The following is a 43,865-nucleotide window of genomic DNA, read 5'->3' on the forward strand; positions in this document are numbered from 1 at the left end:
ATTTACAATTCACGGGTATGTAGAGACGTAGCATTGCTACGTCTCTACAATGATTTGGCATCGAACTACAAAAATGTATGCACACATAATTCATGACCAAATTCAGCAACGCCAAAAAACGAATTCATTTTCATTGTTTAAACTCCTTGACTTTTAGTCATGAAGACTAACTGATAACTGTTAACTGTAAAGCATGGTGGATCAACAGCCAAAAGAAATTTCTGGTTTGCGACTTTGGCAGTGGCGTAAAGCAGCTATCCAAGCGGCGATCGCTTCTGATGTTTCACCTGCCGAAGTAGATTGGTTACTGCAAGAGGTAGCTGGATTAGACCGTTTGGCACTTCGTTTAGAATCTTTTAAAGACTGGCCGCAAATTTCACTGCAACTGCCTTTAGAAGAATTAGAGGCGCTTTGGCAAAGACGATTAAACGATCGTCTGCCAGTGCAGTACATTACAGGAGTTACGCCTTGGCGGCAGTTTAAAATTGCAGTTTCTCCTGCGGTTTTGATTCCGAGACCAGAAACGGAGTGCTTAATTGATATTGCAGTGGCAGCAGTGCGTAAGGGCAGGGAAAATTTATGCTTAGAACAAGGACACTGGGCAGACTTAGGAACTGGTAGTGGAGCGATCGCCCTTGGACTAGCAGATGCCTTCAAGGAGGCAACAATTCATGCGGTTGACTGCTCAGAACAGGCGCTTTTAATTGCTCAAAAAAACGCCCAGAATTTAGGTCTTGCCGATCGCATCCGCTTTTACCAAGGTTATTGGTGGGAACCGCTACAGTCCCTACAAGGACAGTTTAGTGGTATGGTGTCTAATCCACCTTATATCCCTACAAGCATCGTATCTACCCTGCAACGAGAGGTTGTCAACCATGAGCCGCATCTCGCTTTGGATGGTGGTGCCGATGGTCTAGATTGTATCCGCCATTTGATCGCAACTTCCCCCGCCTATTTGCGATCGGGTGGGGTGTGGCTGGTTGAGATGATGGCTGGACAAGCAGATGCTGTACGAGAAATGTTGCAAAATCAAGGCAGCTACTGCAATATCGAAATTTATACCGATTTAGCTGGCATAGAACGCTTTGCCCTCGCTTACAAATTATGAGTTATAGATTATGAATTATGAAACTTATTCATATTTCATGATTCCTAATCATAGCGGTTCTCGTTTGAATGAGGTACGTGGGTAGGGGCAATTCATGAATTGCCCCTACAACTTCACTCAATTGGGAACCGCGACAACCATTTATAACTCATAATTTGAGCATGACACAAGTTTCTTTAGATACGCTCGTAGCTGGCGCACGAGCAGGTAAATTAGTAAGCTTTCCTACAGATACCGTTCCCGCACTGGCAGCTTTACCAGAGCAGGGAGCGTTAATTTTTACAGCCAAGCAGCGCGGTCAAGATAAACCTTTGATATTAATGGCAGCAAGTGCAGATGAACTCTGGCCTTTTGTCAAGGGTAGCGAGGAAGAATATAAGATTTGGCAGAGTATAGCAAAAAAATATTGGCCGGGAGCGCTGACTTTAGTTTTACCAGCTTCAGCACGGGTGCCAATAGCCATGAATCCTATAGACCCGACAACAATTGGCATCCGCGTACCTAACAGTGCGATCGCTCAAAAAATTCTGGCACAAACAGGGCCGCTTGCGACAACCAGCGCTAATTTATCAGGTCAGCCACCCTTGCAAACAATGGCAGAAATTGCAGTTCAGTTCCCTGAAGTTTTGACTCTGGCGACGATGGAATGCGAAAGTGAAACGTCAGGCAATGGAGTACCTTCCACAGTTGTTAAATGGACAGGGATGAATTGGCAGATTTTGCGGCAAGGAGCAGTGAAGCTGGAAATTTAAGTTGGGAATACAACTTAGCTAGCTATAATGCTTTTTTATCAGTATCGATCTCAAATTTTGCCGCTTTATTTCTGCATTAGGAAGTAAAATTGTCCAACACAGCTGTCTGGATCAAACTCAGGTAGCAAAGTCAACACAAGGCGCAAAAGCGATCGGATGCGGCTGCGTTTTTGACTGGGTGCTGAGTAGAAAAATCTCTAGACTTTGTCTTTGCAAGCTGAGATGAGGTCAAAATCTGCTTTCTGAAGCAACTCCGGAAGTTGATTTTGCACCTGTGTGGTCAATTAGGAAGGTTAATATTTGCCAAATCTATGAATTGGAGTAATTGGGTATATCTAGGAGCAGGATTATTGTTGGGAGCAGGTCTTCGGGAATTATTGGTGCGGATTAACAGTCTATCTAATTCATCCCCATTACCACCAACAGAAAAACACGATGTGGCAGAACTCCGACAACAGATCGAGCAAACGCAACTGGCATATCAGATGGCACAAGAAATGAGCCAGTTTAAAGCGGGGTTTTTAGCTCGGACTACTCATGTATTGCGATCGCCCATCAATGGTTTAATCGGCTTACATCAATTAATTTTGGCGGATTTATGTGAAAATCCAGAAGAAGAGCGAGAATTTATTCAGCAAGCTCACGAACGAGCGTTGAAACTGCTCAATCTGATTGATGAAATTCTCAACGTCGCCAGACTAGAACACGGTACTAACAAGTTAGATATTCAATCGCGATCGCTAGCCGAACTATTGCAGGAAGTTTATGACTTAACTTATATACTGGCAGAAAATCGGAATTTTCCCTTCAAGGTTTTACTGCCAGACCCAGAGTTACGCATACTAGTAGATCCCCGCTGGTTCAAACAGGTATTGATAAATCTAATTGAAACTACTATCGCCAAGATGGAAGAAGGTAGTATTTGTATTTCTGCCCAAGCTTCATCTACAAATAATTTAGTTTATATTTGGATAGATATACCTACCTATGCGTTTGTAAATACTGAGCCAATCAATTTAATTACATCTGAAGATGTATTTGCTAAAACTGACGAAGAAAACATTAGTTTTCCAATAGGAATGAAGTTATTACTTAGTCAAACTATCTTAGAATTTATGGGGGGTAAATTAGAAATCGTTCCATTTGTTGGAGCGACAGAACAGGTTGAATATATTACTAGGCTGCAAATATCTATTCCCCAATTTACTAGAACACCGATTCAGTAATCTTCAAATGAAAGGAAGGACAAAACAAGTCAAAAGTCAAAATTAGAATCTTTTGACTTTTGACTTGATACTTTTGACTTCCCGAAGGGTGTCTTCTCCCTATCCCTTGTCTCATTCATAAAGACAATTTCTGAATACTGAATCGACTTTCTAGTTTGTAGGGTGCATTACGGCGCATTCTTCAACTTACAAGTCAAAAATTAAATTTAATGAAGCACCTAACGCACTCTACAGTTATTTTATTTTTACTTTATAAATTACCTCTTACACCCTTTGTTTAGTTCTGAAGCTGAATTTCTGCAACTGAAAGGGAAGCAAGGTTGGATTGATTGTATAGTACCATCGTAGTCGTAGAATTCTTTTGAAAACCTATCTTTTCATAGAACTGCTGCTGGTGAGTAGTCATTAAGTAAACACGCTCTACTCGTTGTATATGAGGATGACTCAGAACAGTTTCTACTAACTTATTGCCCAGCCCATTACCACGATAGTCTGGATGAATTACAACATCCCAAATGGTGGCACGGTAAATCCCATCGGAAGTTGCCCTAGCAAAACCAATTAATTGCTGTCCATCCCAAATAGTAATCACAGGATCGCTGTTGGCAATAGCTATGCCCAAATCCTCTACACTGCGCCCTTTTGCCCAGAAAGCTGAAAGGTTGAACAGTTGTTGGAGTTGGTAAAGGTCAATTTCCGATTTGCGATCGCTAAATTGAATCTGAGAAGAATTCATAAATCGCCCCAATTCAGGCTGTATCTTTGCTCACCTTCGCTTTGCAAGATACAGCCTTTATGGTTCTATAGCAACTATTTTTTTAATAAAAAATTCAAGATTTACTGACAAATCCACTTCCACAGAGGATGGCTAGATCCCTGCTGACGTATCTTAAAAACCTGTTTTTCTAGGCGTTGTTTATGCTGCGGTGTTAGCCCAAATACAATATTCCGGCTTTGCCAAACTAATACAGCGACGGTCATACCAATGCAAAAAGCTAAACCAAGAGTAGCAAATGGATGGTAGAAAAGTCCGTATCTTACCGCTACCCAGGTAAAGTATTGCCGCCACAGAGCAATTTCTTCACGTAGATCCCATATTGATATAGGGGCAATTGTGAACCACAAACAGGCGACAAACAGCCATCTGCCATATACCGTAAGACGATGTAGCTTTTGCACTTGTTCAGCGAAAGATGCCTCTGACTGCTCACTATTGGGGAATTTTTCCGGTTGATCCATAGACGTATGAATTATGAATTATAAATTATGAATTATGAAAAGCAATAATATTTCAAGGATTCTGTGTTTTGTAGAAATGCTGTAAACAGCAAGTCTTTACAACGACAATATATGGTTCCGGCTTCTAATCCACATTAAGCGTGAATTATGAAGCAATAAGCATTTTCTTAATTCATAATTCAGCATTCATAATTCATAATTTTTCAGATCCATCTATAGACTCGGCAGTTTGAGGAACAACGGATTCGCCTTTGCGTTCTCGCCACCAAGCAAGGAGAGTACTGGCGACAAAAATGCTGGAATATGCCCCCATTGTGAAACCAATAATCAAGGCTAAGGAAAAGTTTTTTAGGGTTTCTCCACCAAACAGGTAGATGGCAAATAATGTCAGCAATACAGTTAAGGTTGTGTTGATTGATCGTGCTAGGGTTTGATTGACTGCATCATCTACCACTTCATTGATTGATTGATTGGGATTGCGGCTGAGTGTTTCCCGAATGCGATCGTAAATGACTACGGTATCGTTCACTGAGAAACCGGTAATGGTCAGCAGAGCAACAATAAATAAACTGTCTACTTCTGTGCCTACTGTCAAACCAAGTATCGAGAACATGCCTACCGTAATCAACACATCGTGAAACAGAGCAATGATGGCAAATACGGCATAGTCCAGTTGGAAGCGAACGCTCATGTAGACAATGATGCCAACAAAGGAAACCACCAAAGCAATGACACCACTTCTAAACAACTCTCGCCCGATGGTAGGGCCAACAGTGTCAATTTGGGTTTTTTGCGGATCAAAGGAGCCAATTTTTTCGCTTAAGGCGTTTTGCAACTTAGTACGCTGTTCGACATCCAATGTTTTGGTGCGAATTAATACACCATTGTCTTTACCTGTTTCCTTATCAGCGACAATTTGAATGCTGCTGTCACCCAAGCCTTGTTCTTTTGCTACTTCTCGAACAACGTTGATATCAATGTCTTGATTGCAGTTATCTGGATTAGTACAATCCCGTTCAAACTGCAAGCGTGTACCACCAACGAAATCCAGACTTGGGCGTAGGGGTGCACCAATTTGTTGCCAGGAAATCACCATTGAGATGATACCAGCAAGAATGACGGCGAGAGAAATAGCCCACCACAGCGATCGCGATTTATTGATACTTAGTTTCATCGAGCCACCTCTGCCTGATTTGAGGCTGGCAAATTAGGACAATATAGTTCTGGTTTCCGCAATGAAGGAATGGAAATTGCCAAAAACATCAACGTTCGACTACAGGTAATTGCTGAAAACATACTCACCGCTACCCCTAAAGCCAGGGTCAGCGCAAAGCCTTTTACCAAACTAGATCCCAGCCAGAACAGCGCAGCACAAGCAATCCAGGTCGTAACGTTACTATCCAAAATACTGGAAAAGGCGCGGTAAAAGCCAGATTCCACAGAACGATACAAGGTTTTACCTGCTCGCAACTCTTCCCGCGTGCGTTCAAATATAAGCACATTAGCATCAACTGCCATACCAATACTGAGGATAAAACCTGCAATTCCTGGTAGTGTTAGGGTGACGCCTAACAAAGCAAAACTAGCCCAAGTCAGCAGGGTATAAATCACTAGTGATATATCCGCAATCAGTCCCGGGAGTCTATAGTACACCACCATAAATATCAGTACTAAAACCAGACCACCAAGACCTGCCCAGATGCTGCGTTGCACACTATCTTGACCCAGGGTTGCTCCAACTGTCCGAATTTCACCTATTTCTACCGGTACAGGTAATGCGCCGCCGCGTAGCTGCACACCTAATTCATTGGCTTCTTGGGGTGTAAAGTTACCAGTAATCACCGCAGCACCACCCGCAATACCAGTACTGGCGAACTCTGGGCCAACTACAGGAGAACTAATCAGTTCGTTATCGAGAAAAATACCGATGCTGCGGCCAGTACCGGCAAGGTTTTTGGTGATTTGGGCAAAAAGATCGCCGCCTTGTTGGTCAAAGCGAATCGCAACTTCCCAATTATTGCCTGAGGTTGGTTGTCCTTGGGCGTCTTTGAGAAATTTACCTGTGAGTGGTGGGTTAGTGCTTTCAAATAATTCAGCGATCGCCTTGCTATTATTTTGCAGCGCTTCTTGATTTTTTTGAATTGCTGCGGTGTCCTGAGAGTTTTGCAATTCCTGTTGCTTTTGTTTGAGTTCGAGTTGCGATGCTCGTAAAGCAAACAGTTGAGCTTCGGTATTTGGTTTTTGCTGGCGAAACTCTAACTGCGCTGTACCTCCCAGAACTCGTTCTGCTTGCTGTGGATCGTTGACTCCGGGTAGTTGCACCAAGATCTTGTCTTCTCCTACTGTTTGGATCACAGGTTCAGAGACGCCAAGACCGTTGACGCGACCTTCAACTACACTTTTAACAGCTTCCAATTCTCGCTCCGTGATACGTGGAATTTCTGGAGTTGTCTTCACTTGAATTGTTAGCTGTGAGCCTCCCCGCAAGTCTAATCCTCGGGGTACGGGAATTGTGGCAATTACCACAATCGCGGCAATTACCAAAAATAAAATTAAAGCTAATAGCGATCGCTGTCTTTGCATACCATCACTCGCTGCGACAAACGATATGATAGCGCTCTTTGATGAGTTATGAGTGAAGAGTTAAGTTATTTTAGGGACTGGGGATTGGGGATAAGGGCATAAAAATTATGAATTATGAATTATGAATTATGAAATTTTCAGCCCAATCGCATTCATCATTCATAATTCTCACCAGTACCCAATACCCCATCCCCGATCCCCGATCTAAACTCGCAAAGCTACCATTTTTTCTACAGCTTCGACAATTTGCTCTGGTTGAACAATTGTCAATCTCTCCATAGTACCGTTATAAGGTGTGGGAATATCTTGGGAAGAAAGCCGCAGTACTGGCGCATCCAACTCATCAAAAAAGCGATCGTTAATTGATGCAATTATTTCGGCTGCAACGCCCCCTGTTTTCATGCACTCTTCGACTATAATTACTCGATGGGTTTTCCGCACGGATGCCCCAATTGTATCCATATCTAAAGGTTTGAGAGATATTAAATCGATAACTTCCGGGTCAAAACCTTGTTTTTCCAATGTTTTTACAGCTTGCAGTACATGATGCCGCATCCGCGAGTAGGTGAGAATTGTGACATCTTTACCACGACGGACGACTTCTGCTTTATCCAGTGGTAGCAGATATTCTTCCTCTGGTAAATTTTCTTTCAAGTTATAAAGCAGGACGTGTTCAAAGAACAACACCGGGTTGTCATTGCGGATAGCAGATTTGAGAAGTCCTTTGGCGTTGTAAGGTGTAGAGCAGGCAACAATCTTTAATCCCGGAACGGCTTGAAAATAAGCTTCCAATCGCTGAGAATGTTCTGCTCCTAGCTGACGTCCTACACCACCAGGGCCACGAATAACCATCGGAATTTTAAAGTTACCACCAGAGGTATAGCGTAGCATCCCGGCATTGTTAGCTATTTGGTTAAAGGCAAGGAGCAAAAAGCCCATGTTCATGCCTTCAATAATTGGCCGCAACCCGGTCATTGCTGCTCCCACTGCCAAGCCAGTAAAGCTATTTTCGGCGATGGGAGTGTCTAAAACTCTCAGTTCGCCGTATTTTTGATACAAGTCTTTGGTAACTTTGTAAGAACCACCGTAGTGTCCTACGTCTTCACCAAGCACAAATACAGTTGAGTCACGCGCCATTTCTTCATCAATGGCTTCCCGTAGGGCGTTGAAGAGTAGTGTTTCTGCCATTCGACCTCGTATGCGATTATTGTTCTAGAATCTTATCGTGCTTCTGCTATCAATACGGTGAGCGATGCTCCAAAAAAGAGCAGAAGGGCGAGTTTGCACGCTTTGTAAGCAGGCAAGAGGCAGAACAGAAAACGCAGAAGCCTATATTGCTCGTAACAAGCAGTTTGTTGTCTATTTATATAACTATCGAGTCAGTTCTGCCTTAGTGTACTAGTTTGCTAGCTATCAATCGCTATTTTAACTGTAATTCAAAAGGGACTGGCTATTGATGAATGGGAAGTAAGTGAGATTCTTTCCCAGTCCCCAGTATCTAATCACCCTACTTTAGGAGAAGCTGCCCTGACAGGCGTCTACGCCACTTTCCCATCTCGGCAGAAGCTAAGACGGGAAGCGATTTCACCAGTACCCAATGGAGAAAAGGCATCTTGCCCGTTTGCTTGTATGCTAGCCCATAATTATTTTGTTTAATCAAAGTGTGCAAAATCAAATGCATTGAGATAACGGTATTTATTATTTCAGCTAGCTACAGCCGTATCTCAGCAGCAGAAGTGTCAGGCATAGGAGTGACTTGATTGACCTGATTATTTGGAAACCTTCTTGGTCTTCCTGGTTTACGTTTATGCCGCTGATTGATAGATTTTTCGCTTGCTGCTGCCAATTCTTCTGGTGTGCATTTAAATAGTCGCAACGCTTCTAAGTATTTTTTGGGCGTCATTGTAGGTTCAGTACGTCCTGCTTCCCAGTTGCGAACACTGGTTTCACTGATTGCAAGCCTGAAGGCAACCTCTGCACGGCTAAGTCCCGCACGTTCTCTCAGGACTTGCATATCCATATCTGAATGCTCCCTTTGATAACTATATGAATGCATTTAATAAATCAGTTGACGTAAAAATGCCAACTGAAAACAAATTATTAACTATATTATTTTATAAGCGATCGCTGTACCTTATGACAAACAAAAGATTCCTATATTTCTGTACAATCTCTTATAAAATTCTCTATGCAAAACCTTAAATATCTGTACCTATTTTTATACAGGACTAACTTTCACGTTTACCAACGTACCCAATACAAGATAAATCTGTATACTATCAACAAAGAAAACCTTGTGAATTAGGTGGAGTTTTGCTTTAGGCGATAGATAAGACAGGAGACAGCCGATAATCTTTTCAGAACCTTTTTGTATGCACCTCAGCTACCAAAAAATTACACTAGCGATCGCTGTTATAAGTAGGTCAACATAATTAAACGTAAAATATCTTGTATTTGATACGGGCGGGCAGGATGCTCCGAAGTTCCGAACCCTTTGGGAAGCCGCCCGGAGGGCGTCTACGGAGGAAGCCTCCGCTCGGACTTCTCTCCACCCCACAAGAGCTTTAATAATATTGTGGGGTGGGCTTCTAGCCCGCACTGTTTTTAGTTTATTTATGCCTTTCTACTTATCTCGGATAAGGAGTTTCGGAGCATTATATTTGATATTGTATTTATTTTGAAGATACGCTAGGGTATCCAAAATATTACTGTTAAATTAAGTAATTTTTTAAACTAAAAAATTACTGACAATTGTCCTGTAGCTAGAGATATAAAAAGTAAAATTTTTGATTTTGAATTTCTTTCCACAACAATCTCACGCCTAGATACCAAGACAAGCAACGGATGTGTAACAGATAAATTTTTTGGTCGGACTCGCGGTTCAACTATCTGCTATATCTGCTACAGCATCTGTCGCCAACTTTGCACCTCTGCGTGAGATTTACAAGCAAATTATGCAGATGAAATTTTGTCATCTTTGAGGACTAGCCACTGCTTACCCCAGCCAACGCGCTGCATCTTTAGCATGGTAGGTCAAAATCAAGTCCGCCCCAGCGCGTTTGAAACCGATTAAAGTTTCCATCACCACGCGCTGTTCGTCAATCCAACCGTTGAGGGCGGCAGCTTTCACCATAGAATATTCACCGGAAACGTTGTAAGCAGCAACGGGTAGATTGCTAACTTCCTTAACGCGCCAGATGATATCCATGTAAGCCAAGGCTGGCTTCACCATCAACATATCAGCGCCTTCAGCGATATCTAACTCAATTTCTTTGAGGGCTTCGCGGGCATTACCGGGGTCCATTTGATAGGTACGGCGATCGCCAAACTGCGGTGCTGAGTCAGCTGCATCCCGGAACGGGCCGTAGTAAGCCGAAGCATACTTAGCTGCATATGATAAAATTGGCGTATCTTGGAATCCCGCTTCATCCAAACCAACACGAATAGCTTGCACAAATCCATCCATCATCCCAGAAGGCGCGATGATATCCGCACCCGCTTTTGCTTGGGAAACAGCGGTTTTCTTGAGTAATTCTAGGGTGGGATCGTTGAGTACTCTTCCTGTCAAGTCACCGACTTGCAAATAGCCGCAGTGGCCGTGACTGGTGTACTCGCACAAACAAGTATCAGCAATGATAATCAAATCGGGCACTGCTTCTTTCACAGCAGTGGCAGCTTTCTGGACAATACCGCAATCATGCCAAGCGCCAGTGGCATCCACATCTTTATCGGCGGGAATGCCAAACAAAATAATAGCGGGAATGCCCAGGTCATAAACTTCTTTAGCCTCTTCCACAATTTTGTCTATTGAAAGCTGGAAGACACCTGGCATTGATTTGACTTCATTGGCAATTCCCTCACCTGGTACAGCAAACAGAGGGTAAATTAAGTCATTTGTGGTGAGAACGGTTTCGCGTACCATCCGACGCAGTTGGGAATGGGTACGCAGGCGACGGGGTCGATGAATTGGAAACATAAAGTTTTATAAACTAAAAAACTCAAATGGACGAAAAACAAAGCGTCACACATCCAGGGCAAAACCTTGCTCCCGTAGGACACACTGCAAAAAGCGCTTAACTGTCCTCTGCCCTACTGCTGATGCTGTGGGGCAATTTTGTATTTTACAGCTTGCTTGCCATTTCTCTGCGAGAAGGCAGGTAAACTATATTAAAATTCTCATCAAAATAGTAGATGAACTGGATTATCAATCACTGATGGAATAAGTGTGAGGTTCAATAGTAATTGGCAATTAAAACACAGCCTCTTACCAATTACCATTTTGCAATTACCAGCTATTTCAAAGTCACTTCTTTATCTAAATATATTCATCAGTGACCTTAGTGCTAACGGAGAAAAATCACTTTTATGCTACACAAGTCGGAAAATGAAGGGATAGCGGAATGGTTTTTCAGTGTCGCTAAGAACGTGGTAAAGCGCCCAAATAGTTAATCCCCAGTGGATGACAAACCAGATACCGGCCAAAGGTATCAATAAACCGAAAGTGATCCAGATTAGCACACCAATAATAGCTCCATAGAACCAGACATTAAAGTGGAAATTAATCGCTTCTTTGGCATTCTCTCTAACAACAGGATCTTCAGTTAAAAAAACGATGAAAATTGGTAGACCAATTGATACTAATGTAGTACTAAAAAAAATTGCTCCGTGACACAGGGCTGATAAAAGCTTGCGCTTGTCCGTGTCGTACATTACTTTCCCCCTTTTATTCAGGTTTCAGTTACATTAAGACCCTATCATGAGCATCGTTGCCTTAAGATTAAAAGACTCGCTAAAGTTGGAAAAAGTTAAGTTAAGTTAAGTTACAAGTAGATACAGTTATGTCAACTGACCTAGAGTTAGAGCTTCACAAAGCAGTTGAAAGTCGGCGCAATTTTGCGATTATTTCTCACCCTGATGCTGGTAAAACTACGCTGACAGAAAAGCTACTGCTATACGGAGGTGCAATTCACGAAGCTGGTGCAGTCAAAGCACGGCGGGCGCAACGCAAAGCTACGTCCGATTGGATGGCAATGGAACAACAACGGGGTATTTCTATTACTTCTACAGTCTTGCAATTTGTATACCAGGACTGTCAGATAAATTTATTAGATACTCCCGGCCACCAAGATTTTAGTGAAGATACTTATCGCACTCTGGCAGCAGCAGATAATGCGGTGATGCTAATTGATGCTGCCAAAGGTTTGGAACCCCAGACGCGCAAGTTGTTTGAAGTGTGTAAGATGCGGGGTATTCCTATCTTCACATTTGTAAACAAGCTAGACCGTCCAGGACGAGAACCGCTGGAACTGCTGGATGAAATTGAACAAGAATTAGGATTGCAAACCTATGCGGTTAACTGGCCCATTGGTATGGGCGATCGCTTTAAAGGTATCTTTGACCGCCGACAACAACAAATCCACCTATTTGAAAGAACTGCCCACGGTAGTAAAGAAGCAATAGACACGGTAGTTGATTTGGGCAATGCCAAAATTGAACAACTCCTAGAACAAGACCTTTACTATCAACTAAAAAACGATTTAGAACTTTTAGAAGGTGTGGGGCCGGATCTAGATTTAGAGTTGGTACACCAAGGCAAAATGACACCTGTTTTCTTTGGTAGTGCCATGACTAACTTCGGGGTAGAATTATTCCTTAAGTCTTTTCTAGATTACGCCCTCAAACCAGGCTCTCATAACAGCACTATCGGTGAAGTTTTCCCTGCCTACCCAGAATTTTCTGGGTTTGTGTTCAAACTTCAGGCCAATATGGACCCAAAACATCGCGATCGCGTGGCGTTTGTACGCGTCTGTACGGGCAAGTTTGAAAAAGATATGACGGTAAATCACGCTCGCACAGGCAAAATTGTCCGTCTGTCTCGTCCGCAAAAACTCTTTGCCCAAGAACGGGAATCAATTGATGTCGCCTACCCAGGTGATGTAATCGGTTTAAACAATCCTGGAGTTTTTGCAATTGGGGATACAATTTACACTGGACAAAAGTTAGAGTATGAGGGTATTCCTTATTTCTCTCCAGAGTTGTTTGCGATTCTCCGCAACCCGAACCCCTCCAAATTCAAGCAATTTCAAAAAGGTGTTTCTGAGTTGCGCGAAGAAGGGGCCGTACAAATTATGTACTCAGTGGATGAAGCCAAGCGCGATCCAATTCTGGCTGCGGTGGGTCAGTTGCAATTCGAGGTGGTGCAATTCCGCTTACAAAATGAATATGGAGTGGAAACCATGTTAGAGTTATTGCCCTACAGCGTTGCCCGTTGGGTTGAGGGTGGTTGGGAAGAGTTGAACAAGGTAGGACGCTTATTCAATACAACCACAGTCAAAGATAGCATGGGTCGCCCAGTCTTGCTGTTCCGCAATGAGTGGAACTGTCAACAATTACAGGGAGACCATCCAGAGTTGAAACTAAGTGCGATCGCCCCAGTATTTTCCGGTCAACAACCCGTGGAGGGCTAAGGGTCAACAACCCACTCATGGAGCAATCATCTGTGTGTAGCTTAGATGCTGACTGGCATTCCTCCCCCTCTTCCCCTTCGCCAGAAGAGGGGAAGAAATGCCAAATTTTTTGTTGAATGGTTAGTAGTTGGTGGTTAGTAGGTAGTAGATAGTGGTTAGTAGTTATTAGTTAACAAACAGCCACTAAGTAGTTATACGGAAAGAAAAGCAGCTATGTAAATAAGTGTTAAAAAGTTGTTTTCTGCCTACTAACTACTATCTACTAACTACTAACTACTAACTAACCCCAACAATATAGTTATTGGAGTGCAACCGGCTATGCCTTCGCATCCCGAACCATCTTTGAAGGCTGGTTTAACCGCCCTCAAGCAAGGGAACTACCAAACGGCGAAAACGATACTAGAAGCTGTTACTGCTACTACAAGCGATCGCACGGCTACCTTACAAGCCGAAATTGGTTTGGTTGTAGCCTATGCCCGTAGCGGTGAAGTACCAAAGGCGATCGCTCTGTGTGAAACACTGACTCAAAGTGACAATCCGCAAGTGAAGGAGTGGGCAGAACGCTCTTTACAGAAATTAACAAAACGTTATAAAAACCATACTCCATTAAAAACTGAATCAAAAACCGATGTAACAGGATTTGTCCCTTTTGAGAATTCATCACCTACTCCGTCCACAGTCACTTCTGAGTCAGAGTTTCAGGAGTCGGAGAATAGAGAGGGAAAAGAGGACACGGGGGATGAACTCATCACCTCGCAGCGTGTATCAGCACCAAATTCTACTCTGCGGGTGGCTACAACTCGAGGAGGCCCGCATGCTTGGTTGCCCTCTGCTTATTCCATGCCCCGCGTCTCTGTGCCCACAACTCCATCTCTATCACTCTCTGCATCTTCCATTTCTCCTACTGTTACGCCTAGTGATTCTTCTGCAACTGTTAATCGCGATCGAACCAAACCACTCACTATTTATTGGCGGCAAGCAGGACGTGCTAGGGTATGGCAACCGCTACCAAAGCGGGGCTTAAAGCTATTGCGGCTACTGCAATTAGGAACATTTGTAGCGCTGTTTTGGGTAATCCGGGCGCTGCTAATGTTAACAATGAGATTTATTAACGATATTTTAGTCAAGCTGCCCTTCCTTGAGCCAATACAGCTTTTATATACCAATCCCACTATCTTTCTACTGATCTCGCTCTTTCTATTGTTCTGCCTGTCTCCTTGGTTATTGGATCGGTTGCTGGCAGAATTTTATGGTCAGCAACCACTAGCAAAGGATCTTTTAAATCGGTCTAGCAAAGAGGCTGTGCGAGTATTGCAACGCTATTGCCAACAGCGGGGCTGGCAGACACCAAAATTGTTTATTATACCACTTGCTGCACCAGTTGCCTTTACTTATGGTAATTTACCTCGTACTGCCAGGATTGTGGTGAGTCGGGGACTTTTAGAACAACTTGCAGATGACGAAATCGCCACAATTTACGCCAGTCAGTTGGGACATATCGCCCACCGGGATTATGGAGTGATGTCACTGGTGCTACTGGTGACGATTCCGGTTTACCAACTATATCGGCAATTTGCGGAATGGGGAGACAGAAGTTTGCCATCAATTTGGCATCATGTTTTAGGTGTGCTGGCGAGTCTGATTTATTGTGTGTGGTGTTTACTCGTGGGGACAGCTTTGTGGTTGTCTCAGCTACGGCTTTATTATAGCGATCGCGTTGGTGCAGAAGTTACTGGTAATCCCAATGGGCTTACCCGGGCATTGCTCAAAATTGCGATTGGCATTGCTGGTGATGTGCAAAAGCAGGAACACACTAGCTGGCAGCTAGAAAGCTTAAATATAGTTATGCCAGTAGGCTACGAACAAAGTCTGTGTTTAGGCAGTATTGCTTCTCATACCACCTTTGAATCTTTCTTAATGTGGGATAATCTCAACCCCTATCGTTGGTGGTTTGTGATTAATAATACTCATCCTTTAATAGGCGATCGCCTCCAACGTCTTTGTCAGATTGCCCGTAATTGGCACGTAGTCCCGGAATTATATCTCGAAAGCCAACGCCCCTTAAGAGTAAAACGTCAGTCTTTTTTACTACAAATCGCTCCTTTTTTGGGAATTATTTTAGGTATTGTGTTTGGGGGTCTGATCTGGCTAATTTGGCAAATTATTTTCGCATTCAAGATTTTGAACCTGACGTGGATCTACGACGATTGGAATTTTCTCAAAGGTTCCATTTTGATTGGCTTTAGCATCGGCATTTTGCTGCGGATAAATTCCTTCTTTCCCAACATTAAACCTACTAACGTACAAACTGATGACCGTTTGCCCAACCTATTAACTAACCCTGCTGCCCTTCCCATCGATAGCACTGGCGTGCGTCTTGTTGGCAAGCTGTTAGGTCGTCAGGGTACTAGCAACTATTTAGGACAAGATTTAATCCTGCAATCTAGCACTGGTTTGGTGAAATTACATCATGTACCTTGGCTAAGACAGGGCATCAATCTTCAAGAGTTGATTGGTCGGCAGATCGTTGTCACTGGCTGGCTACGGCGGGGGGCTACACCTTGGATTGACATCCAAAGCTTGCAAACTCAAGGCGGAAGAACCCTTAATAGTCCTCATCCCATTTTGTCTATAGTTTTGGCTGTAGCAGCAGAGGTTTGGGGAGCATATATTCTCCTTAGAGGGTAAGAGTTAGTAGTTAGTAGTTAGTAGTTGTTTACCACTAACCACTAACCACTAACTACTAACCACCTACGGTTTGTAAACAAAAGTTGCAAAATCTTTCTGAATGTGTTACATTTATTCACATAAACAATAGCAAGCAATATAACTTAGTAACCTAGCTTAGTTATCATTCTCGGCTGCTTGCGCCAATAAATCCCCTTTTCTCCTCCCAACACAGCAGCAAATCAACCAGCCACTGGCTGGTTTTTGTTTCCAAAATGCCACATTGCCACACTTCAGAAAAAAAGTATTTTATGCTACGATGCATTCATGCAATCGTTGGAAATGTGTGTCCTGAACTAGCTACGTAGAAAATACCGTGATAATGTAAGAAATGGTATTTAATTCGTCGAAGGGCTTGAAGAAATTTCCTGTCGTAAGCAGTAGGTTTAAAATTAATAAATTCTTAGAATAAAGGTATTATTGGCGCAGTGTACGCTTTTGTATTAAACAAGCTTGATCCTGGTAAAAAACTGTATTGTACAGATTAAAATTTTGGATTAAAAAAATTGGTTTGTGGCAATGTTGGTCAATAGCATCTATCAAAACAAAAGCCAAAGCCAAGTTACTGTTTTTTGCCTGGTAGTTTTCAATCAACTCTGGAGGTGTAGTCCATGTCCGTTCGTCTATATATAGGTAATCTGCCTAAAGAAGAAATAGATCGTCAAGAACTGCAAGCAGTTTTTGCAGAAGAAGGCGATGCTGTCACCACTAAACTGATCAAAGACCGAAAAACAGGCAAATGCCGTGGCTTCGGTTTTCTCACAGTCAATAATGATGAACAAGCAGACCATATTATTGAAAAATACAATGGTCAATTGTTCAAAGATTCTCCCATCAAATTAGAAAAAGCATTACCTCGCACGAAGGGAGAAGATAGCGAAGAACAACCAGCAGCTAAAGCTGTTAGTCATGCTGGTGGTAATGCTGGTGGTAGTGCCCCGAGAGAAAACAAGAAACCTAAAAAATCTCGTCGTGGTGGTCCCAGAGAAAGCACCCCAGCTGCGGACACAGATGCTATTCGTCCAGATCCCCGCTGGGCGTCTGAGTTGGAAAAACTCAAGCAGATGTTAGCCGCACAAACTACTAGTTAAGACAGCAGTAGAAGTGATTAAAAATTAAAAATTCAAAACAAACTTGAATTTTTAATTTTTAATTATCTACCTGCGAGCTAGTTAACTATAAGGGTATTTGAAGCCATTGTTGTAAGTGCGATCGCAACTGTTGGGTAAACTGCGATCGCTGGTCAAATTTTTCTGTGCGGATTGGCTTGCGTTGCCGATCTAGCATCCAACCATAGTCGCTGCTAAGGCGTAGTTTATCTTGCCAGTCTGAAATAGAGACAATCAGCCCAGGCGCGGGGCTGGAGTCTATACCTTCTACTTTGAATACATAATTAAAGGTATTCTGTTTGCCAGGAGCTACTGTAGAAGGCTGACCGCATTCTGCCAACAGTCGCGATCGCACTTGTTCAATTAAACCTGGTTGATCTAATTCTTCCAGCGTCCGAACCGCTAGGGTGAGAGCAAAGTAAAACTCTTCAACGGGAATGAATTTTAGTTGCATAAGTGTATTTTACTGGAAGCAGAGTCTTTAATTTCTGCAATCGCTTTTTATTTCGCTACAATGCTTGTTGTCTTTGAATTCTTTCTCAGCATATCAGCAAGTGCGATCGGCTCACCGGAACTAGTCCTATCTTCTCAGCACTTCTTCACCTTCATTCCATAGATGTAGTGTTCTACGTGCAGTGTTTCTATCTTGAAAATAGGGAAAAGGCAAAGGGGTAAAGGGGAAAGGAAAGATAGATTTTTATGCTTCGTTGTGAATAAAAGCTCATAGCGTCTGTTGCATGGTAGCTTGGTGAACCTAGAATTAGCAAATAGGCAAAAAGCAGTGCGATCACCTAAATAGAGACAATAGGTGGATAAGTTTAGCAGTAAAAAAGGATATGACACTCTAAATTTTTAGGTTTAGACAAATACAAAATAAATTTTCATAAGTTTTAATTATAAATGTCAGGGTTTGATCATATAAAGTTTCGTGAATACAAGTATTAAATTTTACAATCTTAAATTAGATAAAACAGTATATAACTCAAAAGATATAAGTGTAAATAAATGCTTTTATTTTCTAATGTACTTAGTTTAAAGTAAGTAATCAAATATATGTATTAATTTTACTTTTGAACAACATCTAATAATGGTTGATTTAAGAAGAAGTTGCTAAAAAATCGTAGTGTAACCATTTAGTATAAAGTATATTAAATTACAATCAAATGATTTTTTTGATACGATCGATGCATAGAATATATCAATTATTGGCATAGATTAAACTCAATTTAGGTGATTCTAAATACAAAAAATAGGTTGGTTTATCAAAGCGATTAGATAAAATATTCGCAATTATCTATAAAAAGAATGAATAGAAATACGGAATTGAGTAGAGTACATTTAGTCGCAGATGTATAAAATATTTGTCAGATTAAATTAAAATAAAGATTACTTAAACTTTCCACATGATTGAGGTGACGAGCTAGACAAAAATCTGCTTGACACCTTGTTCAATCAAGAAACCAACACACTATGAACTCTAGAACTGAACAACGCATCGCCTTGATTTCAGTCCACGGCGATCCAGCAATCGAAATCGGTAAAGAAGAAGCTGGAGGACAAAATGTTTATGTTCGTCAGGTAGGTGAAGCATTAGCCCAGCGGGGATGGCAAGTTGATATGTTTACCCGCAAGGTGAGTGCAGAGCAAGACACAATAGTTCAACACAGCCCTAATTGTCGAACAATACGTTTACAAGCGGGTTCTCTTGATTTTGTTCCTAGAGACAATTTGTTTGGGTATTTGCCAGAATTTGTGGAGAATTTTCTGGCATTCCAAACAGAAAACAGTATTACATATCCGTTAGTTCATACAAACTACTGGCTTTCTAGCTGGGTAGGGATGCAGTTAAAGAAAATTCAAGGTAGTAAGCAGGTTCATACATACCACTCATTAGGAGCAGTTAAGTACAACACTATCAACAGTATTCCTCTAATTGCCAGTACACGGTTAGCAGTAGAAAAAGAGGTATTGGAAACAGCCGAACGGATAGTGGCGACGAGTCCACAGGAAAAAGAACATATGCGATCGCTCGTTTCCACAAAAGGTAATGTTGATATCATTCCCTGCGGTACTGATATTAAGCAGTTTGGTTGTATTGACCGACAAGCGGCAAGAGTTCAGTTGGGACTTGATACCGAAGACAAAGTCGTGTTTTATGTGGGACGTTTTGATCCGCGTAAAGGCATAGAAACCCTAGTGCGTGCTGTGGGACAGTCGCAGTTTCGTGGTAATAAAAACCTGAAATTAATCATTGGTGGTGGTAGCCGTCCTGGTCATAGCGACGGTATAGAACGCGAACGAATTGAGAAGATTGTTGCCGAATTAGGAATTAGTGATTTTACCACCTTTACTGGTCGTCTCAGTCAAGAAATCCTACCAAGTTACTACGCTGCGGCTGATGTTTGCGTTGTCCCCAGTCACTATGAACCCTTTGGATTGGTGGCAATAGAAGCTATGGCCAGCTATACACCAGTAGTGGCAAGTGATGTAGGCGGACTTCAGTTTACTGTGGTACCCGAAGAAACTGGTTTACTAGCACCACCACAAGATGTGGATGCCTTCGCTATTGCAATTGATCGAATTATCAGCAGTCAGCAGTGGCGAGATCAGTTAGGTCAAGGTGCAAGAACGCGAGTTGAAACCAAGTTTAGTTGGGATGGCGTCGCCAGCCAGTTGAGTGAATTATACACGCAACTTTTGAACCCAAAGGTTGAAGAGAAAGAACCAGCGTTAATGAGTTCATAAGCTGATTCCGTAACAGATAATGGGGAATTGGTAAGGGCTAATTCTTCTTACCTATACCTTTTGTTATTGCCAATTCCTATTACGAAAATTTTTGGTAAGGACGCAAATCTTGCGTCCTTCCTGTGTAATTGTTACAACTATAGCAGTCCTAAATGAATTGTGAAATTACTCGTTGAGGCAGGTAACTCTTAACAGGAAACAGGAAAGAAGGACGTACAAATTTACTTTATTTTTTCAGAAATGAAATAGAATTGTTATAAGAATTGTTAAAGTACCAAACTCCTCAAAGACATGAAATATTCCCAAAGACTTCTTTATGAAGTCTTTTTATTGTTTTATGTATTTACACTGTTGTTGTTATCTTCTTTTTAATCATACAAAAATATCATATCTGATAGCTGGTGCAGTATTTACCCTGACTGAAAACAAAATTTTTATCTCAGAGAAAAGTTTCAGTAAAATAAAAAATTTTTTATCGACACAAAAAGAATCAATATTTTAATCTTGGGATATACAACTGTTTATCTTGGTTGACGACTGTAACTGCAAATAATTTTCTAAATTGCAAATGAAAGAACAAGCTATCAGTTGTGAAAATTTATTTGTGGTGCAAATATCACTAATCATCAGCTAATTAAAGGAAATACAATGCTATCTTTCAAGAAAATTAGAAATAAACATAAACTTATTTACGCTTTAGGACTAGTAACTATGGGGTTATTTATGGCACCTAACCCTGCCAAAGCAGTTACATTTGAATATAAATCGGGATTCACAGATGATGACTTTAATGCATTAATTTCTAGTGGCGATTACATAGAAGAATTTGTTGCTCAAAGTCAAATTGGTAATAATGCCTGGCAAACAAAACCCTTAAGTGGAGATACAGAATTACAACTATTTGACATCGTTTACGATCCTAATAGCTCTGCTCCCGCCCTTAAGAAAAACTTCGGTGTTGCTACTTCAGGACAGTTTGATTTTGATAGTGGTAAAGCTGTAGATTTTAGCTTGGAAGTCAAAGGTTCAAATGTCAAGTATACTGTTGGCGGCCAAGAGTTAGTTAATTACCAGATTACTGGAGCTTTCACAGACCTTTTTCTGCGCACTAGAGCAAATAACTTTAAAATCGATAAAAACAACAATAACCAGCGTGTAGAAACATTGAGCAACAGTGTATTATTAAGCGACCTAAAGCTGATACAGAATGGTAAGGTGACTAATATCAGTTCTTTTGGTTCTGCAAGTTCTCAAAATGCAACCAAATCATCTGATGTTGATTATTTGCTGATCGGCGATCTAGTTGGAGATTTTACACTCACTGGTAAATCAACGCTATTTTTTGAATTCAATTCTCAGAACATCAATACTGTCAAGGGAGCAGAGCTTGCTTACCAAATCAAAGGTGGTAGTCTGAAAAAGCAGAAAACAGTTCCAGAACCAGGTACAGTCGGTGCTATTTTCTTGGCTGGTATTGTAGGTGTAGGTTACACTAAAAGAAAGAAAGTAGTTCAACAGCCTGCTTAAATTCATTTTGATAAACTCCTGATAAACACAAATGCACACCAACGAAGTTATTGTTGGTGTGCATTTATGGGTTTAAATCAGGTTAAACTGACACTCGATGCTGGAACGGCAACGACTAACGTTGTGCAAACATTTGACTTTACTACTCTCACAGCTATTTGTAGCGACATCCGTGCTAACTGGCTACCGTCGCGCTTGGAACAGGTTTACCAACGCGATCGCCATACTATTTCGATAGCGCTACGTACTCTCAAAGGGCGAGGTTGGCTAGAAGTTTCCTGGCATCCCCAAGCAGCGCGCCTGCACATCGGCAATCCACCACCGCGATCGCCAGATACTTTTACCTTTAGCCAACAACTAGTTCATCAGCTGGGTGGTTTGGCATTGGTAGCAGTTGAGGCGATCGCACCTTGGGAACGTGCCGTCGATTTACAATTTGCTCGTCGTCCGGGAGAACCAGCGCTGTATCACCTGTACATAGAAATCATGGGCAAATACAGCAACGTCATTCTCACCGATGCCAGCAATATTATTATCACCGTCGCCCACCAAGTCAACCAACAAAAATCTAGCGTCCGTCCCATTCTTACCGGACAGCCTTATGAAACTCCACCCAGTCTCACTAATGCCATACCTAGTTTGGATGAATCGCAGCAACGCTGGCAAGAACGAGTCAGTTTAATACCGGGAGCAATCAAACGACAGTTGCTGAAAAATTATCGTGGCGTCTCTCCAGCGCTGTTACAGTCAATGCTTTTAGCTGCAAACATCGATCCAGAAGCTAACACCGATACTCTACAACCTGACGACTGGCAAAAATTATTTGCGCGTTGGCAAGAATGGTTAAAAGTCTTGGCAGACGAGAAATTTCAACCAGCCTGGACAGCAGAAGGGTACACTGTACTTGGTTGGGGTGGAATTGAATCAGCAACAGATGTTCAAGAATTAATTAACCGCTACTACAGCGATTGGCTAAATCAACAAACCTTCTCGCAACTGCGCCATCAATTGAGTCAGAAGCTCAGTAACATTTTAGAAAAATTGCGGCTGAAGGCACAAACTTTTGAGCAACGCTTACAGCAGTCCGATCGAGCAGATGAGTATCGGACTAAGGCTGATTTGTTGATGGCGTACCTACAGGACTGGAAACCTGGAATGGAGGAAATTAGCCTCCCTGACTTTGAGACTGGTAAACCAGTAATAATTAGGCTCGAACCAGATAAAAATGCTGTGCAAAATGCTCAAAATCTATACAAACAGCACCAAAAACTCAAACGTGCTCGTTCTGCTGTTGAACCGCTACTAGCAGAAGTTAACGCCGAAATAGAGTATTTAGAACAAGTCGAAGCTGCGATCGCTCAGATAGAAAACTACCAAACACCAGAAGATTTACAAGCTTTAGAAGAAATCCGTGAGGAGTTAGTTCAACAAAAGTACTTAGAAGATCCAGAGTATCGCAGCCGTAATACTAACGAAAACACTAACAATTTTTATCGTTACCTCACCCCCAGCGGTTTTGAAGTATTAATCGGTCGCAACAATCGCCAAAATGACCAATTAACTTTTCGTATCGCTGGGGATTATGACCTGTGGTTCCACGCTCAAGAAATTCCAGGTAGTCATGTGCTACTGCGGCTAAAACCTGGTGCTGTTCCAGAGGAAGCAGATTTGCAATTTACTGCCAATCTTGCTGCTTACTACAGTCGCGCTCGTCAAAGTGACCAGATACCAGTAGTTTACACTCAGCCAAAGCACGTTTACAAACCCAAGGGAGCCAAGCCAGGAATTGCGATTTACAAACAGGAACGCATCATTTGGGGACAACCGCAGTTAGTTAAGAGTTAGTGGTTAGTGGTTAGTGGTTAGTGGTTAGTGGTTAGTGGTTAGTGGTTAGTGGTTAGTGGTTAGTGGTTATTCTCCCCATCTCCCACTCTCCCACTCCCCCTACTGCTGTTTGGTGAATTATTCTTAAAGATAGAGGCTAATTTTCTTTAACTATTTCTTTTTTTGATAAAAATAAACTAAAAATCTGTGTTGACTGTTACAATAATGTTAAGAAAAATTGCCCGTTGCGTTTTGGGAACGTGATATTTGGGTTTTACTCTATCGAGAAGACAACGTAAAGAATAACTTTATTAATAGACAATAGACCAGCTGTGGTAGGCTGGTCTTTTTTTATCTAACAGTTATACCTTTTGGTATTAGAGATTTCCGAAATGCTTTAATTTGGGCAAATTAGATGCATTTGCTCTCGACCCTACCCCTAATTTTGGTCAAAAATCTTCAAACTCGGTATTTTGCGTAGGGAAGTGAATGGATTGCCGCATCTTGGTAAAAACTCTTAACAATGCCTGCTTTTGTTGTGTTGCATTTTGTAATGCATTTGCCTGCTGACACGATCGTGCAATTAATTCAGCTTGCTGGATTGCCACTCCAAGTTGGGCAGCCATCTGACTGAGGAATTTTATTTCCGATGAATGCCAGTGGCGAGGCTGGGAGTGTTGATAAGCTGCTAGTAAACCCCAGAGTTTTTCTCCAACAACAATAGGAGCGATCGCAAAGGCTTTGATGTGATATTGATCGAGAATTTCGATGTCAGAGGGAATAAATCCTATTTTGTAGATGTCATCCACCGCAAATGCTTCGTTGTTGCGGTCAGGTTCCCCTTGTGTTTTTTGTAAGTAGGTATCGTTCCAAAGTGTGTTGATGCCGAGTAGGGACAAATTTGACCACTCTGGGCTAGCTACCTCAAAATCACTGCTAAATTCATCACTCCCATCTTTAAGGAAGCGACGAATGGAAACACGCTCAGCTTGCAGTAATTGGCACACCTGTTTGATAGCTGTTTGAAAGATCGTATCTAGATCAACACAGGCTTGAATATTAGCAACAACATCAAGCAACGCCTGTTGTAGTTTCGTTGACTGTTGCAGCTTGGTTTTGCCATCTTGGACTTGACTTTCCAAGTTGGTATTGAGCGTATGTAACTGTTGGTGTAGCTCATGTTCGTGAACAGCAGAGGCAAATTGTTTACCTATCTCATCCGCCAATTCGATTTCTTCGACCGTCCACTCACGAGGTTGAGTCTTTTTGGATTCTCGCCAAGCATTAAACGATTGACGAGGGTATAGTTGACGCCTGTCGGGGTCAGATTCTCCTGCCCACAGGGTTTCTTTTTCCACGTCGTCCCGGGAAATACTTAAGTATCCTAGTAATTCCTGACGATACAGGAGTGGAATCATCAAGATGCTACGAATTTTGGTTGATTGTAAGGCAACTTGCAAAAAACGCAATTCATGAATTTGATAGATGTCTGAAATTGCCCAAACATCATAATTATGAGACTTATAGTGTTCCTGCCAAATGCTATATTGCTCTATCAATGGATATTTTGCCAATTCTGGCATTACGGGTTGTTTGCCGTAGACATAAACCTTGAGGTGATTGCTGGAGGCTTCCAAACAGTCTGCAAAGCTTTTGACGTAGCCGTCTTGGAGAGCCAATGCTTCATTTCTGATGCAAAGTCTGCCAGCAGAACCACCGAAGGCAATGACGGCTTGTGCTAAAGCTGGCTGGAACTCAATGGAGGATAGTGAGTGCAGCAGGGTGACAATGTTCTTGATCGTAGCTTCCCGTGTGGCTCTTTCAGGAGCTTGGTTGAGGAAGGTGCTTTGGGCGATCGCTATTGACAGCTGATCGACAACCATCTGCATCGTTTCCACTTCCGATTCTGGAATTGAACGTGGCTGTGAGTGGTGACACGCCAACAGTCCCCAGAGTTGCTCATCATGCAGAATGGGTAACACCAGAGAGGATTTCACTCCCATCGCAGTTAAATATTCCAGATGGCAGGGATCTACAGAGCGGTAGCGGATCTCTTTAGAGATCGTCTCCTCTGTTTCTGAATTATACAGAGCACTTTGACCAATCTCTTTGGTATCAACATTTACAATCGAACGCACTCGTACTTTAACGTACAATTCACGAATTTTCGGTGGAATTTCATCCCCAGGAAAAATTAGCCCCAACACTGAGGGTAGATGATTATTATCTACAGATTCAGCAATGACTTGACCACTCCCATCTGGATTAAATTTGCAAATTTTCACTCTATCAACTTCCAGAAACGAACGTAACTCTGCCGCTGTTGCGGTCAAGATGACTTGCAGTTCTAGCTTTTGACGGATATGGTTTGTAATGCGGCGTATTAAGTCTTTTTCCTGGATACTAAATTGCATTTCTTAATTTATGGTTGAGAATTATTGCTTTTGGTAAATCTGACAAACTTTCCAGAGATTGCAAGGCATTTCCGCCTTTTCACAACATTTTTTAACAACCTAATTAAAGGGGACTGGGGACTGGGGTATAAAAATTATGAATTATGAATTATGAATTATGAAATTTTCAGCCCAATCGCATTCATCATTCATAATTCTCACTAATACCCAATCCCCCACCATTAACAAGGACAGGGAATCTAACATCGCAACCGGTTAAATATTAAGCTCAACAGTAATGCTGGGTTTTAGAATGTAATATAGAACTAGTATTTGATTTTTGAAAAGATACGTAGGGTGTGTTATCGGGTAGCGTAACACACCCTACGTGTACTTAGATTTTTTCAATAATCAAACCGGATTCCTATAGTTGCAAAAAATAGTTCTCAGGCAATGGCCTGAGAACTATAGTCTGGAGGTTTTGTAACCGTAAAATCTTAGAAACTAAAGGTAGTTCTCAATGCACCAACGATCGCATCATTGTTGTTGTTGTTATGATCGGGTGCGGTTAGCCAGATAACTCCGGGAGTGATAGTGATGTTATCGCTCACCTGATACTGATAGAAAGCCTCAATGTGATATGAAGTGTCTTCGTCTTCGTTGATTTGATCAATACTGGAACTTGTCACCTTCGGTTCCATCCCGACAATGATGCCCGCTAAGCTGCCTTTAGTACCAAGGTCGGGAAATCCAAGAGTAACTGCCCAGTTCCAAATGTCAAGCTTGCCACGGTCAATAGTCCCTCCTTGAGTGGATAAGTTCTTGGCATTGGTATAGCCAACCCAACCACCCAAAACTAAATGATCGCTGAATTGAAAGGATGCTTGTAGACCGTAGGAATTGTTGGAAAATGGTACACTCACCGGTTCTGGTTCTCCAGTCACATCCGCAGGAGGAGTAAGTTCAGACTGAAGGAAGGATATAGGATTGGCACGTCTACTACCAGTACCCAGTTCCTGATTGTAAGCATTGATATAAGTCAAGCCAACGGTAAAGCGATCGCTTGGTTGAAAAGTCAACTGTGCTAGAGCGCCGTAACCCCCGTTGAACAATCCATTATCATCAGATGGGTCGTTGGGTGAACTCGCTAAATATGCCAAACTGAGTGCTAATGAATCACTGAAGTTTTGGGTGACACCCAACCCTGCACCATCCATTTGGTAATAGATAGGGTTACGTGTACCAAAGGTAGACAAAGCACCAAACGCCCCATCTCCGTCAAAAAGATTTACTGTACTGGTAACGTCGTCTGCTGCGCCTGCATTGGCAATAGCAATCACTTCTGTACTTTCGGTTGGCGAGAATCTGTACCACAGTGCATCAATGAAAACATCAGTGGTGCCATCATCACCAGCAAAGAACAAGCTACCCTCTGGTGTGCCAATCTCAGGATTTTGAATATTATTTGCCTGAAGCCTGGTAAACAGAGTATCTTTCCCTGTAAAGCTGGTGTTCAATTCTATGCGCGATCGCGCTCCAAAAGTTGTATTGTTGTCTCGAACATCTACATCATTGACATCATCTCCTCCCAAAACATCGCTGATTACAGCGACTACTTGTCCAGTCAGTTTGGTAGTTGTAGAAAACTGATTCGCTTCCAATTCAGCATTTTTTGCCTCCAGCGTATCCACACGACCTCGCAGAGTCGCTAGTTCTGCCGAAAATTCTTCTTGCAGTTTTTGTAATGTCGCTAAATCTTCTTTTGTTACTAACTCCCCTGTGGCTGTAGCAACTAATTCGTTAACGCGGTCTAAGCAAGCATTCAAACCAGCAGCAAACTCATATCGCGTCAGCGGTCGATTACCGCGATAAGTGCTATTTGGATAGCCTGCAATACAACCGTAGCGTTCTACCAGTGATTGTAAAGCTTGAAATGCCCAGTCTGTTGGTTGTACATCCGACAGCTGAGAAACCGAGGTCACTTGTGCTATTTGTTGTTCTTGAGTATTATTTCCAACTTTTTTTTCTGGAGTGACTACCAAATTCGGTTCACTAACTTCCGATGTTGGAGATGTTTCTCCAGCAATTGCGGTATTACCAACTAGTAATATTGTGCCGAGAACTGCTGGGCTAACCAACAGAGATTTCCAAGATTTTTGCATTTTTTCCTCACACTACTTTTTAATTTGCCCCCGGCTCTGCTTAATAAAAGCAGATTTTATTAAAAAGCGTTTTCGATTAATTTATCAGTTATTGGCAAATTTTTTAACACAAAGTCTGGAAATAATAACTAAGCAATTCATTCTAAAACGGATTCCAAAAACAAACATGTTTACTATTTTGATACAAGTTGTCAATGAGAATGATACTTATTTTTATAGTATAGTTAGAATAAGTCTAATTATCAATAGGGTTTCTGACAAACGAAAACCCTCATCTTTTAGGAGGAGAGAAGACTGTGAAGCGGACTCAGATAAAAAGTAGAAAAGATCAATACAAAAGCGGCATAGTATCCTTAATTGCCTTGTTAGTATTGTCTGTTGGGATTGGCTGTAGTCAAACAAATACAAAACAAGGAGGAACTACCGAACAGTCACCGCAAGTACAAGAGGCTGCATCCACGCCTGCAACCAATTCGGGAAAAATCAAAGTGGTAACAACGTTTTTACCCATGTATTGGTTTACCAAGGCTGTCACTGGGGATGTGGCAGATGTGACAGTTTTGGTTCCTCCTGGCACGGAAATACATGAGTATCAAGCGACACCAGAAAATGTGAGAGCGATCGCCACAGCAAATGTGTTGGTAGAAAATGGCTTGGGCTTAGAAGAATTTCTGGAAGACACGGTCAAAAATGCCCAGAATCCTAAATTGGAAAAAATTTCAGCCAGCAAGAATATTCAAGCCTTGGAAGAAATTTCACCTGTGGTAGAAACGAGGAACAAAGAGGAAGAACACGACCACGGACATACTCACGAACATGCTGAAGGTAATCCCCACGTTTGGCTAGATCCTGTTTTGGCAAAACAACAAGTTATCAATATTAGGGATGGCTTAATTGCGGCTGACCCTGCGAATAAAAGCAATTATGAGGCAAATGCAGCAGCTTATATCAAGCAGTTAGAAGATTTAGATAATCAATATCGGCAGACTTTACAAAAGTACCCCAACTGCACCTTTGTGACTTTCCATGATGCCTATCCATACCTGGCAAAACGCTATAACCTTAAACAAGTGGCAGTAGTAGAAATTCCTGAAGATCAACTGACACCAACGGATGTGCAAAAAGCAGTCAATGCCGTCAAAAAGTACAACGTCAAAGCTTTATTTGGCGAACCAGGAACGGATAATAAATTGCTGACAAGCCTTTCTCGTGACTTGAATTTAACTTTGCGTGAATTAGATTCTTTGGAAACAGGTTCCAAAGAACCACAGTATTACTTCCAGGCTATGCAGAAGAATTTACAAACTTTAGAATCAGCTTGCAAATAGATGTCCTTTGTCATTTGTGAATGACCAATGACTAATGACTAATAACTAATGACTAATGACTAATGAATATTGATATTCCTGTTGTCAAAGTAGAAGGGTTGAGTGTATACAAAGGTAGCTATCTAGCTGTTCGCGATGTTTCATTTGAATTGTTGCCAGGAACCAACACTGCCATAGTCGGCCCCAATGGTGGGGGTAAAAGTACTCTGGTACAAGCAGTTTTAGATTTGATTCCGCGAAGTAGTGGCAACATAGAAATATTTGGTTTGCCAATTTCTAGACTGGGGCATTTGCGTCATCAGTTAGGATATATGCCACAGCATTTTATCTTTGACCGCAGCTTTCCGATTTCTGTTGGGGAATTGGTAGGTTTGGGATGGGTCAAAGAAGGAAAAAGGGAAAAGGGAAAAGGGAAAAGGGAAATTTCATTTTTTAAAAGGCTATGGCAGCAAAATCAAGAAAAAGCAGCAGCAGTAGTAACAGCTTTACGGCGAACTGATACTTACCATCTGCGAAATCAAGCGATTGGTACTCTCAGTGGTGGTCAGCTAAAGCGGGTATTGCTGGCTTACTGTTTGGTAATGCCTCGAAGACTATTGGTATTGGATGAAGCTTTTGCTGGAGTAGATGTACAAGGTGCAGCAGATTTTTATACTTTGCTGAATGAACTGAAGCAGGAAGAAGGTTGGACGATATTGCAAGTTTCTCACGATATCGATCTGGTCAGTCGCTATTGCGATCGCGTAATTTGTCTTAACCAAACTATCGTTTGTACCGGAGTACCAGAAATTGCCCTCTCACCACAAAATCTTTTAGCAACCTACGGCCCAGGGTTTAGTCGCTACCAACACCATCATTAGAATTATGAATTATGAATTATGAATTATGAATTATGAAATTTTTGATCATTCATCCTTTTCGTCTAGGTGTTCAGCGACAGACTGGTAAAGATGCAAAACATGACTATCGTGGAGGCTGTAGAAAACATGACGACCTTGCTTGCGATAACTAACTAAGCGCATCACCCGTAAATTTCGCAACTGATGAGATACAGCAGATTCACTCATATTCAGCCCAGCTGCTAAATCGCTAACACAAAGTTCTTTTTCAGCTAAAAGAGAGAGAATTCGCAGACGATTAGGATCTCCTAAAAAACTAAAAAATTCCGCCATCCGCTGGGCTTTGTCGCTGCTGAGAACCTCAATTGCAGATGGTTGCACGCGATCGCTATCTGTTTGAGATTGCTGATTATATTGGATAACTTCTGGTTGAGGAATAGAATTAGTAACCGTGGAAGCAAAAGTATTTTTGCCTGACATATTGTAAAAAACTTATAAACATCTAGTTTATATAACAATTATTACTGAATGCAAGCTAATAAATTATATACTTCAAATATAAATATCACCGTATAAATGACGAGGAAAAAATTTGTTTAATGATTGCCACATAAGCTGGTTAGCCGTCACCACTGCAAATGACTTAGTAACATTGCTACAGTTTCCCTTCATGCAGCGAGCGATTGCTGGTGCTGTATTTATGGGAATATTGGGCGGTTTACTTGGCTGTTTTGTCACCCTGCGCCAGTTATCTTTTTTTAGCCATGCTGTCGGTCACGCGGCATTAGTGGGTGTGGCATTAGGTGTGCTGCTACAGTTAAATCCCACCTGGATGCTGCTGCCTTTCACGTTGGTGTTTGGAGTGCTTGTGATCTACTTTATCGACAAAACTGATTTAGCTAGTGATAGCGTACTCAGTATAGTCCTATCAGGAGCATTAGCGATCGGCGTGATCTTGAGTAGCCTTATCCAAGGATACCGCGGCAACTTGATGGCAGTATTATTTGGCGATATTTTGGCGATCGATCAAACAGACCTGATTTTAACTTTGCTGGTGCTTGTTGCAGGCAGCATATTTCTATTATCAACCCTGCGCCAACAAATTTTACTAACCCTTAATCCTGATGTGGCAAAAGTTCAAGGAATTCCAGTACAATTGTATCGATACGGGTTTGTCATCTTGCTGTCACTAGCAGTTGCCGTAGCAATTAAAGCTGTCGGCGTTTTACTGGTAAATGCATTTTTGGTAATTCCCGCCTCCACTGCCAAACTGATTGGTCATCACTTTCGCCGCTTTTTGCTACAATCGGTGATTGTTGGCTCCATTACTAGCATTGCTGGCATTATCGTATCGGGTCTTTTCAACCTTGCTTCTGGCCCGAGTATTGTGCTTGTTCAGTTCCTAGTCTTCGTAGCCGTTTTCAGTTGGATCAAGTTGACAATCAAAACTACGTAATTTTTTCTTTAGGTAGTTGCAATCTTATTTAAGGTTTGATATACTGGTTAATCGTTGAATACAAACGCGATCGCCGGGATAGCTCAGTTGGTAGAGCAGAGGACTGAAAATCCTCGTGTCACCGGTTCAAATCCGGTTCCTGGCATCATAAGCAAAACCCCTGGTAAGCAAGACTTCCAGGGGTTTTCTGTTTACACAAAAACCCCATTTTAGCCATTTTTGGACGGGGTTAGTCAAATTTTGGAAGTAAATTAGGGCGCGCTGATTGACCTAAATATTTTCCGGGATTGGATTTTAGCGATCGCGATTGGTTGCTCTAAAGACATGAGTTAAAATACTAACTCAAAACAAGAAACTTCTAACTCAAAATAAGAAACGTCAAGCTCAAAACGAGAAATTTCAGGTTTAAAACGAGAAACTTCTAGTTTGAAACGAGAATCTTCAAGCTCAAAACGAGAAACTATAAGCTCGAAATTTGAATGATTATCTAGAAACTCTCAAATATAGCAGTATGGTCTGACCTCTCCCCACATGCGAGGAGGGCAAAATAAATTCCCTCTCTCTGCTTGCGGAGAGGGGGTTAGGGGGTGAGGTTACAACTGTATTGCAGCAAAGCGAGAAACACTATAAATATTGTGTAGTGCGGACATCTTGACCGCGAAAATTATGCAAGTAAAAAACACATTAGTTGATCGCAATAGTTTCTAGCAAACTCTTCAACATCAAATAAGTAGAAGTCGCCCCTGGATCTTGATGTCCCACACTTCTGTCTCCTAGATAGCTAGCGCGGCCTTTCTTGGCTAGCATTGGTGTTGTCTGTTGCATTCCCTTTTCAGCCGCAGATACAGCTTGTTGCATTGCTGCTTGCATACCTTGATCTTTTACCAATGCCTGCTCAAAAGCCGCTACAGCTGGTGATAGGGCATCTACCATTGTTTTATCGCCTAATTGTGCCTTGCCACGACCAATGACGCCATCTAATCCTGCTTGCAGCATTGCCAGCATATCCTGGTCAGTTAGTTCCTGTTTGCCAGCTACCACTGTACTTGCCCGTAAAAAAAATGTGCCATAAAGCGGGCCGCTAGCACCACCAACCGTAGAAATTAGAGTCATGCTTACCGATTTCAAAATGTTACCGATATCTTGATCGGCAACACTCGGTAACTGAGTCATTACCTTTTTGAAACCACGCTCCATATTTATACCGTGATCCGCATCACCTATGGCAGCATCTAATTCTGTCAAATAGTCTTTGTTCTCCTCCACCAAAGCAGCAAATCTTTGCAACCATTGTAAAATCTGTCCTTTTATTACCATTTTTAAACCTCCGGTTTGACGCAGTCATCATAAAACCTAACCGAGTTTTTACGGATTCTACCTTTGATGCACGTAATAGAGAGTAGTAAAGTATCTAAGAGAACATCAACTTGTGTTTTCTGTGAAAGTATCTGTCTTCAAACAACTCCCTTGCTTGCTTTGTGTTGCTTTTATCACAGGCACTTGCGTTGACCGTACCAAAAACTCTGAGATTGAAATCGCGCAAGCTGCCCCAAATATCCAAGAGAATATCGTATTTCCAAAAAATGCTGGAGTAATAGATGTCACTGCGCCTAAATATGGAGCTAAACCCAACGATGGCAAAGATGATACCCAAGCTATCCAAAAAGCACTCAGTGAGTTTCCCAATCAAGGACGAATTATTTACTTGCCCAATGGTGTATATGATATCTCTGATACTCTGCATTGGCCTCGTGGAAAACGTTACAGTTCTGATTACAAACGTACTATACTCCAAGGGCAAAGCCGCGATGGAGTTGTTATTCGCCTCAAGAATAACTCTCCTGGATTCCAGAACCCAACCAAACCTCGACCGGTTATTTCTACAGGATTTGACCCAAAGCTAGATCCCAACTCGGAAGATATTAAAGCCAGTAGAGTAGCTCAACGCTTTGGCAATTCAGTTAGAAATTTGACTATCAAACTAGGGAAGAATAACTATGGGGCAGAAGGACTCAATTTTGCCGCCCACAATCAAGGAGCAGTGCGAAGCGTCAAGATTATCTCTGAAGATAGAAGCGGCACAACAGGTTTAGCTTTAACACACGGTGAAGTTGGCCCTCTGTTGATAGAGGATGTTGAAATTATAGGATTTGACAGTGGTATACGTACTAACACTTGTATTAATAGTATTACGATGCAAAATATCACAGTCCGCGATCAAAATCGAGTAGGTATATTTAATGGCGGACAAGTAATCAGTCTTGAGGGTTTCAACAGCTTTAATTCTGTTCGAGCAATTATCAACGGCAATAATCCTCACAAAGGTTGCGACCTCGGTAGCACTTTGACACTTGTTAATGCCAAACTTATAGGTCACGGTAAGGCAAAAAATATTCCAGCAATTTCTTCTGCTGGATTTCTTTATGCGCGAAATGTAGTCTCTTCTGGATACAAAGGAGTTCTCGCAAACAATGCCGTAAGAACGAAAGCCCAGGTTAAAGGCTCTAAGATTGAAGAATTTACTTCCCGCCCAATCATATCCCAGTTCCCTTCATCATCAAGATCGCTGCAACTGCCAATCAAACCATTTCCTAAATTGGCTTGGGACGATCCAAAAAAATGGGTCAGTGTGGAGAAATTTGGTGCAATTCCAAACGATAAAAAAGATGATACTGCTGCTTTTCAAGCGGCCATTGATTCTGGTGCTACGACAGTATTTGTACCTAATTCTGGAAATTTTACAATCAACGGTTCTCTCCGAATCAGAGGAAAAGTGCGAAGATTTATTGGCACAAGTGGATTGCTGGATGGAAAAGGAGAAATATTAGCAGATAACGGCAGTGAACCAACCCTAATTGTTGAAAATTTCTTCATTCCATATAATTCTAAGCTGAAATGGAAGAATTTTGCTAATCGAACCGTTGTTTACCGCAGTATTAATAACTTGATCTTGGAAAGCAACAGTACTGGGAATTTATTTATTGATGATGTTTCTGTAATACGTCAAGTGAGATTTCTCAATTCCGCTCAACACGTTTGGGCACGCCAGTTGAATCCTGAAATTCGGACAGAAACTAATGTGCTTAATAGAGGAGCACATCTTTGGATTCTTGGCATGAAAACAGAACAAGGTAAAACAAAAATTAAAACTACCAATGGAGGCTTTACTGAACTCCTAGGTGGGCTAATTTATGCTAATGGTACAAATGGTCTAGAAGAGCCACTCTTCCACATCGTCAATGCTTCTGCTTCGTTCTCTGGTGTAGCTGACGCATATTTTCAGAAGAAAAACTCTCGACCACTACGGTTATGGGTAGAGGAAACACGCGGATTGCAGACAAAACAACTTACCAGAGATCAGATACCTGCCAGAATGACTACTAACGGACATGTTTTGCTACTATATACTGGTTTTGACAAACAACCGAACAAATAAAATTTACTTAAATTCCCCACTGCAAGCTCGGCGTTTTCACAGGTGCATCCCAAAGCTTAATCATCTCATCATCGAGCTTGAGTAGAGTAATTGAGCAACCTTGCATTTCCAAGGAAGTGATATAAGCACCAATCAAGTTGCGCTCAATTAGCAATCCATGCTTTTGACAAATTTCTGCTAGTCTTCGGTAAATAATATATAACTCAGAAACAGGAGTGCCACCCATACTATTAACGAAAGCTAACACGCGATCGCCTTTTTCAAAAGTTGGATCGATTAATTCTACTTCCACCCATTCGCCTTTTTTTTCATCCCACTCCCGCACCGTACGTTGATAGGCTGCATCTTCGATCATCGATAGTGCCAACATTTCTGCAATCTCATCTGCTGATTTTAAACTCATGCGCTCTCGTCCCGGCTCTCCATGAATCCCAATTCCCATCTCAATGTCTTGATTGCCAAGTTCAAATGTCGGTGTACCTTTGGCCGGAACAGTGCAGGAAGTCAACGCCATACCCATACTCCGTCCATTGAGATTCACCCGTCTGCACAAATTTGCTATTTGTTGCAGATCGTAACCCTGCTCGGCTGCTGCACCACAAATTTTTTCTGCTAGTACTGTAGTTCCTACACCCCTTCGTCCTTGAGTATATAAGCTATCTTTCACCGCAACATCATCATCAATCAAAATATTCAGTACCCGCATACCTTCACTTCGGGCTAGTTCAGTGGCCATCTCAAAATTCATCACATCACCACTGTAATTTTTCACGATGTATAAAATTCCAGCTCCTCCATCTACAGCCTTTGCAGCTGCCAGCATTTGATCGGGTGTAGGTGAAGTGAAAACCTCTCCAGGACAAGCAGCATCAAGCATTCCCATTCCCACAAAGCCAGCGTGCATCGGCTCGTGACCGCTACCGCCCCCAGAAATAATTGCTACTTTATTTTTTACTGGTGCATCGGTTCGACAGACAAAGTTGGGGTCAAAATTGACTTTAATTAAATTTGAATGAGCAATCGCCATACCTTCTAGACTTTCGCGTACAAAGTCAGCTGGATTGTTAATCAGTTTTTTCATGATCTGGTTTTTCTTAGTCAGAGGTGATTTAATTTTTTGCTGGCCCAAGAATTATAAATTAAGGTTATGACCAAAATCATATTTTAGAAATCGACCACTGATGCACGCAAATGGAATTGGTAATTGGTCGTTTCAAGCTGATATTGGCACAAAAAAATTGCGTGTATATACGTAATTGCGGAGTGAGTCCCCAGATAAGTTCAGTGAAACAACGAATGGTGTATCAAACCGTTCCTAAGGAAAATAATTACAGCTTAGGTGAATTTTTACGCAACTCCGTTTTTCAGAAATAGGAGTTACTACAAAGGAATTTCTATGGCAGCAAGTCAGTCCTCTATGCGGTCTGATGGTATGGAATTATTACGGTTATACCATCACAACCCCTCTATTGAACTTCGCAATAAACTTGTAAAGTTGCATACTGGCTTAGTGCGGAAAATGGCTCATAAATTCAGCCATCAATGTAATGAGCCTTATGAAGATTTAGAGCAAATCGGTTACTTCGGTCTCATTAGGGCAATTGAGCGTTTTGACCCCAGTCAAGGATATGCTTTTAGTTCCTTTGCTGTCCCCTATATTCGGGGTGAAATGCTGCACTTTTTGCGCGATCGCAGTACCCTATTAAAAATTCCTCGCCGTTGGCAAGAACTCTATAACGAGGGGCAAAAAGTTCGTAAGGAATTGGCAGAGATTTTGGGTCGTCCTCCTAAGGATTCGGAAATCGCCAAACAACTCAAGGTATCTGTGCAAGAATGGCAAGAAACTAAGTTAGCTGCACAAAACCGCATGCCCTTAAGTTTAGATGCTACGGTGGTTAATTACATTGATTGTCAAATCACTTTGGGTGAGGCGCTTCCCTGTCCCCGTTCTGCGGCACAACAACAGCAACAAGAAGAACGGCAACAACTGCAAGGGGCAATCAATATGTTAGAAGAAAAGCCTCGTATGGCGGTGGAACTGGTATTTTTGAAGGAACTTTCTCGCAAAGATGCCGCGAAAAAAATTGGCACCAGTCCAATGACGGTAACGCGGTATCTGCAAAAGGGAATTAACGATTTGATGTCAATGTTGCAACCACAAGTGTTACCAACTGCGTAAATATGCGATCGCTCATCAAGCCGGGAAATTCACGCTTGGTACTACTGCAGATTCGGGAATTTGTGCCAATGCTTCTCGTACCACAACAGAATCCGCTCCAAAACGGCAGGAATTTTCTGTCAAATGACGCTTCCAAACTCGACTACCCGGTTGTCCGGCAAAAAGTTGCAGCATATGACGGGTGATTTTGTTGAGCTTAAGACCCTTTGCTACCCAGAAATCTATATAGGAAAACATCGCTTCGGCAACTTCATGGCGGATTGGAGGTTGCGCCACTTTGCCGTAAATTTCACTATCTGCCGTGGCAAATAGGTAGGGATGATCGTAAGCTGCACGTCCAACCATCACTGCATCTACTGACTGCAACTGCTGCTGTACCATCTCCAAGTTCATAATTCCGCCGTTGATTTCAATAAACAGGTGGGGAAATTCCTGCTTCAGACGATGCACATCACTATAACGCAAGGGTGGAATATCACGGTTTTCTTTTGGGCTTAACCCTTGCAACCAAGCTTTACGTGCGTGGACGGTAAAGTGCCGACAGCCTGCTGCTGAGACAATGCGGACAAAGTTCGCCATGTCTTCGTAGTGGTCGAGGTCATCAATGCCGATCCTGTGCTTGACACTGACAGGGAGATGAGTAGCATTGAGCATTGCTGCCACACACTCTGCCACTAGTTGAGGCTGTGCCATCAAACAAGCCCCAAAATTGCCATCTTGTACGCGGCTGCTGGGACAACCAACATTAATATTGATTCCATCGTAGCCCATGTCTTCAGCGATGCGAGCGCATTCGGCTAGTTCTTTAGGGCGATCGCCCCCCACTTGCAGGACAAGAGGCTTTTCAGCAGGAGAAAAACCTAGCAGGTGCTCCTTGTCGCCATGCAAAATTGCCGCACTTGTAACCATTTCGGTGTAAAGTAAAGTGCAGCGCGTAATCTGCCGCATAAAATATCGAAAGTGGCGGTCTGTGCGATCCATCATTGGCGCGATACTCAAGGGGTAAGCGCCATAACTCGCCGAATTAGTGAAAGTAGCTAGATTCAAACAGGTCATAAATAGAGAGTCTATCGCAGGCAATACCTGTGTATGTCTATATATCTTAGATAAATCTGAAACTTCTACTTTTCCGAACGCAAGCAATGATATAAATTCTCTTTCCAACGTGGTATATCTATTGACCAGACTACAGTCATATTTGGGGTTTTGTGCAGTACTCCTAGTTCATCAACGACTGTTGCACCCCGCGTTAATTCGCTCGTAATTTCCACATCTACAAAGTATTTGCCTTGACGCGTCACTATATCTGGGTCAAGGGCAACTGTCATTGCTAGGGGATCGGGTAACATCAAACCAGAGGCTGCCTGGATTTTCATGCAGGAATCCAAGGCTGTTCTGTTGCACTCCATTGCCAAGCGTGCTGTTTTTGTACCGAAGTTGGTAATTTTTTCGATCTCAGCCGGAGTCAACTCTGCATCATGGCGGCTTAATTCCCAACCAACCATCTCACAAGGCATACCGCTATGAAAGACTATCTTAGCGGCTTCTGGGTCTACCCAGATGTTATACTCAGCGGCTGGCGTGACATTGCCAACTGTATTGGCTGCACCGCCCATAATCACACAACGCTGCACGTTTCTTGCTATTTCTGGGGCACGTAATAATGCTGTAGCGATGTTCGTAAGTGGCCCTAGGGTGACTAAGGTAATTTCACCAGGATAGGTTTTAATCGTGTCAATGATTGCGTCTATTGCATGTGCTGACTGGGGTTTGCTATTTGGGTCTGGGTAGTACATGTTACCCATGCCATCGTCACCGTGAAACCAATCGGCGTAGCTACATTCTCGCAATATTGGCTTAGCACAACCAATATATACAGGTGTGGAAGCATCGCACACTTCGAGTGTGTACAGTGCGTTTTTCACACCCTGTTCTACGGAGACGTTACCATTGACAATCGTCACCGCTTCAACATGGACATCTACCCAGCGGTGCGCCATGATCAGAGCAACGGCATCATCAGAAGCGGTGTCTGTGTCGATGATAAACTTACGCATGAAAAAGGTAGTGGGGAATGGGCAATAGGTGGGAATTATGAATGATGGATGCTGAAAATTTCATAATTCATAATTCATAATTCATAATTTTTATGCCTGCTTCTAACTTTGCCATGCGCTGAGGAATTTATTGACAACTTTATTGATTGTTTGTTTGATTTGATGCTGGCGATACCATTTTTGGAAAGCCATTTCGTAATCTTCGCCTTTAGTCTGAAAGGTATTCCACGCGTCCAGACCTACACCCAGTCCCCAAAATAATAAAATGTACAACGACCAAGATAGACCTGCACCACCGATTAGATCTACCAGTAGCAAAACAGCATTGACAATTGTAAACTTGCCAAAGCGCTTTTTGAATCTTCCTATGCGGTAGGCGTTAAAAGCTTGTCGCTGCTGTATTTCTCCTTGGGTAATTTGCCAGTCACGTTCTGCTAATTTGAGGGTTTCCGGAGCAATTTCTAATTCCGCAGCTATTTCCAACAGTTGTTCGTAAGAAAATTCTTTTTCTTGGTCTCTGGCTTGACGAGCGATCGCCAACTGTAGAATTTTCTGTACGTCTTCTTGGCTGTAGGAACGGGTGGATTGAGCTTCAAACACCGTCATAATTCTGTCTCTTTAATTACTTTTAATAAAAGTCTCACTGGCTGGGAGATTTTACGCACCTGTGCCACCGCCAGCTATGCGTCTTTCATTCTCCTAGGCTAGCAAATTTACATGATGCTGCGAAACTAGCGTAAATTTCGCATTTTTAATTTTTAATTTTTAATTTTCAATTTTTTAGCTGGGTTGGGGTTGTTTAAAGGCATAGATATCTTGGATCGCTCGTACCCAACCATCAGATACAGATTCAAGAATGCGATCGCCTTTTTCCTTAGTTGCGACTGTAGGATCGCCAACAACCCCACTTTTACTCAAATCCCGCGTTGCCCAAGCAAAGCTGAGTTTCCCTTCTATGCTCAGCAAGCTACCTTGTGGTTGTTCTGGAGGATACTCAGCAACAGCTTTTTCCATCTTTACTTGTTCTGGTAGGATCGACAACATGATGCTTGTTTCAGCATCTCCAGCATGAATACCTAGTTTTTTTTCTTGAGGTGAAAGCAATTCTCCGGTAATATGTGGCACTCGCCATGTAAAAAGCGGAAACACTAAGAAATCGCTGTATTTGATGTGCAAGTCTCGTGCAGCAATTTCCATTACCTGCGGTTGTCCGCCGTGGGAGTTCATTAATATTAGTTTTCTAAACCCGGCACGATAAATACTTTCTGCCACTTCCATCAGTGTTGCCAACAGAGTTTCTGCACTTAGGGTAATCGTACCGGGAAAATGCCAATGCTCGTTAGATTTGCCATAATAGAGAGCTGGCAAGGCATAGGCAGGAACTATTGCATCAAGCTTTTCTAAAGCTTTTCCCAATACTGCTACACCAATTGCGGCATCCACAATTAGCGGTAGGTGGGGGCCATGTTGCTCAATCGCCCCTACTGGTTGAATCAATACGACATTTTCCTTGTTTGGCATTGCCTGAATGTCAGTCCAGCTGAGGTAAGGGAAAAAGCGTTTTGGGGGAATGAAACTATGCATGGGAAATAAGAAATAGGCATTAATAAACGTGGTTATCGTGATGGCTGTTACTGGTTAGTGGATAGTGGTTAGTGGTAAATAACTAACTACTAACTACTAACAATTTTCATAATTAGGTTTACTTACGGACATTTACCTAATGTTACTGAGTTTTTCTTAACAAAAATTTTACCTATATTGGTGAAAATTATCACCAGCCAATAGTAGATATATAAAAAGGAACAATCCACATGAACAACAAAGAAAATATCCGCACCCTATCGGTTGATATTGGTGGTAGCGGTGTCAAAGCAATAGTTTTGGATATTACGGGCAATCCCTTGACTCAAAGATCGCGTCTGGAAACACCCCAACCTCCCAAACCAGAAGTTGTCATTAATGCAATTAAAACGTTGGCATCTACTCAAGGTGAATTTGATCGAGTTTCGGTAGGTTTTCCTGGTGTAGTAAGGAATGGAGTCACAGAAACAGCCGTAAATTTAGATCCAGGTTGGATTGGGTTTGATTTGGCAACAGTATTGTCAAATCGCTTAAGCAAACCTGTGCGAGTAATTAACGATGCTGATATGCAGGGTTTAGGGGCGATCCAAGGTTTGGGTGTGGAATTAGTAATTACTCTGGGTACGGGATTTGGTTCAGCTTTATTTGTCGATGGTAAATTAGTGCCAAATTTAGAAATGGGACATCATCCGTTTAGAAAAGGCGAAACTTACGAAGAACAGTTGGGACGTGCAGCACTAGAAAGGGTTGGAGATAACAAATGGAACAGGCGTTTACTAAAAGCGATCGCAACTTTGCAACGGTTGTTTAATTACGATAGCCTCTACATCGGTGGCGGTGAAGCAACAAGGATTAAAAGTCAGCTACCAACAAATGTAAAAATCATCCCTAATATTACTGGCTTATTGGGTGGAATTGCTTTGTGGAGAGATTAATCTTCTCATGATGCCTACTTTGAGAAGTTGGCAAACAAACGTAAACCTTTGATTAAGTTTAGGTTAATTTTAGGTTATTATTAACATCGGATTTCACTAGTATAATTCCATTTTGAAGAACCGTTAGATTAAACAGAGCTTTTGCACACCCCAGAGAATGTTCAAGCAGGAGACAAAGTTTTAATTCTAAGTCCGGCTTATGTTGCCGGAAAATTTGGAGTCGTCCTTAGTCGAGAGCCATTTGTAGATGGTCAACCGAGCGATCACTGGCTCATTCAAGTGAATAACGAAAATATTGTGGTGTCGCTGACTCCAAACGAGTTTCAGGTAGTTGACAAGGAAAAAAAGTATGACTAGTATCCCTTGGCGGAGAAGGTGAGGGGATGGGGTGATGGGCATTGGGAATAGGGGATGGGAAATAACCTTTGCCCTCTTCCTGTTGTCAAAACTATGAGCTTTGCTGAAAATTTTCCGAGGCTAAGTCTATGCGATCGCAACTCTTCCGTGCGACAACGGCAAAAAATATCTCGGTCGCTACCGCCCTAGATAAAATAGTTAACAAATGATGCTCACTCGCTGACTCATGACGCCTTCACAAAACACTGACACGGCAACTGCCACAACTACTCCCGCTGTTGACCTCGAACAATACGACAAATCAGAAACCGATCCTCTCGATGATTTGCCAGGAGAGGTCGAAATGACCCTTTTTGAGCATCTAGAGGAGTTACGGCAGCGAATTTTTTACGCGCTAATTGCCGTAGCGATAAGCGTTATTGGCTGCTTTATTGCCGTTAAGCCGATTGTCCAGTGGTTGGAAGTGCCAGCCCAAGGAGTAAAATTTCTCCAACTCGCACCCGGAGAGTACTTTTTTGTCTCTTTAAAAGTAGCAGGCTACAGCGGCTTGGTTATTTCTAGTCCCTTCATTCTATACCAAATTGTTCAGTTTGTTCTCCCAGGACTGACTCGCCGAGAACGCCGTTTGTTAGGCCCTGTGGTTCTAGGGTCGAGTGCGTTGTTTGTGGCAGGATTATTTTTTGCCTATTTCTTACTGATTCCAGCTGCTTTAAGATTCTTCATCAGCTACGGTGCAGATGTTGTAGAACAGTTGTGGTCAATTGACAAATATTTTGAATTTGTCTTGTTGCTGTTGTTTAGTACAGGATTAGCATTCCAAATACCAATCATCCAAATTTTACTTGGCGCTTTAAAAATTGTCTCATCACAAACAATGCTTTCTGGCTGGCGCTATGTGGTTTTAGGAGCAGTGGTTTTGGGAGCTGTACTTACACCATCTACCGATCCCCTAACTCAAACTCTTCTAGCCGGAGCTGTGTTAGGACTGTATTTTGGTGGTATTGGCTTAGTTAAGCTTACAGGTAATTAAAAAATTATGAATTACGTCTGATGTGAATGATCAAAATCAATGTTAGATCAAGGATTCTGGGCTTTGTAGAGACGCGTACGCCGCAGGCGTTCGGGCAGGGTAATTTCGCGTCTCTACACCGAAAATACTTTGCCTGTGCCATCAAAAAAAGAAATCACTTTATCTATCAATAAATATCACTCTAGATCAGCAAAAATTATGCAACCAAGAATTTGGGTTTACAGCATTGCACTGACTTTTTCTTGGCTGATGTCTCCAGTATTAGCTGGTGAACCTGTCAACTTTCCTTATATACTGGCGCAGAATAATACAAAAGCTCAACCGATAGCTGTCAATAAAGTTGAGTTCGGAGTTCTCAGGGTTGAGAAAAGTGGAAAAGTTACCTTAATTCCAACAAATAAAGTGCCACTTCAGGAAGGAACCGTATACGGTTGGCGTGTTCAACTAAGGGACTACCAAGGTGAAGTAACCTGGCGAGAAGTCTTTCAATTACCACAACGCCCAGAAACATGGGGTACAACTAATACTGATAATTTTTCATTATCAACAGATGGCACAGCAGCAGAGACAAAACGCACAGACTTGACAAAAGACGGTGTGATTACCAACTCTTGGACGATCGCTGCTGGCGATCCAATGGGTAAACATACTATAGAAGTCTATATTGACGATCGCCGCATCGCTGCTTTTGAGTTTGAGGTAGTTCCAGTCAGGCAGCAGAGGCCAGTTTCCGCTCCTAGAATATAGTGGTTAGTGGTTAGTGGTTAGTGGTTAGTGGTTAGTGGTTAGTGGTTAGTGGTTA

The 43,865-nt window shown here is 42.1% G+C and carries 37 protein-coding genes and 1 tRNA gene; 20 read left to right on the top strand and 18 right to left on the bottom strand.

Features of this window, described 5'->3' with window-relative positions; all coding sequences use genetic code 11:
• Positions 1-193 precede the first annotated feature (193 nt).
• The 3 genes from prmC to HXY43_RS16100 all read left to right on the top strand — a co-directional run bounded on the left by prmC (position 194) and on the right by HXY43_RS16100 (position 3,086).
• Complete coding sequence (prmC, locus tag HXY43_RS16090; RefSeq protein ID WP_290884574.1) at positions 194-1,108, top strand: peptide chain release factor N(5)-glutamine methyltransferase; 915 nt, start codon at positions 194-196, stop codon at positions 1,106-1,108.
• A gap of 161 nt (positions 1,109-1,269) precedes the next feature.
• Positions 1,270-1,860 carry an L-threonylcarbamoyladenylate synthase gene (locus HXY43_RS16095; protein ID WP_026733126.1) on the top strand — a complete coding sequence of 197 codons (591 nt, stop codon included), beginning with the start codon at positions 1,270-1,272 and terminating at the stop codon, positions 1,858-1,860.
• A gap of 311 nt (positions 1,861-2,171) precedes the next feature.
• Positions 2,172-3,086 carry a HAMP domain-containing sensor histidine kinase gene (locus HXY43_RS16100; RefSeq protein WP_290884578.1) on the top strand — a complete coding sequence of 305 codons (915 nt, stop codon included), beginning with the start codon at positions 2,172-2,174 and terminating at the stop codon, positions 3,084-3,086.
• A 277-nt stretch (positions 3,087-3,363) separates the two neighbouring features.
• Here HXY43_RS16100 and HXY43_RS16105 read toward each other — a convergent pair whose 3' ends face one another.
• The 5 genes from HXY43_RS16105 to HXY43_RS16125 all read right to left on the bottom strand — a co-directional run bounded on the left by HXY43_RS16105 (position 3,364) and on the right by HXY43_RS16125 (position 8,096).
• Positions 3,364-3,822: a GNAT family N-acetyltransferase gene (locus HXY43_RS16105; protein WP_026733128.1), complete on the bottom strand. Its 459-nt coding sequence runs from the start codon at positions 3,820-3,822 to the stop codon at positions 3,364-3,366.
• 101 nt (positions 3,823-3,923) lie between these two features.
• Positions 3,924-4,325, bottom strand: coding sequence for a hypothetical protein (locus HXY43_RS16110; RefSeq protein WP_290884583.1), 402 nt, complete (start codon positions 4,323-4,325; stop codon positions 3,924-3,926).
• 193 nt (positions 4,326-4,518) lie between these two features.
• Positions 4,519-5,499 carry a protein translocase subunit SecF gene (gene secF, locus HXY43_RS16115; protein WP_290884586.1) on the bottom strand — a complete coding sequence of 327 codons (981 nt, stop codon included), beginning with the start codon at positions 5,497-5,499 and terminating at the stop codon, positions 4,519-4,521.
• Positions 5,496-6,908: a protein translocase subunit SecD gene (secD, locus tag HXY43_RS16120; RefSeq protein ID WP_290884590.1), complete on the bottom strand. Its 1,413-nt coding sequence runs from the start codon at positions 6,906-6,908 to the stop codon at positions 5,496-5,498. Before secD ends, secF begins: the two co-directional genes overlap by 4 nt.
• Before the next feature lie 204 nt (positions 6,909-7,112).
• Positions 7,113-8,096 carry an alpha-ketoacid dehydrogenase subunit beta gene (locus HXY43_RS16125; protein ID WP_290884593.1) on the bottom strand — a complete coding sequence of 328 codons (984 nt, stop codon included), beginning with the start codon at positions 8,094-8,096 and terminating at the stop codon, positions 7,113-7,115.
• 64 nt (positions 8,097-8,160) lie between these two features.
• On the opposite strand from HXY43_RS16125, the gene HXY43_RS16130 reads away from it, so the two are divergent.
• Positions 8,161-8,310, top strand: a complete 150-nt coding sequence (locus tag HXY43_RS16130) for a hypothetical protein (protein WP_290884596.1) — start codon at positions 8,161-8,163, stop codon at positions 8,308-8,310.
• 309 nt (positions 8,311-8,619) lie between these two features.
• Here the strand turns inward: HXY43_RS16130 and HXY43_RS16135 are convergent, their stop codons facing one another.
• The 3 genes from HXY43_RS16135 to HXY43_RS16145 form a co-directional block, all read right to left on the bottom strand.
• Positions 8,620-8,928: a helix-turn-helix transcriptional regulator gene (locus HXY43_RS16135; RefSeq protein WP_290884599.1), complete on the bottom strand. Its 309-nt coding sequence runs from the start codon at positions 8,926-8,928 to the stop codon at positions 8,620-8,622.
• A 975-nt stretch (positions 8,929-9,903) separates the two neighbouring features.
• The gene (gene hemB / locus HXY43_RS16140; RefSeq protein WP_290884602.1) at positions 9,904-10,884 is read right to left on the bottom strand and encodes a porphobilinogen synthase; all 981 of its coding nucleotides are present in this window, start codon (positions 10,882-10,884) and stop codon (positions 9,904-9,906) included.
• Positions 10,885-11,276: 392 nt separating this feature from the next.
• Positions 11,277-11,618 (bottom strand): DUF4870 domain-containing protein, encoded by a 342-nt coding sequence (locus tag HXY43_RS16145; RefSeq protein ID WP_026733135.1) that lies wholly within the window; start codon positions 11,616-11,618, stop codon positions 11,277-11,279.
• A 128-nt stretch (positions 11,619-11,746) separates the two neighbouring features.
• On the opposite strand from HXY43_RS16145, the gene prfC reads away from it, so the two are divergent.
• From prfC to HXY43_RS16160, 3 genes are all read left to right on the top strand, one after another.
• A complete protein-coding gene (gene prfC / locus HXY43_RS16150; RefSeq protein ID WP_290884607.1) occupies positions 11,747-13,375 on the top strand; it encodes a peptide chain release factor 3 in 1,629 nt (542 codons plus the stop codon).
• A gap of 318 nt (positions 13,376-13,693) precedes the next feature.
• The gene (locus HXY43_RS16155; RefSeq protein WP_290884610.1) at positions 13,694-16,063 is read left to right on the top strand and encodes a zinc metalloprotease HtpX; all 2,370 of its coding nucleotides are present in this window, start codon (positions 13,694-13,696) and stop codon (positions 16,061-16,063) included.
• 650 nt (positions 16,064-16,713) lie between these two features.
• Entirely contained in the window at positions 16,714-17,193 is a 480-nt protein-coding gene (locus tag HXY43_RS16160) for an RNA-binding protein (protein ID WP_026733138.1), read from the top strand.
• An 85-nt stretch (positions 17,194-17,278) separates the two neighbouring features.
• On the opposite strand, the gene HXY43_RS16165 is transcribed toward HXY43_RS16160, so the two are convergent.
• Positions 17,279-17,665, bottom strand: a complete 387-nt coding sequence (locus HXY43_RS16165) for a hypothetical protein (protein WP_290884614.1) — start codon at positions 17,663-17,665, stop codon at positions 17,279-17,281.
• Between the two features lie 1,016 nt (positions 17,666-18,681).
• Here HXY43_RS16165 and HXY43_RS16170 point away from each other — a divergent pair.
• From HXY43_RS16170 to HXY43_RS16180, 3 genes are all read left to right on the top strand, one after another.
• Complete coding sequence (locus HXY43_RS16170) at positions 18,682-19,956, top strand: glycosyltransferase family 1 protein (protein WP_290884617.1); 1,275 nt, start codon at positions 18,682-18,684, stop codon at positions 19,954-19,956.
• Between the two features lie 648 nt (positions 19,957-20,604).
• Complete coding sequence (locus tag HXY43_RS16175) at positions 20,605-21,483, top strand: choice-of-anchor W domain-containing protein (protein WP_290884620.1); 879 nt, start codon at positions 20,605-20,607, stop codon at positions 21,481-21,483.
• 123 nt (positions 21,484-21,606) lie between these two features.
• Positions 21,607-23,328 carry an NFACT family protein gene (locus HXY43_RS16180; RefSeq protein WP_290884674.1) on the top strand — a complete coding sequence of 574 codons (1,722 nt, stop codon included), beginning with the start codon at positions 21,607-21,609 and terminating at the stop codon, positions 23,326-23,328.
• Positions 23,329-23,756: 428 nt separating this feature from the next.
• Here HXY43_RS16180 and HXY43_RS16185 read toward each other — a convergent pair whose 3' ends face one another.
• Both HXY43_RS16185 and HXY43_RS16190 read right to left on the bottom strand, forming a co-directional pair.
• Complete coding sequence (locus tag HXY43_RS16185; RefSeq protein WP_290884623.1) at positions 23,757-25,721, bottom strand: GAF domain-containing protein; 1,965 nt, start codon at positions 25,719-25,721, stop codon at positions 23,757-23,759.
• Between the two features lie 476 nt (positions 25,722-26,197).
• Positions 26,198-27,862 (bottom strand): iron uptake porin, encoded by a 1,665-nt coding sequence (locus HXY43_RS16190; protein ID WP_290884626.1) that lies wholly within the window; start codon positions 27,860-27,862, stop codon positions 26,198-26,200.
• A gap of 296 nt (positions 27,863-28,158) precedes the next feature.
• Between HXY43_RS16190 and HXY43_RS16195 the strand changes: the two genes are divergently transcribed.
• Together HXY43_RS16195 and HXY43_RS16200 are read left to right on the top strand one after the other, a co-directional pair.
• Positions 28,159-29,190: a metal ABC transporter substrate-binding protein gene (locus HXY43_RS16195; RefSeq protein WP_290884629.1), complete on the top strand. Its 1,032-nt coding sequence runs from the start codon at positions 28,159-28,161 to the stop codon at positions 29,188-29,190.
• Between the two features lie 62 nt (positions 29,191-29,252).
• Positions 29,253-30,050, top strand: a complete 798-nt coding sequence (locus tag HXY43_RS16200) for a metal ABC transporter ATP-binding protein (protein ID WP_290884632.1) — start codon at positions 29,253-29,255, stop codon at positions 30,048-30,050.
• Positions 30,051-30,095: 45 nt separating this feature from the next.
• On the opposite strand, the gene HXY43_RS16205 is transcribed toward HXY43_RS16200, so the two are convergent.
• Entirely contained in the window at positions 30,096-30,509 is a 414-nt protein-coding gene (locus HXY43_RS16205) for a helix-turn-helix transcriptional regulator (RefSeq protein WP_290884634.1), read from the bottom strand.
• 130 nt (positions 30,510-30,639) lie between these two features.
• On the opposite strand from HXY43_RS16205, the gene HXY43_RS16210 reads away from it, so the two are divergent.
• Together HXY43_RS16210 and HXY43_RS16215 are read left to right on the top strand one after the other, a co-directional pair.
• On the top strand, positions 30,640-31,485 hold the full coding sequence (locus tag HXY43_RS16210) for a metal ABC transporter permease (RefSeq protein WP_367161487.1): 846 nt from the start codon (positions 30,640-30,642) through the stop codon (positions 31,483-31,485).
• Between the two features lie 72 nt (positions 31,486-31,557).
• Positions 31,558-31,630, top strand: a tRNA-Phe gene (locus tag HXY43_RS16215).
• Between the two features lie 539 nt (positions 31,631-32,169).
• On the opposite strand, the gene dhaL is transcribed toward HXY43_RS16215, so the two are convergent.
• Complete coding sequence (dhaL, locus tag HXY43_RS16220; RefSeq protein ID WP_290884640.1) at positions 32,170-32,802, bottom strand: dihydroxyacetone kinase subunit DhaL; 633 nt, start codon at positions 32,800-32,802, stop codon at positions 32,170-32,172.
• A gap of 121 nt (positions 32,803-32,923) precedes the next feature.
• On the opposite strand from dhaL, the gene HXY43_RS16225 reads away from it, so the two are divergent.
• The gene (locus tag HXY43_RS16225; RefSeq protein WP_290884642.1) at positions 32,924-34,921 is read left to right on the top strand and encodes a glycosyl hydrolase family 28-related protein; all 1,998 of its coding nucleotides are present in this window, start codon (positions 32,924-32,926) and stop codon (positions 34,919-34,921) included.
• Between the two features lie 7 nt (positions 34,922-34,928).
• Here the strand turns inward: HXY43_RS16225 and dhaK are convergent, their stop codons facing one another.
• Positions 34,929-36,002 (bottom strand): dihydroxyacetone kinase subunit DhaK, encoded by a 1,074-nt coding sequence (dhaK, locus tag HXY43_RS16230; protein ID WP_290884644.1) that lies wholly within the window; start codon positions 36,000-36,002, stop codon positions 34,929-34,931.
• Positions 36,003-36,317: 315 nt separating this feature from the next.
• Here dhaK and HXY43_RS16235 point away from each other — a divergent pair, with 315 nt between their 5' ends.
• Positions 36,318-37,100, top strand: coding sequence for an RNA polymerase sigma factor SigF (locus tag HXY43_RS16235; RefSeq protein ID WP_290884647.1), 783 nt, complete (start codon positions 36,318-36,320; stop codon positions 37,098-37,100).
• A 15-nt stretch (positions 37,101-37,115) separates the two neighbouring features.
• On the opposite strand, the gene dusA is transcribed toward HXY43_RS16235, so the two are convergent.
• The 4 genes from dusA to HXY43_RS16255 form a co-directional block, all read right to left on the bottom strand.
• Positions 37,116-38,156, bottom strand: a complete 1,041-nt coding sequence (dusA, locus tag HXY43_RS16240; RefSeq protein WP_290884650.1) for a tRNA dihydrouridine(20/20a) synthase DusA — start codon at positions 38,154-38,156, stop codon at positions 37,116-37,118.
• Between the two features lie 65 nt (positions 38,157-38,221).
• Complete coding sequence (locus HXY43_RS16245) at positions 38,222-39,157, bottom strand: nucleoside hydrolase (protein WP_290884653.1); 936 nt, start codon at positions 39,155-39,157, stop codon at positions 38,222-38,224.
• A gap of 102 nt (positions 39,158-39,259) precedes the next feature.
• Positions 39,260-39,763, bottom strand: coding sequence for a 2TM domain-containing protein (locus tag HXY43_RS16250; protein ID WP_290884656.1), 504 nt, complete (start codon positions 39,761-39,763; stop codon positions 39,260-39,262).
• Positions 39,764-39,937: 174 nt separating this feature from the next.
• Positions 39,938-40,741: a creatininase family protein gene (locus HXY43_RS16255; protein ID WP_026733156.1), complete on the bottom strand. Its 804-nt coding sequence runs from the start codon at positions 40,739-40,741 to the stop codon at positions 39,938-39,940.
• 230 nt (positions 40,742-40,971) lie between these two features.
• On the opposite strand from HXY43_RS16255, the gene HXY43_RS16260 reads away from it, so the two are divergent.
• The 4 genes from HXY43_RS16260 (at position 40,972) to HXY43_RS16275 (ending at position 43,810) form a co-directional block, all read left to right on the top strand.
• Positions 40,972-41,676, top strand: a complete 705-nt coding sequence (locus HXY43_RS16260) for an ROK family protein (RefSeq protein ID WP_290884661.1) — start codon at positions 40,972-40,974, stop codon at positions 41,674-41,676.
• Between the two features lie 141 nt (positions 41,677-41,817).
• Positions 41,818-42,033, top strand: a complete 216-nt coding sequence (locus tag HXY43_RS16265) for a hypothetical protein (RefSeq protein ID WP_290884664.1) — start codon at positions 41,818-41,820, stop codon at positions 42,031-42,033.
• Positions 42,034-42,259: 226 nt separating this feature from the next.
• Positions 42,260-43,063: a twin-arginine translocase subunit TatC gene (gene tatC, locus HXY43_RS16270; protein ID WP_290884668.1), complete on the top strand. Its 804-nt coding sequence runs from the start codon at positions 42,260-42,262 to the stop codon at positions 43,061-43,063.
• Positions 43,064-43,261: 198 nt separating this feature from the next.
• Positions 43,262-43,810: a hypothetical protein gene (locus tag HXY43_RS16275; protein WP_290884671.1), complete on the top strand. Its 549-nt coding sequence runs from the start codon at positions 43,262-43,264 to the stop codon at positions 43,808-43,810.
• The last annotated feature ends 55 nt before the right edge of the window (positions 43,811-43,865 follow it).

Origin of the sequence: Fischerella sp. (genome assembly GCF_013388695.1) — a bacterium.
Lineage (GTDB): Bacteria > Cyanobacteriota > Cyanobacteriia > Cyanobacteriales > Nostocaceae > PCC9605.

What these genes read in the sequence shown, in the direction of transcription:
- prmC (WP_290884574.1), top strand. Translation starts at nt 194, where the DNA reads ATGGTGGATCAACAGCCAAAAGAAATTTCTGGTTTGCGACTTTGGCAG.
- HXY43_RS16095 (WP_026733126.1), top strand. Translation starts at nt 1,270, where the DNA reads ATGACACAAGTTTCTTTAGATACGCTCGTAGCTGGCGCACGAGCAGGT.
- HXY43_RS16100 (WP_290884578.1), top strand. Translation starts at nt 2,172, where the DNA reads ATGAATTGGAGTAATTGGGTATATCTAGGAGCAGGATTATTGTTGGGA.
- HXY43_RS16105 (WP_026733128.1), bottom strand. Translation starts at nt 3,822, where the DNA reads ATGAATTCTTCTCAGATTCAATTTAGCGATCGCAAATCGGAAATTGAC.
- HXY43_RS16110 (WP_290884583.1), bottom strand. Translation starts at nt 4,325, where the DNA reads ATGGATCAACCGGAAAAATTCCCCAATAGTGAGCAGTCAGAGGCATCT.
- secF (WP_290884586.1), bottom strand. Translation starts at nt 5,499, where the DNA reads ATGAAACTAAGTATCAATAAATCGCGATCGCTGTGGTGGGCTATTTCT.
- secD (WP_290884590.1), bottom strand. Translation starts at nt 6,908, where the DNA reads ATGCAAAGACAGCGATCGCTATTAGCTTTAATTTTATTTTTGGTAATT.
- HXY43_RS16125 (WP_290884593.1), bottom strand. Translation starts at nt 8,096, where the DNA reads ATGGCAGAAACACTACTCTTCAACGCCCTACGGGAAGCCATTGATGAA.
- HXY43_RS16130 (WP_290884596.1), top strand. Translation starts at nt 8,161, where the DNA reads ATGCTCCAAAAAAGAGCAGAAGGGCGAGTTTGCACGCTTTGTAAGCAG.
- HXY43_RS16135 (WP_290884599.1), bottom strand. Translation starts at nt 8,928, where the DNA reads ATGGATATGCAAGTCCTGAGAGAACGTGCGGGACTTAGCCGTGCAGAG.
- hemB (WP_290884602.1), bottom strand. Translation starts at nt 10,884, where the DNA reads ATGTTTCCAATTCATCGACCCCGTCGCCTGCGTACCCATTCCCAACTG.
- HXY43_RS16145 (WP_026733135.1), bottom strand. Translation starts at nt 11,618, where the DNA reads ATGTACGACACGGACAAGCGCAAGCTTTTATCAGCCCTGTGTCACGGA.
- prfC (WP_290884607.1), top strand. Translation starts at nt 11,747, where the DNA reads ATGTCAACTGACCTAGAGTTAGAGCTTCACAAAGCAGTTGAAAGTCGG.
- HXY43_RS16155 (WP_290884610.1), top strand. Translation starts at nt 13,694, where the DNA reads ATGCCTTCGCATCCCGAACCATCTTTGAAGGCTGGTTTAACCGCCCTC.
- HXY43_RS16160 (WP_026733138.1), top strand. Translation starts at nt 16,714, where the DNA reads ATGTCCGTTCGTCTATATATAGGTAATCTGCCTAAAGAAGAAATAGAT.
- HXY43_RS16165 (WP_290884614.1), bottom strand. Translation starts at nt 17,665, where the DNA reads ATGCAACTAAAATTCATTCCCGTTGAAGAGTTTTACTTTGCTCTCACC.
- HXY43_RS16170 (WP_290884617.1), top strand. Translation starts at nt 18,682, where the DNA reads ATGAACTCTAGAACTGAACAACGCATCGCCTTGATTTCAGTCCACGGC.
- HXY43_RS16175 (WP_290884620.1), top strand. Translation starts at nt 20,605, where the DNA reads ATGCTATCTTTCAAGAAAATTAGAAATAAACATAAACTTATTTACGCT.
- HXY43_RS16185 (WP_290884623.1), bottom strand. Translation starts at nt 25,721, where the DNA reads ATGCAATTTAGTATCCAGGAAAAAGACTTAATACGCCGCATTACAAAC.
- HXY43_RS16190 (WP_290884626.1), bottom strand. Translation starts at nt 27,862, where the DNA reads ATGCAAAAATCTTGGAAATCTCTGTTGGTTAGCCCAGCAGTTCTCGGC.
- HXY43_RS16200 (WP_290884632.1), top strand. Translation starts at nt 29,253, where the DNA reads ATGAATATTGATATTCCTGTTGTCAAAGTAGAAGGGTTGAGTGTATAC.
- HXY43_RS16205 (WP_290884634.1), bottom strand. Translation starts at nt 30,509, where the DNA reads ATGTCAGGCAAAAATACTTTTGCTTCCACGGTTACTAATTCTATTCCT.
- dhaL (WP_290884640.1), bottom strand. Translation starts at nt 32,802, where the DNA reads ATGGTAATAAAAGGACAGATTTTACAATGGTTGCAAAGATTTGCTGCT.
- dhaK (WP_290884644.1), bottom strand. Translation starts at nt 36,002, where the DNA reads ATGAAAAAACTGATTAACAATCCAGCTGACTTTGTACGCGAAAGTCTA.
- HXY43_RS16235 (WP_290884647.1), top strand. Translation starts at nt 36,318, where the DNA reads ATGGCAGCAAGTCAGTCCTCTATGCGGTCTGATGGTATGGAATTATTA.
- dusA (WP_290884650.1), bottom strand. Translation starts at nt 38,156, where the DNA reads ATGACCTGTTTGAATCTAGCTACTTTCACTAATTCGGCGAGTTATGGC.
- HXY43_RS16245 (WP_290884653.1), bottom strand. Translation starts at nt 39,157, where the DNA reads ATGCGTAAGTTTATCATCGACACAGACACCGCTTCTGATGATGCCGTT.
- HXY43_RS16250 (WP_290884656.1), bottom strand. Translation starts at nt 39,763, where the DNA reads ATGACGGTGTTTGAAGCTCAATCCACCCGTTCCTACAGCCAAGAAGAC.
- HXY43_RS16255 (WP_026733156.1), bottom strand. Translation starts at nt 40,741, where the DNA reads ATGCATAGTTTCATTCCCCCAAAACGCTTTTTCCCTTACCTCAGCTGG.
- HXY43_RS16260 (WP_290884661.1), top strand. Translation starts at nt 40,972, where the DNA reads ATGAACAACAAAGAAAATATCCGCACCCTATCGGTTGATATTGGTGGT.
- tatC (WP_290884668.1), top strand. Translation starts at nt 42,260, where the DNA reads ATGACGCCTTCACAAAACACTGACACGGCAACTGCCACAACTACTCCC.
- HXY43_RS16275 (WP_290884671.1), top strand. Translation starts at nt 43,262, where the DNA reads ATGCAACCAAGAATTTGGGTTTACAGCATTGCACTGACTTTTTCTTGG.